This window comes from Pantoea sp. F_5, from assembly GCF_008631595.1.
Taxonomy (GTDB): Bacteria; Pseudomonadota; Gammaproteobacteria; order Enterobacterales; family Enterobacteriaceae; genus Pantoea; species Pantoea gossypiicola.
On sequence record NZ_VWUO01000001.1, the window covers coordinates 341,250 to 398,920 of the forward strand.

Sequence of the window (57,671 nt, forward strand, 5' to 3'; positions counted from 1 at the left end):
CCTGCGGAGCCGGGCACGCCGACAGTCACGATCGCCCTGTTTGCCGGTGATGATCTGGTGGATAACAGCGAGAAGGCCGTCGATCAGACGCTGTCCGGCAGCACCAGCAATGTGGAGGCGGGCCAGACGGTCACTATTACCCTGGGCGGTCAGAATTACAGTGCGCTGGTCAACCCGGACGGCAGCTGGAGCGCGCAGATCCCGTCTGCGGCGCTCAGTGCCCTGGCGGCAGGCACCACGGCCATCACGGTCAGCGTCACGTCGGTAGCCGGTGCCTTAGCCACCGATAGCCGTGACATCAACGTCGCGCCGGCAGCCGGTGAACCGGGTGTGATCTCTATCAGCGAGCCTGTCAGCGTTGATGGTTTCCTCAACCTGCAGGAGTTGAGCAGCGATCTGATCATCGGCGGCTCGGCGGTGGGCGTCAATCCGGGCCAGGCGGTGCAGCTTAACTTCAACGGCAACAATTACAGTGCGGTGGTGGGCAGTAACGGCTTCTGGAGCGTCACCGTTCCGACGGGCGATCTCAATGGTATCACCGACGGTGTGAAACTGATCTCCGTCACCGCAACCGACGCCAGTGGTGCGCTGCTGACCGACTCCGCTCAGTTGAATGTGGTCACCACCACACTGCCGCAAATCACGCTGAATGAAAGCGCGCTTACCGATGGCATTCTTAATCAGACCGAAGCGGACAGCGATCTGCTGATCGGTGGCAGCACCGGTAAAGCGGTGGCGGGCCAGTTGGTCGAAGTACAGCTCAACGGCAAAACCTACAGCACTACGGTCAATGACGACGGCAGCTGGAACCTGACGCTGCCTGCCGCGGATCTCGCCTTACTGCCGCAGGGCGCTAACGGCCTGACCATTACTGCGATTGATGAGGCGGGCAACCGCGTGGATGAGACGCTGAACTTCAGCGTCGACACGCTGCCACCGAACCTGATTGTGGCGGAAGTGGCAGGCGGCGATGGCATCCTTAACAGCACGGAAGTGGCGGCAGGCGTGCCGGTCAGCGGTTCAGGTGCGCTGCCGGGCGAACAGGTAACGGTCTCGCTGAACAACGTTATTTACAGCGCAACCGTGGATGAGCAGGGCAACTGGACGGTGGATCTGCCGCCAGCGGCGCTGCAGGCGCTGTCAGATGGCAGCAGCTATACGCTGGTGGTTACCCTGACCGACGCCAGCGGCAACATCGCGACCCAGGCGCAGACGCTGGCCGTCAGCACGCAGCCGCCGGTTGCCACCGTTACCGCACCGGGCGGGGATGGCGTTCTGACCAATAATGAACTCACTGAGCCGCTGCTGATCAGCGGTACCGGCACCGCGGGCGACAGTGTAGCGGTCGGGTTAAACGGTAAAACGTACGCGGCTATCGTGGACGAAAACGGTAACTGGCGTGCATCCGTCCCGGTTGCCGATCTTGCCACGCTGAGCAACCAGACTTATCCGGTCACCGTGACTGTGACCGATCCGGCTGGTAACAGCAGCACGCAGGATACCGATCTGCGGGTTGCTACCGAAGCGCCAGCTCTGACTCTGAACCCTCTGGACGCTGACGGCGTGATCAACATCAGTGACGCGCAGCAGCCGCTGATTGTCAGCGGAACCGGCGACGAAGGTGACATCATTCGCGTCACGCTGAATAACCTGACCTACAGCGCCGTAGTGGCGCAGGGTGGCAACTGGAGTGTAACCGTTCCGGCTGCCGACCTGGCGGGGGTGCCCAATGGTACTCAGGTGGTCTCGGTTGTCGCGACGGACGCGGATGGCAATACCACGCCAGCCAGCAGTTCACTGATTTTCGCGACCACGCCGCCACTGCTGGAGGTCTCGACGCCGGGCAGTGATGGTTATATCAACATCGCTGAACACACGCAGGATCTCACCATCGACGGGCGCGGGGGGACACAGGGCGACACGGTGGCCGTCACTTTCAATGGTGAGACTTACACCGCCACGGTTGACACCAATGGTGCATGGAGCGTGACGGTACCCGCCGCCATCATCAGTCAGCTGGGAGACGCTCTCTACCCGGTTGACGTGGTAATCAGCGACGCTTACGGCAACAGCTCCACCGTCGCCTCCAGTGTCACGGTGCTGGCGGCAACGTCACCGGCGCTGACCATTGATCCTGTGACCGGCGACAATCTGGTCGACAGTGCGGAACAGCTCACTGACATTCTGGTCACCGGTAGCGTCACTGGCGTACCGGCCGGTCAGCCGGTATTACTGACCATTAACGGTCAGTCTTACGACGGTGTAGTGCAGGCAAACGGAAGCTGGAGTGTGACGCTGCCCGCCGGATCGCTGGGTGCCGCAGGCGATAAAACCTTTACCGTGGCGATTACCGACGTGGCCGGAAATCCGGCGCTGCCTGCCGAGGGGCAGTTCACCGTGATCGCGACCAACGTGCCGTCGCTGTCGATTGCCCCGATCAGTGACGACAACGCACTCAACGTGCTGGATGCGCAGAGCGATCTGATCCTTAGCGGCGGTTCTGCAAACCTGCCGGTGAACAGCCCGATCAGCGTGACGCTGGTGCCTGGCGGCACGCTGTACACCACCACAACCGATGAAACCGGTAGCTGGACCCTGACCGTGCCAGCCGCCGACCTGGCGAACCTGGCGCAGGGTAACACTACCGTTACCGTCTCCTCAGGGGATGTACTGACCAGCCAGACGCTGCTGGTGGCAACGACGCCGCTGGCAGAACCCCAAATCAACACGCCTTTCACTGACGGCATTCTTAACACTGAGGAAGCCAGCACAGCGCAGACGCTGACCGGCTCCGTCCAGCCAGGCCAGGCCGTCAGCGTGACCCTGGGCGGCATCAGCTATCCGGCAACGGTAGCGGGAAATGGTGACTGGAGCGTCACGCTGCCGCCAGATGCGCTACAGGCACTGGCGCAGGGCAGCAATCCCGTTACCGTGACGGTGAGCGATGTCGCGGGTAACAGCACCAGCATCAGTGAACCGCTAACGGTGGATACCGGGGTACCGGTGCTGACCGTTAACCCGATTGCCACCGACGGCATTATCAATGCGGCTGAAACAGCGACCGATCTGATCGTCAGCGGCACCGTCGCCCCGGGCAACAGCGTCAGCCTTGTGCTGAATGGTGAGACCTACAGCGCCACGGTTGCCGCGGATGGCAGCTGGACCGCCACCGTGCCCGCTGCCGATCTGCAGCAGCTGACTGATGGCCGTTACGATCTTAACGTGACCGTGACCAGCATCAGTGGCAACGTTGCCACCACGCCATTGCCGGTCACCGTGGATACCACCGCACCCGACTTCAGCATTAATGCGCCCGCTGGCGATGGCGTGCTGAACATCGCTGAGCAGGCTGCTGGTTTCAGCTTCAGCGGCGCAGGCAGTGAAGGCGACCGCGTCAGTGTGACGCTGAATGGCGTCACCTACACCGGCACGGTTGATGCTGACGGAAACTGGGCGCTGGCCGTACCGCCTGCTGCGCTTGCCGGTCTGACCAACGGCAGCAGCTATCCGGTGGTGGTCACCGTCACCGACGCGGCGGGCAACAGCAGCAGCCAGAACAGTGCGCTGACGGTTGCCACCACGTCGCCTCCGCTGGTGGTCGCGCCGGTCAGCGGTGACAACGCGCTGAGCACCGCTGAACTGGCGGAGCCGCTGGTTGTCAGCGGCAGCGGTCAGAACGGCGACATTGTCACGGTCCAGCTTAATGACCAGCTCTACAGCACCACCGTCGGCGTGAATGGGCAGTGGACGCTGCAAATCGATGCTAATGATCTGGCGGCTCTGCCTCCGGGCACGAATCCGCTCACCGTTACTGAAATCAATGCTAACGGCAACCAGAGCAGCCAGGTGGTTGATCTGAATGTGGCAACTTCACCGGACGTGCAGCCTGTGCTGACCGTCGATAGCAGCACCTTTGCCGGTGACGGTATCGTCACGGCCGCCGAACAGTTACAGCCGATTACGGTGCGGGGCAGCAGCAGTAATGTTGAGGCAGGGCAGCAGGTGATCATCTCCCTGAATGGCACCGACTACAGTGGCGTGGTCGGGGCCAGCGGGAACTGGAGCATTACGCTGCCTGCGGGCGCACTGGCGGAACTGGGCGAGGGCAGTCAGACGCTGAACGTCAGCGTGATCAACGCCGTCGGCAACAGTGCCAGCAGTCCGCTTAACTTCAGCGTGGACAACACGCTGCCCTCGATCGCGCTGGCACCGATCAGCGACGACAACTACCTCAATGCCCAGGAGCTGGGCGGTACCGTTGTGGTCAGCGGCAGCACCAACGGCCTGCCTGATGGCAGCATTATTACCGTGCTTGCCAACGGCACCACAGCCAGCACCAGCGTGGCGGCCGATGGAAGCTGGAGCCTGACCTTACCGGCAGGCACCTTTAACGGCGCGTCCGATGGCGCGCAGACGATTACCGCCACAGCCAGCGACGGCAGCGGACAACAGCTTGCCACCAGCGATGCTACCCTGACGGTGGTGGCCAGCACACTGCCGGTGGCCACCCCAGGCGTGGCCTTTAATGACGGCATTCTCAACGGCGAGGAAGCCGTCAGCGGCGGCGTGATCACCGGTAACACCGGCGTGCCCGGTGACGGCCAGACGGTTATCGTCACGCTGGGCGGCACTAACTACAGCGGCACGGTCGACGCAGCGGGTAACTGGCAGGTCGCGGTTCCGCCAGCGGCGCTCTCTGCGCTGCCACAGGGCACCACGCCTTACACCGTAGTGGTCAGTGATGTGGCAGGCAACAGCAGCCAGGCTGACGGCAGCCTGGTGGTGGATACCCTGCCACCGGTACTGAACTTCATCACCCCATCCGATGGCATTATCAACGCCGCTGAGAGTCAGCAGCCGCTGACGCTGACCGGCAGCAGTGAAGCCAATGCACTGATTGTGGCCAGCTTCAACGGCACCAGCCTGAGCACCACAGCAGACGTCAACGGCAACTGGTCGCTGGATCTGCCCGCCACGGTTTATACCGGGCTGGGCAACGGCACCTATCCTCTGACCGTGACCGCCAGCGACGCAGCAGGCAATGCCACCACCACCAGCCGCGATCTGGCGCTGAAAGTAGAGGCGGGCACGCTGCCGACTCTGACGCTGGATGCCTTTGCCGGTAATAATGTGGTTGATGGTGCGGAACGCCTTACCGATCAACGTCTGACTGGCTCCACGTCCAACGTCGAAGCGGGCCAGCTGGTCACCGTGACCATTGATGGCACGGTCTACAGCGCCGCCGTGCAGGCGAGCGGAGCATGGAGCCTGATCGTGCCAGCCGGTGCGCTGGCGGCGATTGCGGATGGCAGCGCCAGTTTCACCGTGGCGGTCAGCGACGTGGCGGGCAACACCACCACCAGTAATCTCACCTTTGACATTAACAGCAATGCGTCTGGCCTGGCGATGGATGCCATCAGTCAGGACAACTATCTGAATGCGCAGGAGCTGGGTCAGCCGCTGATTGTCACAGGCACCTCGGCGAATGTGCCTGAAGGCAGTCTGGTCACGCTGCTGTTTAACAACATCAGCTACACCGCGCAGGTCTCGGCCAGTGGTCGCTGGAGTGTGATTGTTCCGGCTGAGTCACTGACAGCACTCGCCGACGGGGCTTATACCGTCACGGTCACCGCGACAGACAGCGGCGGGGCAACCCTGAGCAGCGAAGCCGCGCTCAGCGTGCTGGCGACACTGCCAGCACCGCAGATCGTCTCTGCTTTTGGCGATGGTCTGCTTAACAGCAGCGACATCACTACGTCACAAACTCTGAGCGGCACCACAGGTGTGACAGGGGACGGCCAGACGGTGAGCGTGGTTCTCAACGGCGTGACCTACAACGGCACCGTCGACAGCAATGGCAACTGGCAGATCAGCGTGCCTGCCTCTGCGCTGGTCGATCTGCCGGAAGAGACGCTTAACTACACCGTTAACGTACAGGATGCGGCGGGTAACTCGGGCAGCAGCCAGGGCAGCGTCACGGTCGATCTGACGCCACCGACCCTGTCGCTTGATCCGGTTGCGGGCGATAACAGCGTCAATATCGCCGAAAGCACCGCGCCGATTGTGCTCAGCGGCAGCAGTAATGCCGAAGCCGGTCAGCAGGTCACTCTTACCCTTAACAACCAGATCTGGACCACCACCGTGACCCAGGATGGCGACTGGAGCCTGACGCTGCCCGCGGGTGCCCTGGCAGGGATCCCGGCCGGTGCGTATACCCTGACCGTGACGGTCAGTGATGCGGCGGGCAATCCGGTTACGGAGACGCGTGAAATCACCGTCGCAACCGGTGCCCTGTCGGTCAGCATTAATACACCCTTTGGCGATGGCTATCTTAACCAGGCTGAAACGACGGTCAGTCAGACGCTGAGCGGCAGCACCGGCGTTGCGGGCGCGGGTCAGACCGTCAGCGTGACGCTGGGCGATAATGACTACCCTGCCGCAGTCGATGCGCAGGGCAACTGGACGCTGACCTTAACGCCAGCGCAGGTGCAGGCACTGGGTGAGGGTGTGACGACCCTGGTGGTCAACGCCAGCGATGCCGCCGGTAACAGCGGTTCGCTGACCAGCGCCGTCACGGTCGATCTCACACCGCCTCCGTTAAGCATTAACCCTATCGGCGGCGACAACATCATCAATTCAGTTGAGGTGCTGGAAGCTGTCGCTATCAGCGGAACAGCCTCTGTCGCGGATGCCGGACAGACGGTCACCGTCAGTTTCCAGAATACCGATTACACCACCCGGGTACTCTCTGATGGCACGTGGCAGGTGACCCTGCCTGCCGGTGTCGTGCAGGGGCTGGCGGATGGCAGCTATCCGGTCGATGTGACGATCAGAGATGCGGCGGGTAACCTGACCACGGCGACCCAGACGCTGACGCGTGATGCGGACAGCCTGAATCTGCCGACCCTGACCATCGGGGCAATCAGTGACGATAACTTCCTTAATCAGGCAGAGTCGTTGCAGGATCTAAGCATCGGCGGCACCAGCACTAATCTGGTGGAAGGCCAGCTGGTAACGGTAACGCTGAACGCCATTCAGTACAGCGGCACGGTGGCGGCGGATGGCAGCTGGACCGTGATCGTTCCGGCCGCCGATCTGGGCAATCTGCCGGATGGCGATCAGCTGCTGGTCGTCGTCTCAGCGGATACGTCTGGCAATCCGGCCAGCGCCAGCGCCAGCCTGGTCGTGCTGGCCAGCCCGCTGGTTCAGCCAACGCTGACGATGAACGTGGTGGCTGGTGATGATGTGATCAATGCCACCGAGGCGACCGCGGATGTGGCGGTCAGCGGCGGCAGCACCCTGCTGGCGGCAGGAACGCCGGTGACCGTATCGTTTAACGGTACTGACTACAGCACCACGATTGACGCTGACGGTAACTGGACGGTGACGGTACCGTCTGCGGCCTTCATCAATGTCGCGCCGGGCAGCACGCAAACCTTTACCGTCACCGCCATTGATGTCGCCGGTAACCCGGCGGTCGCCACGCAGGAGGTCAGTTTCAGCACCACACCGCCTGTGCTGGCGGATATTACGGTCAGCGCGGGTGACACCCTTAACCTGGCGGAGTCGCTGCAGGATCTCACCATCAACGGCACTACCACGGGCGGCCTGCCGGTGACGGTGACGCTGAATAACGTCAGCTACACCACCACGGCGGATGCGGACGGGAACTGGACCCTCACCATTCCCACAGCCGACGTGCAGCAGCTGGCAGACGGCCCTAATGCGATCACTGTTTCGGTCACCGACGCGGCGGGCAATATCACCACGGATACCACTACCTCACTGGATGTCGCGTTTAACACGCTGCCAGCGCTGACCCTGAATACGCCGTTTGGCGATTCGCTGCTCAATCTGGCAGAAACTCAAGGTGCGATAACGCTGAGTGGTGACAGTACCAACCTGCCGGAAGGCAGCGTCGTGAACATCACTGTCGGCGATCTGACTTTCACTACCACCACCGATGCCAGCGGTACCTGGACGCTGAATCTGGCTCCGCTTGCGCTGGATGCCCTCGACAATGGTGTGACGCAGGTCGTCGTCACCGCGGCAGATGCTGCCGGAAATCCGGCGCAGGCCACAGCTGACGTTGAGATACTCCAGACCCCACCAGTTTCCGCAAACTTCGCTGCAACACAGTTCGGCGATAACGTGATTAACATCAGTGAAGCGGGTTCCGTTCAGCTGGTCACGGGCACGTCTAATCCTGTTGCGGGCCAGACCCTCAGCGTCACAGTCGGCGATGACAACATCCCGCTGTCGGTAACGGTCGATGCCAGTGGCAACTGGACGGCCAGCCTGACGCCGGAGGTGATCGCCAGCCTGGGGGCCGGTGAACACACGCTGACCCTCACCACCACGGATCGGGCCGGTAACAGCATCACAGAGACGCAGACGTTTGTCTCAGCGATTACCCCGATTGCCTCGCCAACGCTCGATACGCCATTTACGGATGGCCGTCTTAACGCGGCGGAAGCGGCAACGGACGGGACGCTGACCGGTACGGTCAACAGTGATGATCCGGCTTCGGTGGCGGTGACCATCAATGGCACCGTCTATGCCGCGACGCTCACTGATGGCGGTACAGGCTGGTCACTGACTCTGCCGCCTGCCGTATTGCAGTCACTGCCGGATGGCACCCTGCCGGTGACGGTAACCGTTACCGACGAGAACGGCAACATCGGCTCCACCACCGGCACGCTGCTGGTGGCGGTCAACACGCTGCCGGATGTCACGCTGAATCTGCCGTTTGGTGATGGTGCGCTGAACGCGGCGGAAGCAGGCAGCGAACAGATCCTCAGCGGCACGACCGGCATTACGGGTGCAGGACAGACGGTATCGGTGCTGATCGCTGGCTTTAATGGCGACCAGCCGCTGGCCGCCACGGTGCTGAACGATGGCAGCTGGTCGCTGGCTCTGTCTCCGGCACAGTTAGCCACCTTCACCAGCGGCACGCATACCATTACCGTGACCGCTACCGACATTGCGGGTAACAGTGACGTGACGGCCCTGAGTGTGGTAACCGAAGTGGCTGTGCCTGTGCCAACCTTCAATACTGGCGCGTTTGGCGGCGATAACGTACTGAATATCAGTGAAGCCGCGGCAGGCGTCACCCTGACCGGCAGCACCGGCAGCGTGGGGGATAATCAGGCGGTCAGCATCACTGTTGATCTCAATGGCAGTCTTTATTCCGGCTCGGTGGATGGCAACGGCAACTGGACCGTTGATCTTCCTGGCAACGCGCTGAGTTCTCTGGGTAACGGGACGCAAATCCTGACGGTTAACGTCGTGGATGCGGCGGGTAACAGCGCATCGGCACAGCTGCCGTTCACCACCGATCTCAGCGCGCCGCTGCCTGCGGTTAATCCGGAATTCCTCGGCGGCTATGTGAATAGCGATGATGTTGCTACAGGTATTACGCTCGGCGGCACCACCGGTGAGGCGGGCGCGAATCAGACGGTGCAGTTAACGCTGGGCGGCACGACTTACCCTGCAACAGTGGATGCCAATGGCAACTGGACAGTGCCACTGACACAGGCGCAGCTTTCAGCGCTGCCGGATGCCACCTATCCGGTCACCGTGACGGCAACGGATGCGGCGGGCAACAGCACGACCATTAACAGTTCGCTGGTGCTCGATAAAACCCCGCCGGTGCTTAGCTTCACAGCCTTTACTGGCGATAACGCACTGAACTACGCCGAGAGCATTCAGCCGCAGATCCTCAGCGGCACCGCGACAGGCGCTGAGACCGGTGCCGTTGTCACGGTGTCGCTGAATACCACCACCCTCGGCACAGCAATCGTTGACGGTAACGGCAACTGGAGCGTGACGCTGACGCCAGAGCAGATGGCCACCTTTACGCCATCGACCACCCTCGCGCTGGCAGTGACCGATCTGGCAGGCAATACCGCAACCAGCAGTGTCCCGCTGACGGTGGATCTGACGCCACCGCCAGGTCCGCTGGTCACGCTGGGCACGGTGTCAGGCGACAACATCATCAGCACCCAGGATGTCGCGGGTGGCGTCGTCCTGAGCGGCACCTCGGCTAACCTCGGTGCAGGTGGGGTGGTAACGGTGGTGGTCAACGGTCAGACCTATGCCACTACGCTGGATGCAGCGGGCAACTGGTCAACGGCTGCGTTGCCGGTCACCGCCTTCGGCAATGCGGACGGCAGCGTCGCCATCACGGTAAATGCCACTGATGGCACGACCCCTGTCACCGTCAGCGGTAATGTGCTGGTTGATCTGACGCCACCGGCTCTGACGATTAATGCCTTTGCGGGTGATAATCAGGTCAATGGTAATGAAAGCGCCACCAGCCAGGCAATTAGCGGCACCGCCGATGTCGGTGAAGCAGGCCGTACGGTGGTTGTGACCTTCAACAACCAGACTTACAGCGCCGTAGTGCAAAGTGACGGCACCTGGTCCACCACCGTTCCTGCCAGCGCGATGCAGGCTCTGACCGATGGCAGCACGCCGGTGATCACTGCGCAGTTGGCGGATGTCGCCGGTAACGTGACGACCGTGACACAGCAGGTGACGGTAGATACTGCTGCGCCACTGGTGCAGGTTGACGCGCTGGCGGGTGATAACGTGCTTAACGCCGCTGATCTGGCCGTCAGTCAGGTGCTGACCGGCAGCGCGCAGGGCGCAGAAGGGCAGACCATCGGTCTCTATCTGGGCGATGCCGCGCCGATCGCCACCGCAACGGTGGGTGCCGACGGCCGCTGGAGCATCAATCTTGAACCGAATGTCCTGTCAGGACTCACTGACGGTGCGCTGGTGTTTGGCGTGCGGGTCAATGATTTAGCCGGTAACCAGACTGACGCCACGCTGACAGTCAACAAAGTGGTTAACAGTGCGCTGACGCTGGTGGTTGATTCGGTATTCGGCGACGGCACGCTCAGCGCGCTGGATACCACGGTGGCGCAGACCATCTCGGGAACCGCGACGTCGGCGGGCGTCGGGGCCACGGTATCCGTGGTACTGGGCGGCACCACGCTCTCTGCTTCTGTGGGACAGGATGGTAAATGGGCCATCGTGGTGCCCCCTGCGGTGCTGGATCTGGTCACCGACGGCAATCTTGCGGTTGACGTTACCCTGACGGATGCGGCAGGAAACACCCGCACCGTGGGTGAGACCGTCACGGCGATTGTCGATGCGGTGCCGGTGGTGGGCGCACTCACCGGACTGTTTGGCGGCGATAACCTGCTGAACATTGCGGAAGCGGCAGCCGGGCAGCTGGTAGGTGGCGTGATACAAAATGCGGCGGCAGGTTCACAGGTGACGGTGACCTTTGGCAGCAAGAGTTACAGCACAACGGTGCAGGCAGGCGGAGCGTGGAGTGTTAGCCTGCCGGGCAGCGATCTTACCTCACTGCTGGATGGCAATCTGACGCTGGGCGTCAGCGTCCGGGATGCGGCGGGTAATGTCGCCTCGAATAGTGCGACGATCGGCATCTTTACTCAGACACCATCCATCTCCCTGACCTCTCTGTTTGGCGATGGCGTACTGAATCTGGCTGATATCGCCACGGGCCAGGTCATCAGCGGAGTGGTGAACAACGTTGCGCAGGGCAGTGTGGTGACGCTTTCAGTGGGCAACAGCCAGCTGACCGCGACCGTGGGTGCGGGCGGAGCCTTCAGCGCCACGGTGACGCCGGATATCCTGGGCACCTTGGCGCAGGGCAATCTGACGGTCGGCGCGTCAGTAACGGATGCAGCGGGGAATACCGCCAGCACCAGCGCCGGTATTCGCGTCGATACGCTGCTGCCAACCATCACGGTTAATCCACTGTTTGGTGACGGTCTGCTGAACGTGGCGGATGCGCTGGTAACGCAGGTGATTGGCGGCGTCGTCGGTGGTGCAGAAGCGGGATCGCGGGTTGTCGTATCGGTGGGATCACAGCAGTTTGTGACGGCAACCGATGCCAGCGGCAATTTTAACGTCTCACTGACGCCCGCGCTGTTGCAGGGGATTGCGGATGGCAATCTTACCGTTGGCGTCAGCGTCACCGACAGCGCCGGTAACACCAGCAGCACCACCGCCGGCGCGCTGGTGGGCATTCACAATCTGCCGAAGGTTACGCTCAATCCATTGTTTGGTGACGGCGTGCTGAACCTGGCGGAATCGCTGGTTACCCAGACCATCAGCGGCACGGTCTCCGGCGTGGCAGCGGGCAGCAGCGTCAGGCTGGCCATTGGCAACACAACGGCCACCGCGCTGGTCAACGCCGATGGCACGTTCTCGACTACCGTTTCGCCCGCTGTGCTCTCGACGCTGCTGAACGGTAACTTTACCGTCAGCGCGGCGGTCACCGATCCGGTCGGCAACGTCAGCAGCACCAGCGCAGGCGTATCACTGGGACTGGTGCAGCCAACCCTGACGGTGAATACGGTGTTCGGCGACGGGGTTCTGAGTGCCGCCGATCTGGCCTCGAACCAGACCCTGAGCGGAACCTCCAGCCTGTCGGCCGGTTCCACCGTCAGCGCCACGCTGAACGGCCTGACCTACACCACCAAAGTGGTGAGTGGCGGCAACTGGAGCATCAGCGTTCCGAAAGCGGATCTTGCCGCCATCACTGACGGCAGTAAAACCGTGACGGTGACCGGCACCGATGCCTACGGTAACGTGGCAAACAGCAGTGGAACACTGAGCGTTATCAGTCAGTCAACGCCTGTGGTCGCCATTACCTCACTGTTTGGTGACAATGCGCTGAGTGCAGCCGATGTCAAAACCGCGCAGACTATTTCAGGTACCGCCAGCAACGCCGAAGGATCAGTGATACGCGTTACGCTGGGTGGCCAGACTTACAGCACCACGGTGAGCAGCAACGGCAACTGGAGCCTCTCTGTACCGGCGGCCAATCTCGCTGCGATTGCGGATGGTCTGCAGACCGTGACGGCCAGCGTCATCAACGGCGCGGGCAGCACTGGTTCTACCTCGGCGTCACTGGGTGTTGTGAGTCACACCACGCCGACCGTCAGTGTGAACAGTTTCTTCGGTGGCGATGGTTATCTCAACATCGCGGAAGCCAATACGGCTGAAACCATCAGAGGAACCAGCACCAACGCGGCGGGCGGTACGGTTACGGTTAACGTGGCAGGCAATGTCCTTACCACGACCATCGGCGCGAATGGGGCATGGAGCATCAGCGTGCCGTCAGCGACGCTGAAAGGGATCGCAGATGGCAGTCATCCGCTGACCGTCACGGTGACGGACATTGGGGGCAATACCGCGACCAGCAGCAGCAGCTTTACTGCGCTGTCCCATAATCAGCCGGTGGTCGGGGTTGATCCCGTGCTCAGCATCGTGGGTTCTCTGCTTACCGGCCTGGTCGTGCAGGGGGGATCGCTGAATGCCGCTCAGGGATCGAAAGTCAGCGTGACGCTGCTGCTCTCCAACGGCAGCAACGGACCGACGCTGAACACCACCACCGATGCGCTGGGACGTTACGCGGTTAACTTCTCACCATCACTGCTGTCGGTGGGCGGCCTGCTGTTGTCGCTGAACACGCTGGCAAAAGTCTCCATCACTGACGTGGCCGGTAACAGCTATACCACCACCAATACCCTGTTGCTGGGTTCGCTGCTGCCGGTCACGCTGGCGGCCACCGAATCGGTGGCGCTCTTCTCGGTGGTGGATGACAGCGCTGCCGTCGCCAGTACCAGTGTGGAAACGCAGCATAACAGCAGCACCAGCAGCGACGATAACAGCGCCCATGTAGCCGTGGCCTCGACGCTGATTACCGAAGCGGATGCGGTGACGCCGGTCAGCAGCATTGAAACCGTGGTGGCCAGTGACACTGCTGTAGCGGCGGCACCGGCAGAGGAGGTGGGTTACACCATTGGCGGCGTCGTGATTACGCTGGCCGATGGCAGTACGGCAGAAGGTGCTTCGGTGACCGGCAGCAGCGGTGCGGACACTGTGACGGTCAGCGATCTTAACTTTACCCATATTGATGGCGGCGCAGGCACCGATACTCTGGTGCTGAATGGTGAGTATCTCAATCTGGATCTCACCGCGCTGGGCCTGAAAGTTGAACACGTTGAAGTGCTCGATTTGGGTAAAACCGGCACCAACTCTGTGAAACTCGATCTCAATGAGGCACTCACTATTACGGACAAACAGAGTGATGATTTGCTGATCAAAGGCGCAGATGGCAGTCAGGTCACACTGGCGAACAGCAACGGCGGTATCTGGGAAGTGACCGGCGAGCGCACGGTGGAGGGCAGAGTCTTTGAGATCTACCACAACTCGGCGCTGACCAGTGAAAACACCCTGGGTGATGTGCTGGTGCAGCAAAACCTGCAGGTCCATGTGGTGTAGTGACGACAGTTCTGCCTGGCCAGTCTGAGAAGCGGGTGCGTAAGCACCCGCTTTTTTTGTTTTAGTCACGTAATAATTTCACTTTCCAGATTATCGCCACTATTCATTAGCAGAATGAAAGATTAGGGTAAGCGCAGCAAACGGCGTTACGCCGTAAATCAACATTCTGGCTCCATTTGTCGCTTTTATTAGCGTCCTCTTTCTTTATCCCTGTTACCTGCGGGTAATCAGTTCCGACCAGCGGAAACGGGCAGCGTCAGCTGACCCACTCTCTATCAACAGCCTTAACGTCCGGTTTATCCGGGCCTTTTGGCCTACGTTTCTGTTCTGAACTGAGGTTACCTATGTCAACACGCGATACGCTTCGTTCCGTCCGGTTCGAATCCATTTTTCAGACGGCGGTGAGCGACTTTGCCGTCGCCGACAGCGCGCTGCCCGCCATTGCGCCAGTCTCAACGCAGAGTCTCACTCTTCCCGTTACCCCTTTCTCTGCGGCGTCACCGGATAGCAGCCCGCTCAACTACAGTGCCCTGGCGGTCAGCGCGGTTGAGAGCCCCCCTCCTGCTGCGCTACGCCCCTATGAATCGCTTGCTGGTGATGGCGTCATTGCTGCCTGGGAAGCACAAAAGCCGGTACATCTGCGCGGCCGGGCGGAAGGCGAAGCAGGCTCGACGGTCACACTGACGTTCAACGATCAGAGCTGGCACAGCACGGTGAATAAGTGGGGCTACTGGAACGCTTCGATGCCGGCTGAGGCGCTAAAAGGTGTGCCGGATGGTAATCACACTCTGACGCTGACCATTACCGATAAAGCGGGCCATAGCACCACTACCGACGTCGATTTTGGACTCTATGTTGATCGCACCATCAAACCGACCCTGACAGTGGACACGATCAGTGGCGACAACGCGGTGAATATTGCTGAGAGTATTTACGGCGTTGAAATCAGCGGCAGTGCAACGCATCTGCCTGCAGGGGCGGTGCTGAATTTATCGTTGGGTACGCAAACGACCACCGCCACTATGGGAAGTGATGGTAAGTGGTATGGCACGTTCCAGGAAAGCGATATGCAGGCGCTGCCGGATGGCGTCTACAGCCTCAACGTGACGGCGACCGATCCGAATGGTAAAACCGTAACCGACTATCACGACCTGACGCTGATTACCCACCTGAGCAGCCTGCCAAAAATTACCTTTGATAAGGTTACGTCGGACGACGTCATTAATCTGGCGGAAACTCAGCAGGATCTGTTGTTGAGCGGCACACTCTCTGCCGTGATGCCGGGCCATCGGCTGGTCATCACCGGTGCCAATCAGAAAGATTATGCAGCAACCCTGGACGAAGGCGGGCACTGGCAGGTGGTGATTCCGGCAGCAGAGGTGAACGCGTTTATCAACGTTGGTGAGATCCGCGCCTGGTCGATTGACGGGGCCAATAATTACACCGACGCCACGCATGAGCTGAATATTCACACCGGCTTTATTCCGGTTTACACCGAAATGGATCTGGGCGATGACATGACGCTTAACTATCAGGAGGCGCAGCACGATCTGAGCTTCTACGTTGAGGGGTGTAATTCCCTGGAGATCAACGGCAAAACCTATCAGCCTGATGCTCAGGGCATGGTGACGCTTACCTCCGGCGAGCTGATGGCGCTGCCGGATGGGCCGGTCGCCGCCACCTTCCATCGCTGGGATCAGTATGGCAACAGCGACACGCAGAACTGGGACGCCCTCTTTACCGTGGCCGTGCATCAGCGGCCAACTCTGACGCTGGACACTGCCTTCGATGACAACAAAATTGATGCTGCCGATGTGAACAGCTGGCATCTGATTCAGGGAAGCTCCAGCCATCTGCAACCGGGCAGCCTGGTAGAATTAACGCTGGGCGATCAGCACTACAGCGCCAGCGTAAAGGCAGATGGGGGTTGGGCGCTGACCATTCTGGCCGGACAGCTGGCACCGCTGGATGATGGTGAATACCAGATGACGGTCAGTGGCAAAGACAGTGCCGGGAATCTGGCCACGGCCAGCCAGACGGTGCAGGTGGCATCGCATACCGAAACGGCCAGCCTGATGGCGGACAAGACGGTGGATAATCTGCTCGAAACCGTCACGCTGACCCAGCAGGCGGAGACCGCGCACGTGGCGCACGCCTCCACGGCTTCTGCCGCTCCGCAGGAGAGCCATCTCTTCTCCGATGTTCCTTATACCCTTGCCGATCATCTGCTGCAGCATCCTGCAGCACAGCCGATAGTCTGACGTCGACACATAAGTAAAATCACCGCCTTCCGGACAGGTCTGTTAAGCCTGTCTGGATTGGCAAAGATTTATCTGATGGCTATTTTTCGTCCGTTCAGGAGAAATATTAAAGAATTCATCTGTTTTTAGCAGGAATATGCGCGAGATATGATCTAATAATGTTAAGGGTCGTTTATCGCCCCGCTTGCGAATCATAAATAAAATAACGCAATAATGCTGTCTGGCGCTGATATACACCCCTTTTTGCTCGCTTTGTTCACCAGGAAAAACACCATGATGATAAGAACCCCTGCTGGTATGGATAATGAACAAAGCGCGATTAACTTTTTTGTTGTGCGCCCTGAGTGGCGTGGCAGTGCCCGCGGCCTTTGCCGCACCGTTACCTAAAGCCGAATTTAACTGGCGCGCCGCGCCAACCGAAGAACAGATTGCCAGCTTAACACTGCGCGACGCTATTCTCCGGGCCTTTGCCCGCAATCCGAAAATCTCGGAAGCGGCGGCACAGATCCACGTCGGTGAGGGTGATCTGGATGCCGCCCGCAGCGCCTGGTATCCGCAGATCTCACTGCAGGGTGCCGCGGGACGCTCTCACCAGACCGACTCCGCTGGCAGTCTGAACAATAATGGCTCCGGTGGTATCACGCTCAGTCAGCTCCTTTATGACTTTGGCCGCACCGGCAGCGCCATCGATGAACAGCATGCCCTGTCAGAGGCTTATCGTTTCGGCCTGTTCGATTCGATGACGACCGTGGCGGAAGATACGCTGCAGGCCTACCTCGAAGTTAAACGCTACCAGGCGCTGTCTGAAACGGCGCACACCAATATCGCCTCGCTGCAGCGGGTACGGGATATCGCAAAACTGCGCGCCGATGCCGGGCTCAATTCCCAGTCAGATGTTTTGCAGGCGGAAACCCGCATCGCCGCGATGCAGGCCACGCTGGAGCAATATCGCGCCCAGCTGCGTTCCGCCACCGCGCAGCTGACCGTGCTGACCGGTGTCGTGCCCGCCACGCTGCCCGAACTGCCCCAGGCGCTGCTGAAACAGCAGATCACCCTCGACAAAATTGCCTATGAAAGCAGCGCCGCAGTACGCAGCGCGCAGTCTAAACAGGAGGCCGCCCGTGAGCGTGTGCGCCAGGCGCAGTCCGGCCACTGGCCGACCATCAAAGTGCAGGCAGGCCGGACCCGCTATGAAAACGATCGTTCGTCTTACTGGGATGATGAAGTGCAGCTGCAGGTGGAAGCGCCGCTTTATCAGGGCGGCATGGTGAATGCCAGAACCGAGTCAGCGGAGGGCGATCGTGAAGCAGCACAGGCTGCAGTTCAGCAGGCCAAACTCGCCATCAATCAGAATGCTTCCACCGCTTATGCCGACATGATTGGCGCGCAGCAGCGGCAGGCTGCCGGGGAAGTACAGCTGGCCAGCGCCGACCATACCCGTAATGTCTACGCCGATGAATATCGTCTGAGTAAGCGCAGCCTGAACGATCTGCTGAGCGTGGAACAGGATGTGTTTCAGGCGGACAGCTCACGTATCACCGCGCTTTATGACGGCTGGGATGCCACCGTGCGTTATGCCGCCGCGGTAGACAATCTGCTCGATATCATGGGTATCGATCGCCAGCAAAGCAGCGGCGATCTCCTTCCTTCGCTGCAATAGCGATAAGGCATTAATAATGAGTACATCAACCCTGAACACCGATAACTGGATTGCCGCCATGCTGCGCGTCGCCGCGCGATTCGGTAAACCTGCCGATGGCAAAACCCTGCGTCAGCAGATGCGCTGGTTTGAACATCTGCCGGTGTCGCAGCAACTGGAGCGGCTCTCCGGGCTGCTGGGACTGCATCTGACCATGGTGCCGCAGAATAAACTGCGCTGGCGTCAGGAGATCACCCCGGTAGTGCTGGTGCTGGAAAATGCCAGCGTGGCGGTGCTGGAGAGCATTGATGCCGACGGCAGCGCGCGCTACTGGCTCAGTGAAGGCGGCGATGTGGTGCGTGAAAGCGCCTTATCGGAACTGCTGGCACGTGCTCAGGGCGATGTCGGGGTGATCGGCGTGGCGGCGCGTGGCCGGGATGCGCGTATCGACGAATTCGTTCAGCCCTATGAGCCGCACTGGTTCTGGAAAAACTTTCGTGGCATGGGTCGCCGTATTACCGAGATCTCGCTGGCCTCGGTGATCAGCAATGTGCTGGCGCTGGCCGGTATTCTCTTTTCGATGCAGGTCTACGATCGGGTCATTCCGGCACAGTCGCAGTCCACGCTCTGGGTGCTGTTTGTCGGGGTGCTGATCGCCGCAGCCATTGAGTATCTGATTCGACTGATGCGAACTCAGGTGTCAGACTTAATGGGCAAACGCATCGACCTCAAAGTCTCGGCCATGCTGTTTGCCCGGGCGATGAGCATCCGAAATGAGGCACGGCCAAAATCGACCGGATCCTTTATCTCGCAGCTGCGTGAGATCGACCAGGTGCGCGAGTTGCTGACCTCAACCACGGTAGGTGCAGCAGCCGATCTGCCGTTTGTCATCCTGTTCCTGTTTATCATGTCGTTTGTGGGGGGCTGGCTGGTGTTGATCCCGCTGGCGGCGATCCCGCTGATCGTCATTCCCGGCCTGCTGGTCCAGATTCCGATGGCGAAGCTGGCCAAAGAGGGGCTGCGCGAGGGCGCGCTGCGCAATGCGGTGCTGGTGGAGACGATCGAAGGGATTGAGGATATTAAGGCGCTGCAGGCGGAACCCTATTTTCAGCGTCAGTGGGAACAGACCCACGAAGTCAGCGCTTCAATCAGCAATCAGCAGCGGTTATGGGGCGCGCGTCTTACCGGCTGGGCGTCAACCGTGCAGCAGCTCACCTATGCCGGAATGCTGGTGTTTGGCGTCTATCTGGTGCTTGATTCGCAAATCACCACCGGTACGCTGGTCGCCTGTAGCCTGCTCTCATCCCGTACCATCGCCCCGTTAATGCAGCTGACGATGGTTTTCTCACGCTGGCAGCACGCCAAAATGGCGATGAAAGGGCTGGATGAGTTGCTGAAAAAGCCGCTCGACCAGCCTGAAGCCGCCACGCTGGCGCACTGTCCGACGCTTACCGGCCAGTACGATCTGCGCAATGTCCATTACAGCTATGACGAAGAGAATGAAAAGAATGTGCTCAACGTGCAGCAGTTGCAGATTAAACCCGGCGAGAAGATTGCCATTCTGGGCAAAGTCGGGGCAGGGAAGTCGACGCTGCTGAAGATCCTCGCCGGTCAGGCGCAGGCCACTCAGGGCAAGGTGATTGTCGATGGCGTCGACATTGAGCGTATTGATCCTGTCGATTTACGCCGTCAGCTCGGCTGGCTGTCGCATGACTCCCGTCTCTTCTTTGGCACGTTGCGGCAGAACCTGATGCTGGGTAATCCCCACGCCAGCGAACAGGAGATGCTGCAGGCGCTGCGCATCAGCGGCGCGCTGTCGCTGGTCCAGCAGGATGCCGCCAGTCTGGATCGCATTATCAATGAAGGCGGACGCGGACTGTCAGGCGGGCAGCGTCAGATGGTGATGCTGAGCCGGATGATCCTGCGACAGCCGCAGGTCGTTCTGCTGGATGAACCTACGGCGGCCATGGATGAACAGCTGGAAGAGCATGTGATCCGTCAGCTACAGGGCTGGATCAGTGGCCGGACGCTGGTGCTGGTGACGCACCGTCCGGCGTTGCTGAAAATGGTTGACCGCATTGTGGTGATGGATAACGGCCGGATTGTGGCCGATGGTCCGCGTGACGAGATCCTGCGCCGTGCGACGACGGCAGCGACGCCTGGGAAAGGAGATGCCGCATGAGTCTGGTTATTGTTGATAAAGATCTTGCCCGTCATGAGCGCCGGACATCGGCAATTATCTGGCTCTGCACCGCCGCGCTGGCAATTTTTCTCATCTGGGCGCACTTCGCTATTCTGGATGAGGTGACCGTCGGCACTGGCAAGGTGACACCTTCCAGTCGCGCGCAGGTAATCGACAGCCTGGACGGCGGCATCGTCAAACAGCTGAATGTGCATGAGGGCGATATTGTTGAGAAAGGACAGGTGCTGGCGACGCTTGATCCGACGCGCTTCCAGTCCAACTTCGGCGAAGCGCAGGCCAAAGTGCGCACGCTGCGTGCCTCATCCGAAAGGCTTGAGGCGGAATTGTCAGGCACGCCGCTGACGTTTAGCGCCGAAACCCTGAAGGAGCCGAATCTGGTCACGCGCGAACGGCAGCTCTACGAGTCGCGTCGTCGTAATCTCACCGAAACCATCAGTAACCTGCAGCAGTCGCTGAGACTGGTACAGGATGAACTGCGGCTGACGGAACCGCTGGTGGCAAAGGGCGCGGCAGGGCAGGTCGAGGTGATTCGTCTGCGCCGTCAGGTCAGCGATCTGCGCGGTAAAATTGATGAAGCGCGTAACGACTATCTGGTGCGCGCCCATGAAGAGCAGGTGAAAAACAATGCCGAACTGGATGCACAACTGCAGGTTGCTGCGGGCAAAGAGGATCAGCTGACGCGTGCCACGCTCTACTCGCCGGTACGCGGCATCGTCAAAGATATTCAGGTCACCACGGTCGGCGGCGTACTGGAGCCAGGCGGTAAACTGATGGAGATCGTGCCGCTGGAGGATCAGTTGCTGATTGAGACGCGCATCAATCCACGTGATATCGCGTATATCCGTCCCGGTCTGCCCGCCACCGTAAAAGTGACCGCCTATGACTCTTCTATCTATGGTGACCTGTCCGGCGAAGTTGAAACGGTGTCGCCCGATACTCTGCAGGATGAGGTAAAACGCGATCAATATTACTATCGTGTTTACGTTCGTACCCAGAAAGCAGAGCTGACCAACCGTGCCGGACGAAAATTTCCGATTGTGCCGGGTATGGTGGCTAACGTAGAGATTAAAACCGGTCAGAAATCGGTCATGGACTATCTGATTAAGCCGCTGAATAAAGTCAAAGAATCGCTGCGCGAGCGCTGAAAATCAGCACCATCCCCACTATCCGCCTGCTTAATTACGGTGATAAATTAACATGGCGGATATTTCATCATTCTTGGTGCAAAGCGTGCGCAATTTAACACTCTGTGCGGAAGTGAGGCGGAGTTAATTTAACCCGCGTAAGAAAGTTTACGCAGATATAACGGAACGGTAAATTTCAGGCAAAAAAAAGCCGGACAATGTGTCCGGCGGGAAATAATAAGTTGTACATCTCATTCGGGGAGAATGAAGGTAATAATGGAATAAATGATGATAGCGGGGACTATTCTATTACCAGATCCCGCAAAAGTTTTATCATTCAGTGCTTCAGAAGGATATGATGCAACCTCTTGATAACAAACAATACAAATTGAGATTAACGATTCGTGCGCCGATTTTTATCGATCCGTGCTGGTTATTAGTTCCCCGATATTTACATTAAGAAATAACTGTTTCGATCTGTGAAACACTTTTGGAGATTTAGTAGCATTTTCATGGTGGATTATTGCCCGCTATAAAACAACAATGGCCTGCCGGCTGAATTTTTAATCATTCAGTTAGCAGTGGCAAATAATAAAGGCACATAACAGAGGGTAATAAAATGAAACGTCGCGTTCTCTCCCTGGTGATCCCTGCATTGCTGGTTGCAGCAGGATCAGCAAACGCAGCTGAAATCTATAATAAAGATGGCAACAAATTAGACCTCTTCGGTAAAGTTGACGGTCTGCACTACTTCTCTGATAACGACAGCTCTGACGGTGACCAATCCTACGTTCGCTTCGGCTTCAAAGGCGAAACCGAAATCAGCGATCAGCTGACCGGTTACGGCCAGTGGGAATATCAGGCCGCGCTGAACAACGCCGAGTCTCAGGGCACTGCCGACAGCTTCACCCGTGTCGGCTTTGCCGGCGTGAAATTTGGGGATGCGGGTTCGTTCGACTATGGTCGTAACTACGGCGTAGCCTACGACATCGGCGCATGGACCGACGTGCTGCCTGAGTTCGGTGGCGATACCTATGGCGCGGATAACTTCATGTATCAGCGCGGTAACGGCATGGCGACCTACCGCAACAATAACTTCTTTGGTCTGGTGGATGGCTGGAACTTTGCTGTCCAGTATCAGGGCAAGAATGGCAACAGCAGCGAATCACCAAATGGCCGCGATGTACTGGGCCAGAACGGCGACGGCTGGGGTCTGAGCACCACCTATGATCTGGGTCAGGGCTTCGGCATTGGTGCAGCGGCTTTCCAGTCTGACCGTACCAACGATCAGAACAGCGCAACGTCAGGTATTCTTGGCCGCGGCGATAAAGCGGAAGTGTACACAGGCGGTCTGAAATATGACGCGAACAACGTTTATCTGGCCGCAATGTACTCACGTTCATTTAACGCAACCCGCTTCGGCAGCAGCGACTCTGAAGCCTATGGCTATGCGGATAAAGCGGATAACTGGGAACTGGTTGCACAGTATCAGTTCGACTTCGGCCTGCGTCCATCCCTGGCCTATGTCACCTCACGCGGCACCGATGTTCAGAACTGGGGCAAACAGAATCTGAAAAAATATATCGATGTTGGCGCGACGTACTACTTCAACAAAAACATGTCTACCTATGTTGATTACCAGATCAACCTGCTGGACGACAACGCGTTCACCGACGCAGCCGGTATCAATACCGACGACGTGGTGGCACTGGGTCTGGTTTACCAGTTCTGAGTTATCAGCGTAAGTTGTCCGGGAGCGCAGTTACCGCTGCGCTCCTGCATCGCCTTCCGGGCTGAGCGCTTCAGCCTTTTGCCACTTCGTGGGTTCCGGTGCTGTCGTTACAGACGACACAACACTGCCAAATCGCGCACCTTCAAATGCGACACCTGCCAGCGTAAAGGCTGAAAAGCTCAGCCAGTGATGCCATGCCGACGGCCACTTCTGTGAATTTTTCATTCTGCACCTCTCAGAGATAAACACTGTTTCAACAGTGCAGAATTCATGCCAGCTTTACCGCTCTCATAGCCACTGACGGCGCGCCCGTTTTGGTACACTTGCCGCGCGCGTCAGAGAGGCATTGCCCCAATCAGGTGCAGCCAGGCCTGTTAATGGCGCGGTCGGGAGGGTGTCATATGACGATGACGACGCTGTTCGACCACTTTATAACTTCCATAAACAAACAGGCCCAGGGCCATAACGAGAATCGCATAAATCATCTGTAGCTCCTTACTTTGAAATAATGTTTATCGCCTGTCGGGAGGCGGGGTCAGGATAGATGACCGGTGAATGTTCTCGTGCTTCAGAAAAATATTCAACGCTATTTAAGCTAATTTACCCGAAGTTTATGCTTTGTAGCAGAGCTTAATAAAGTGTTACATGTGAGGAAAGATGCGTTATCAGATTAATCTGCTGCTTATAGCGATGTCAGCACTGATGTTAGCAGCCTGTGATAAGCCAGCGGCAACTACCGCACAGGTACTGGAAGGAAAAACGATGGGAACCGTCTGGCGTGTGAGCCTGGCGGGTGTGGCGATCGAACGTAAAGCGGAGCTGCAGCAGCGCATTCAACAGCAGCTGGACGCGGACGATGCTGAACTCTCAACCTGGAAAGCCGATTCCGTGCTATCGCGCTTCAACCAGAGCCGGGATCTGTCACCACAGCCGGTGAGTGAAAATATGGCGGATATTGTTACCACCTCTCTGCGAATTGGCCGTAAAACCGGTGGGGCGATGGATATCACTGTCGGGCCACTGGTTAACTTATGGGGTTTTGGCCCGGCCAAACAGCCTGGTCATACGCCGGATGCGGCACAGATCGCTGCTGCCCGGGCGCAGACCGGGTTACAGCATCTGCGGGTGGTGCAGGGTGCAGACGGGCAGTGGCTGCAGAAAGATCTGCCTGACCTTTATGTCGATCTCTCAACCGTGGGCGAGGGCTTCGCAACCGATCATCTGGCGCGGCTGATGGAGCAGCTCGGCATCAACAACTATCTGGTGTCGGTCGGGGGCGCAGTGCTGAGCCGTGGTCTGAATGCGCAGCAGCAGCCGTGGCGGGTAGCGATTCAGAAACCGACCGATCGCGAAAATGCGGTTCAGGCGCGCGTTGATTTGCAGGGACACGGTATCAGCACCTCCGGCAGCTATCGCAACTATTATGAACTGGACGGCAAGCGCATTTCTCATGTGATCGATCCCGTTACCGGGCGGCCCATTGAGCATAAACTGGTTTCCGCCACGGTGATCGCTACCACGGCACTGGAAGCCGACGGCTGGGATACCGGATTGATGGTACTCGGCACTGAAAAAGCCAAAGCGCTGGCGATAAAAGAGCATCTGGCGGTCTATCTGATCAGTAAGCAGGGCGATAAATTTGTCAGCTGGATGTCGCCGCAGTTTGCAGCCTTCCTGATCCCCGACAAATCCGGAGAACCCTGATGTTAGATCTTTTTAGTGAAGAGCAACCCTGGCAGGAGCCGCTGGCTGAAGGTGCCGTGATCCTGCGGCGTCGCGCGCGCGAAGATGCAGAAGCGCTTTATCAGCAGATCATGACCATTGCGGAACAGAACCCGTTTGCCCATCGCATTACGCCCGGCGGTCATCGCATGTCGGTGGCGATGACCAACTGCGGCGATTTTGGCTGGTCGGTGGATTCACGTGGCTACAATTATCAGCAGCAGGACAACCTGAACGGACGTCAATGGCCACCCATGCCGCCCCTGTTTCGTACTCTGGCACAGCAGGCGGCATCAGAGGCAGGGTTCCCTGACTTTAATCCGGATGCCTGCCTGCTTAATCGCTATGAACCGGGCGCGAAGCTGACGCTGCATCAGGATAAAGATGAGAAAGATCTGCGCCAGCCTATCGTTTCGGTGTCGCTGGGCTTGCCTGCGGTTTTCCAGTTTGGCGGCTTCGAGCGCGGTGACACAACTCAGCGTGTGCTGCTGGAACATGGTGATATTGTGGTATGGGGCGGGCCGTCGCGCCTGCGTTACCACGGCATTCTGCCGCTGAAGCCAGGCGTTCATCCGCTGGCCGGTCCATGGCGTTATAACCTGACGTTTCGCCGCGCCTTTTGACCCGTCACGCCGGTCATGGCGTGGTGAGAATAACTATTGCTATCATTTGGCATCCCTTTACACTGCAGGCTGTTTTTAGCTGATGGATTGCCTGCATGACGTTGTTAAGCGTTGTTTTTCGCCAGTTCCGCTGGCCTTTTATCGGGGTGATTGCGCTGACGTTGTTAAGCGCCGTGCTGGGTATCGGCATGATCGCCTTTATCAACCGCGAAATGATTGTTGCCATTAACACCTCCTTTGCGGTATTGCCGCAGTTTCTGTTGCAGCTGGTGGTGCTGATGGCGGTGACGCTGGCCTCGCAGCTGGCGCTGACGATGCTCGGCCATCAGTTTGTCTGGCGACTGCGCGGCGAATTTATTAAGCGTATCCTCGATTCCCGGGTTGAACGCATTGAGCAACTTGGCAGTGCGCAGTTGCTGGCAGGACTGACCAGCGATGTGCGGGCGATTACACTGGCCTTTGTGCGCCTGCCGGAGCTGTTTCAGGGCGTCATCATTACGCTTGGCTCGGCACTTTATCTCGCCTGGCTGTCGCCAAAAATGTTGCTGGTGACCAGTCTCTGGCTGGCTGTCACGCTGGTGGGCGGCTGGATGCTGGTTTCACGCGTCTATCAGCACATGGCAAAGCTGCGTGAAATCGAAGATAACCTCTATCGCGATTACCAGACGGTGATTGAAGGGCGCAAAGAGCTGCAGCTTAACCGCTCCCGTGCACAGCAGGTCTATGACACCGTGTATCAGGAGGATGCCCGCGCCTGGCGTCACCATATTGTACGCGCAGATACATACCATCTCAGTGCGGTTAACTGGTCAAATATCATGACCTTAGGCGCTATCGGCATGGTCTTTTTTATGGCCAACAGCCTGGGCTGGGCTAATACCGCCGTCGCCGCCACCTTTTCCCTGACGCTGTTGTTCTTACGCACGCCGCTGCTCTCGGCGGTGGGTGCGTTACCGACGTTGCTCAGCGCCCAGGTCGCTTTCCGTAAGCTCAACGCCTTTGACCTTGCGCCTTATCAGCCCGGCTTTCACGCGCCATCTGCTGTCTCTGACTGGCAGACACTGGAGCTGCGCGATGTCTCTTTTCACTATGGTGATAATGGCTTCCAGGTTGGACCAATTAACCTGACGCTGCGCCGCGGGGAACTGGTGTTTCTGATTGGCGGCAACGGCAGCGGGAAATCGACGCTGGCGATGCTGCTGACCGGGCTGTATCAGCCGCAGTCCGGCACGCTGCTGCTGGATGGTAAAACGATCACGGCAGACGAGCTGGATGTGTGGCGCAGTCAGTTTTCGGCGGTCTTTACCGACTTACATCTGTTTGACCGGTTAATCGGGCGGGACGGGGTTGCGGCCAATCCGGCGCTGGTGCAGCAGTGGCTGGAGCGGCTGAAGATGCAGGATAAGCTGAAGATTGAAGGCAACAAAGTGCTGAACCTGCGGCTATCTAAAGGGCAGAGTAAGCGACTGGCACTGCTGCTGGCGGTGGCGGAAGAGCGCGATGTGCTGTTACTGGATGAATGGGCGGCAGATCAGGATCCCCATTTTCGCCGCATCTTCTATCGCGAGCTGCTGCCGTGGTTGCAGCAGGCCGGTAAAACGGTGTTTGCCATCAGTCATGACGATCACTACTTCATTCATGCCGATCGGCTGCTGGAGATGCGCGAAGGCCAGTTAACGGAGCTGACCGGAAATGAGCGCGATCTCGCCACGCTCGACTCGGTAAAGCGCACCGACACCGGGCTTTGACGGCAGCTGGCAAAACTTAGCAGAAAAGCGCACTGGCGTGCTGCGCGTCAGACAGGCTACTTTAGCAATCAGCAGAAACGTCGGTTTCTGCCATCCTGAAACGTCTTCTTTCGTCTGTGTTTACCCCGGCTAAATATTCTTGTTTAGCCGGTTTTTTAAAGCCTATGCGAGACCAGGGTGATCACCTGAGTCTCCTGCCACATAAAGTCCGCTTCCAGTAACGTCCCCCTCGCAAAACGCTCACTGAAGTGCTGAGTCAGGCGCAACGTGGCACTTTGCTGCGCGAAATCTACGGACGTCAGTGCCGCATCCAGAAAGTCCATCGGCTGATGCAGTTGTGGCCATAGCGCTTTATATACGCTCTCTTTGAGCGAGAAGAGCAGGGTAGCGGCCGCACTGAAGGAGATGGGCAGTGTCTGCAACAGCTGCTGTTCCTGCTCATTCATCAACAGCGTTGCCGTTTCCTGCGCGGTGGTCTCCGACATGAGCTGCTCGACGTCGACCCCGATAGCACAGGGCTGACGGGTAGCCGCCACCACGACGATACCGGCGCTGTGAGACAGTGACGCCTGAATGCCAGCGGGCCAGCAGGGAGATCGGTCAGGCGCGTTGGTCAGAATGAAATCATCAATGCCCAGTTCTGCCATTACTGACCGGGCAAGCAATCGGCTGGCGAGATATTCCGCACGTCTTTTATTGACCGCCTGCTGCAGTCGGGCGGGCAGCGGAATACGCCATTCGACAGCCAGCGCGTCATGATATTTTTGTGGGTCAAAGTGACTCACTGCCAGCAAAGGATCGCTGTGGTTAAGATGACAGGAAAGGATAAAGCCGCCTGCAACAGGCGGCAGCGGCAGGTCAGGATAGCGCATGCGAAACCATCATCAGAACCTAAAAAGGCATTTAATCAGGCGCGATGGTCCAGGGCAAGCAGTCCGCCGCAATCAGTCGTTGGGAGGAATGGCAAAACTCTTGAGAGAAACAACGAAATGGTGGTGACCCCTGCTGATGCGTGCACCCCGGTCGCACCAGTGGCTCGCCAGACGAAAGAAATCGTCGCTGCCAATGTCATACGCCAGTTCCACTTTGCTAATGCCTGAATGAAGTAACGCTTCTGCATCTTTCAGGCTTTTCGCTTTGATCGCCATAAAAATTATCCGTCAATTTCTGGGAAGTTCAGAGTAGTTATTTTATGTGACATTTTTGTTTCACTTTGATGAAAAAGCGCAGCGGGCGACGACTTTTGTGAAGCGGGTCAGGCTTTTTTGCAAGAGATAACCTGCTGATTTCATGAGGAATGCTAACCCCGTTCGGGATTAATCTGAATGTGAAGCCATGAGACGTCGTAACAGAGAAAGGCCGCGTTAATCGCGGCCCTGTGGGTTACTTTTCGTCTGGCGGAGAAGGTTGCTTATCGCCGGACTCGGGTGCTTCTGTTGGATCGTCTTTTTCGATGAATGTCATGAACTCTCCTCTTGTTACCCACATGCTTTTAAGTATAGGTCGGATTATTGGACGTGCGAGGAAAGTTAAAGTCTGATGACAGAAACGAAAAAAGCAGCCTTTTGGGCTGCTTTTCGGGGAATTTGGTCGGCACGAGAGGATTTGAACCTCCGACCCCGGACACCCCATGACCGTGCGCTACCAGGCTGCGCTACGTGCCGAACACTGGAAGATAAGTCTACTGGTTATCGTCATGAATGCAAGATACCTGCAAACTATTTGCCTGATAATTAATCAGTTAGCGATAAACCGCTTCTCCTCGGTGAGTACCTGCAACAGCAATGCCAGCTCTGGCTTGTGATCTTTCAGCGCGTTGCCCTGGGCATCATAAGCGCGATAGCTGCCGTTGTTGTTAAGTACCAGCGTCACCTGCGGCGTGGTAATAACCAGTTTATTCTCTTCACTGCTGGCGACCCAGTCATGGCGGCGACGCGCTGCAAACAGATCTTCACCCTGCGAGTAATTCACCGGATTGGTGCGCACATGCAGCAGGCGCTGCATCAGCGTTGCCATCACATCCTGGTGATCAGAAAGGCGATCAACAGTCTGCGCGGGGGTATCAGGCCAGTGAATCACTAACGGCACCTGCAATGTCTGGCGGTTTCCGGCACTGTCAGGATTGCCGTCCAGCGCCAGACCACGCTGCGCGGTGATCACCACGACGGTGTTCTTCAGTAAATCACGTGCCTGCAGGCTGTTAAGTACCGCCTGAATCTGTTCATCAACAGCCGGAGCCTGACGCAGATAGCTGCGCTGACGGGCTTTAGCACTGTCGCCGGTCACATCAGGGCCGTTCAGGGCAATCCATGAGAACCAGGGTGCCTGCGAATCCTTCTGTTTCTCCAGCCAGTTCTGCCATTGCGCCACGGTGCTGGCGTTGGACTGACTGTTGGTTGCCGGCAGTGAATAATCGGTCAGTAGTGCCTGTCGGTAGAGTGGCGGATTAAAGCCTTCGGAGGAGAACAGGCCAAACTGATAACCCTGGGTACTCAATGCACCCAGCAGAGCAGACGGCGTCCGGGAGGCCAGAATTCCGTTCATATAGCTGGAGGAGATACCGTAGAACAGGCCGAATAAGCCTTTCTCCGGCGTATCACCCGCGCTGTAGTGCTGCGTGAAACGCACGTTCTCGCTGGCAAACTGATTGAGTTGCGGTAGCGCTTTGGCCAGCGTGGCATTGTTCAGACCATCGACAGTCAGCACCAGCAGGTTATTGCGTGTCCCGGCGTCACGGAACGTAATGTCGCTCAGCGGATACTCCACCGCCAGCGCTTCCGGGTCGCCTTGCTGAATCAGCCGGCGTTGATATTCCTGCGCATCCAGCAATCCGTGACGTTCCAGGAAGCGGCGAGCGGTCATCGGATAGGAGAGGGGCAGATTGGCACGCTGCATGGTAATCGGGCGATAGAAGTTGGCATCAGCCCAGATATACATCAGGTGACTGGCAAAGAAGGCGCTGATAAACAGCGCAGCCACAGGTTTACCAAATGAACGGCGATTGAGGCTGCGGAGCTTCTGCCAGCTCCAGGTCGCAAACAGCATCTCGACCAGGAAAATCAGTGGCACGCTGATAAACATCAGCTGCCAGTCACGCGCCATCTCGCTCTGGTCAGGGTTAATGACCAGCTCCCACACCACCGGATTAAGGTGCAGGTGGAAGCGGCTGAATACCGCACTGTCGACCATCACCAGCGTTAACCCGGCAGTAGCGACCACCGCAGATAACACCCGCATCAGCCGTTGCGACATCACCACAAAGGTCAGCGGGAAGATAATCAGCAGATAGGCGGCAAACACGACAAAACTGAAATGGCCAATCCAGCTGGTATAGGCGTAAATACGCCCCGCCAGCGAAGAAGGCCAGTCGGCGACCAACAGGTAGCGACTGCCTAAAATCAGCGCGAATAAGATATTAAACAGAGCAAACCAGTGCCCCCAACTGATCATCTGGGAGACTTTTTCGCGGTAGCGCTGCCGGTTGGTTACCATATTATGAAGTCAAATCAGCCAATTAATGAGCGTTGTCATCACGCACAGATGCCTGAAGGGCATCGGCGAAAGAGCGTGCCAGAGAACGACGTTGCGCCGGAGCGACATCGCTGTTAATTAAGTTGGTCACCATATTTCCCAGTACCATCAGGGAGAGGTCGGTGGGGGCTTTGTCCTTGTGCAGGATTTGGGCCATTTCCGCGAGGAGTTGTTCCACGCGTTCGTCACTGTAACGTGATGATTGTGCCATATCGTCGTCTAAGCTCATTTCAAAAGGCGATATATTACCGGAACAGCGCACTTTTTACCGCAATTTTATCGAAAGTACCGCGTTCGCTTTCAGCATGGAGTTGAAAGCCGATGCTGGCGGTGTTTGAATACGCGCCTGTGCTAAAAGGAGAGTCTACCATGAGTCTGGATATCGACCAGATTGCCCTGCATCAGTTAATTAAACGCGATGAAAACCAGCTTGAACTGGCGCTGCGCGATTCGCTGCTGCCTGCCACCAACACGGTCAACGCGATGGTGGAGGAGTTACACCGGGTTTACAGCGCAAAAAGCAAAGCCTATGGCCTGTTCAATGCTGAGAGTGAACTGGCAGAAGCGCTGCGTAATTGTCGTAAGGGCAACGATGATTTTCTCGCTTTTAGCCGTGCCGCGACCGGTCGTCTGCGCGATGAGCTGGCAAAATACCCGTTTGCAGAAGGCGGCGTGGTGCTGTTTATTCACTATCGCTATCTGGCGGTGGAGTACCTGCTGATTGCGGTGCTGAACAGCCAGTCCAGCATGCGCGTCAATGAGCAGCTGGATATCAGCAGCACGCATTATCTTGATATCAATCATGCGGACATCGTAGCGCGTATCGACTTAACCGAATGGGAAACCAACCCGGAATCGACCCGTTACCTGACCTTCCTGCGCGGTCGCGTTGGCCGTAAGGTCGCTGACTTCTTTATGGACTTCCTCGGGGCCGAAGTGGGTTTAGACACTAAGGCGCAGAACCGCGGTCTGTTGCAGGCGGTCGACGACTATTGCAATGAATCGGAACTGGATAAGCAGGAGCGGCAGAATTACCGCCAGCAGGTCTACAGTTACTGCAACGAGCAGTTACAGGCGGGCGAGGAGATTGCGCTGGAAGATCTGTCGAGCGAACTGCCTCCGCTGGGCGAAAAAACCTTCCAGGCCTTTACCCAGGAGCAGGGCTACGAACTGGAAGAGAGCTTCCCGGCGGATCGCAGCACGCTGCGCCAGCTGACAAAGTTTGCCGGGAGCGGCGGAGGACTGACCCTGAATTTCGATGCGATGTTGCTGGGCGAACGCATTTTCTGGGATCCGGCCACGGACACCCTGACGATTAAAGGCACACCGCCGAATCTGCGCGATCAGCTCCAGCGCCGCACCAGCAGCAAATAAAAAAGCCGGGCTTAGCCTGGCTTTCATTTCCTGCCCACGGCGATAATCTTCACCTGGCAGCGACAAAATAAAAGGGCCGGTTTCTCAACCGGCCCTTCTGTTTTCAACGTAATTCGCGATTAAGCGCGAACGAAGTCGATATGGAACAGTTTTGGCTTGAACGGGTGACGCTGAACAGCCTGAACTTTCACTTTAGTTTCTTTGCCGTCAACGGACAGGGTCAGCACTTCGTCGTAGAAACCTGGCTTAGCTTGCAGGTTCATTACGGAGTCGTGATCCAGATCGATGGCAACAGCCGCTTCAGAACCACCGTAGATGATGGCCGGGAAACGGTTTGCTGTACGCAGGCGGCGGCTCGCACCCTTACCCTGCTCTTTACGTTCTACTGCATTGATAGTGAACATTAATATATCTCTTTATTTAAATCCTGCTACAGGCGACCCAGTAACAGGCAGGTTATTCAATCCCGCTGATGCACATGCAAAAGCGGGCGGCAGTATAGCCGTTATGCCGGGTGGTAGCAAACGATATACCCGCCCGCCGGGTTCCGGATCGGCTGTGTCGTCCATTAACGCAGCTCATTGGCGCGGCGATAACGACCCTGGTAATCGAACATTTTCTCGCGGATTTGCCAGAACTGGCCTTTGGCACGCGCCACGACAAAGTCGGGATGACGCAGCAGGGGCTGCAACGCCAGCACGTCAGCGGCGGTCTGCCAGCCCAGCGGTACGCCGGGCGCGCGCTGATGCGGACGCATAAAGAGCTGTTCAAACGCTTTACGCTGGGCGGGTGTCTGCAGACGAAACCGTTCGCTGACGCTGGTGCCTTCCTCATCAAAATAGGTTGCCTTCAGCCATTCACCTTTGGCGTCGCGGCCCTGTTCCAGCGTCATACCGCCACAGCGCAGCACCAGTGCATCTTTCAGTTTCAGCGCCGCTTTAAGCATATCGTCCGGATCGACCAGAATTTTGTCGCACTGATGACAGCGCCGGGCGGCAATATCATTCTCTGCGCCACAGTCAGGACAGCTTTTAAAGCGGAAGCGGAAGTCACACTGTTCGCGCCCGCCCTCATCATCTTCCAGCACGCCCTGACAGCGTCGGCCAAAATGCTCAATCACCATGCCATCGGCGGTCGCCTTGCCCCAGAAGGTATTGGCGAAACCGCAGGCGGGACAGAAAACCTGAACCGGCTGATTGTCGCTGGCCCCTTTAGGCGCGCCGACTTCGGGCGTAAAGAGATCGTGCGGATTACCGGCATAATCCAGAATCAGACAGTCGGTTTTACCGGGCGAGAGCCGCAGCCCGCGTCCGACAATCTGCTGGTAGAGGCTCACCGACTCGGTCGGGCGCAGGATCGCAATCAGATCTACGTGCGGGGCATCAAACCCGGTGGTCAGCACCGCCACGTTCACCAGGAATTTCAACTGCTGCGCTTTAAACGCCAGAATCAGGGCATCACGCTCGCGGGCTGGGGTTTCGGCGGAGACCAGTGCGCTGTTTTCAGGCAGCAGCTGCAGAATTTCCCACGCATGCTCTATCGTTGAGGCGAAAATCATTACCCCCAGCCGATCTTCAGCGAACTCCACAATCTGACGGATGATATGGGGCGTCACGCGCTGCTGCTGCTTCAGTTCGCGATTCAGATCGGCTTCGCTGAACAGACCGTTAGACTGTGCCGTCAGGCGGCTGAAATCATACTGTACCACCGGCATATCCAGCCGCTCCGGCGGCACCAGGAACTGATGCTTGATCATATAGCGCAGCGGCAGTTCATAGATGCAGTCGCGGAACAGCGACTTTTCGTCGCCCCGCACCATGCCGTGATAGTGGAACTGATAAATCCAGCCTTTACCCAGTCGGAAGGGCGTGGCGGTCAGGCCGAGTAAACGTAGCTGCGGATTGTGCTGGCGCAGATGATTGAAGATCTGCTGATACTGGCTCTCTTTGTCATCGCCGATGCGGTGACACTCGTCGACGATCACCAAAGAAAAGGCGCTGTCAAACTGGTCGAGGTTGCGCGCCACCGACTGTACGCTGCCAAACACCACTTTGCGCTGGCTCTCTTTGCGCTGCAGGCCGGCGGCAAAGATATCCGCCTCCAGCCCGTAGGCCTGATATTTGCTGTGGTTTTGCGCCACCAGTTCTTTGACGTGCGCCAGCACCAGCACCCGGCCACGCGCCAGCCGTGCCAGCTCGGCAATCACCAGACTCTTTCCGGCACCGGTTGGCAGCACAATAACGGCAGGCTCCTGATGGCGACGGAAATGCGCCACGGTGGCATTCACCGCATCCTGTTGATAGGGGCGTAAGGTAAAAGACATGTTGCTCACTTTTATAAAACTGGGGGTAATTATGCCATGAAAGGGCGGTAAACGCGCTGTCAGGCTGGCGCGGATCACGTTATACTTCCCGCACATTTTCAACGGTTAACCAGGCCGTTTCAGATTCCCTCCGCAGTAACAGGCAAAACGAATTCATGCGACTCGACAAATTCATCTCTCAGCAACTGGAAATCAGCCGCGCTATCGCTCATCGCGAGATCCGTGGACAGCGTGTCACCGTCAACGGTGAAGTGGTGCGTGACACCGCGTTTAAACTGCTGCCCGATCACGAAGTCGCCTACGACGGCAACGTGCTGCAGATGCTCACCGGCCCACGCTACTTTATGCTGAACAAACCGCAGGGCTACGTCTGCTCTACCGACGATCCCGATCATCCGACTATTCTCTATTTCATCGAAGAGCCAATGTCATTCAAACTGCACGCGGCAGGGCGTCTTGATATTGACACCACCGGGCTGGTGCTGCTGACAGATGATGGCCAGTGGTCACACCGCATTACCTCGCCTCGTCATCATTGCGAGAAAACCTATCGCGTCACCCTGGAATCGCCGATCGGTGACGATACGGCCGCGCAGTTTATCGCGGGCGTGCAGCTGCACAATGAGAAGAGCCTGACGAAACCGGCACAGCTGGAGGTGATTACCCCCACAGACGTGCGGCTGACCCTGAGCGAAGGCCGTTATCACCAGGTGAAACGGATGTTTGCAGCCGTCGGTAACCGGGTCATTGAGCTGCATCGCGAGCGTATCGGTGACATTGCGCTGGACGACGATCTGGAACCGGGCGAATACCGGGCGCTGTCGGAAGACGAAATCGCCAGCATCGGTCTGCCAAAAGAGCTGCAGGCAAAATAACCGGGCGGGCCAGGTGGCCCGTACCTGATTCATTCGTGCAGGAGAAGGCGTGCGTAAGGAAAAGAATTCCCCAACAGGATTGGTGGTTATCCTTGGTCTGTTAGCCATGCTGATGCCATTGTCGATCGACATGTATCTGCCTGCGATGCCGCAGATAGCACGGGAATTTGGCGTTTCAGCCGGTAGCGTGCAGATGTCGCTGAACCTCTACATTCTTGGCTTCGCGATCGGCCAGCTTATTTATGGGCCACTGGCAGACAGCTATGGACGTAAGCCGGTAATTGCACTCGGCACCCTGATCTTTGCCTGTGCCGCCGCGGCCTGTGCGTTGTCGCAGAGCATCGACCAGCTGATTCTGATGCGCTTCCTGCACGGGCTGTCGGCTGCCGCAGCCAGTGTGGTGATCAATGCTCTGATGCGTGACAGCTATTCGAAAGAGGACTTCTCCCGCATGATGTCCTTTGTCATGCTGATTACCACCATTGCGCCGCTGCTGGCCCCGATCATCGGCGGCTGGCTGCTGGTGCTCTGGAGCTGGCACGCTATCTTCTGGGCGCTCGCGGGTGCGGCACTGGTGACGACCGTGCTGGTCACCACGCAGATCCGTGAAACCCTGAAGCCGGAGCAGCGGCAGCGGTTTCACCTGCGCACCACGCTGGGCAATTTCGTGACGCTGTTTCGCCACAAACGAGCGTTCAGTTATATGCTGGCGAGCGGCTTCTCTTTTGCCGGGCTGTTTACCTTTCTCAATGCCGGCCCCTTTGTTTACATCGAGTTGAATCACGTTTCACCGCAAAACTTTGGCTACTACTTTGGCCTTAACGTGGTGTTTCTGTTTCTTCTGACGCTGGTTAACAGCCGCGCCGTGCGCCGCTTTGGTCCGGTGGCGATGTTCCGGCTGGGCCTGCTGATACAATTCTGCATGGGGATCTGGCTGCTGATTGTCAGCGCCTTCAGCCTCGGCTTCCTGCCGCTGGTGATGGGGATCGCGCTGTTTATCGGTTGCGTGTCGATGGTCTCATCGAATGCGATGGCGGTAATTCTGGATGAGTTTCCGCACATGGCGGGTACGGCTTCATCCCTGGCGGGCACGCTGCGTTTTGGCGTCGGTGCTTTTGTGGGGGCGTTGCTGTCACTGATAAGTTTTAACAGCGCCTGGCCGATGGTCGGCACTATCGCGCTCTGCGCGACAATCTCTCTGCTGCTCTTCTTCTACGCTTCACGTTCCCATACTGCGTCCCGCTAGCCGGGCGCAGGTTTTTTTCTCCGTAACAGCTGGCTCTGTTAGCCGCCTTTCTGGTTATGTTTCTTTATTGTGAAAATCTTTAGCTAAAAAAGTAATCATAATGCGTCTAAAATGATTGTTAACGGCGTGTGAACGCGGTACATATAGCCAGAAGTGCGATGCGAGTCGCAAAAAATACGCGCGGGCAGACGATTAACACGCGTCCGGACTCAGCGGTTGTCGGTCAGCTTTCAGCGTCGGTTGCTGTGTGTTGCGACATAACTCATTCGGGGAGAGTAAACGATGCTGCAACTTTCAATTGTGCATCGCCTGCCGCAGCGTTTCCGCTGGGCCAGCGATCGCCACAGTGCTATTGAGCCTGATGAAGCTCTGGATGAGCAGGAGTTCGTGGCGTTGCGTCTGATCAGCCACGATGGCATTCCGGCGTGGGAGATCCTGCAGCAGCTGAAAGAGGTGCTGGCAGAGATTCAGGTCGACTGTAAAGTGGCCGAATGTGAAGGGCAGCCCTGCCTGTTTATTCAGCGTCGCGACGAAAGCGCCACTAACTGCTGCCTGAAAAATCAGGGCGTGGCGATTGCGGAAACCTTTATCGCGGGTTGAGTTGCGCCGACTGCAGCAGCTCGCGGGTATAAACAGCCGTCGGTGACGCAAACAACGTTTCACACTCTCCCTGTTCCACTACCTCCCCCTGACGCAGCACGATAAGCTGGTGACACAGGGATCGAACCACATCGAGATCGTGACTGATAAACAGATAGCTGAGCTGACGCTGCTGCTGTAAGCGGCGCAATAGTGTCAGAATCTGTTTCTGCACCGTGCGATCCAGCGATGAGGTGGGCTCATCCAGTATCAGCAGCTCCGGCTCCAGAATCAGTGCGCGTGCGATAGCAATCCGCTGTCGCTGACCGCCAGAGAATTCGGCCGGATAACGATGGCGACTTTCGGCTTCCAGTCCCACTTCCTCCATCACCGCAATCACCCGCTGCGCCTGCTGCGCACTGGTCAGTTCGGGTTGATGCACCGCCAGACCTTCAGCAATAATCTGCTGCACCGTCATACGCGGATTGAGAGAAGAATTCGGGTCCTGAAACACCACCTGAATGCGCTGACGCAACGGCAGAAGTTGCCGGCGCGACAGCTGATGCAGCGGCTGGCTGTCAAACCAGACTTCGCCACGTGAGGCAATCAGCCGCAACAGTGCCAGGCCGGTGGTGCTTTTACCCGACCCGGACTCGCCCACCAGACCCAGACTTTCGCCGCGCCGCAGGCTGAAACTCAGCCCGGAAAGCACCTGCTTTTCACCGGTCTGCCGCCGGAACAGTCCGCGCCGCTGCGCAAAACTGACCTGAAGCTGTTCGACACGAAGAATGACCGGCGCGTCTGCGGGTAGCGGCAACGCTTTTCCTTCCGGCTCGGCGGCCAGCAACTGCTGGCTGTAAGGGTGTTGCGGCTGGTTCAGCAGAATCTGACCGCGATTCTGTTCCACGATGTGACCCTGACGCATCACGCTGACGTTGTCCGCCAGCTGACGCACGATATTCAGGTTATGGGTGATAAACAGCATGCCCATATTCAGCTCCCGCTGCAGTTCGCGAAGCAGCGCCAGAATCTGCGCCTGCACCGTCACATCCAGTGCAGTGGTCGGCTCATCGGCAATCAGCAACTGCGGCTCGGTCAGCAGCGCCATGGCGATCATTACCCGCTGGCGTTCCCCGCCGGAAAGCTGGTGGGGGAAATCGTTGAGCCGGGTGACAGGCTGACGGATACCGACCCGATCAAGCACGCTGAGAATCTCACCGCGTGCTGCCGGACGACGCAGCCCGCGATGCAGCGACAGCACTTCATACAGCTGCTTCTCCACGGTGTGCAGCGGATTCAGCGATACCATCGGCTCCTGAAAAATCATTGCGATCTGGTTACCGCGAATCGCACGCAGACGTTGCTCGCGGGCGCGCAGCAGATCTTCACCGTTAAACAGAATCTCTCCGCGGGGATAAACCACCGCCGCTTCATGCAGCAGTCGCATTACCGACAGCGCCGTGACGCTTTTGCCGGAACCCGACTCGCCCACCAGCGCCAGTGTTTCGCCCGGGTCGATGTATAGTGAAACGTCATCCACGACCTGGCGAAGCTGCTCGCCCTGACGAAAGGCGACCGAGAGATGATTGATGGCAAGCAGTGGTGTCGTCATTCAGGCTCCTTTGCCCGGATCAAAGGCGTCGCGCACCGCTTCGCCGATAAAAATCAGCAGCGACAGCAGGATCGCCAGGGTGAAAAAGCCCGCCAGGCCTAACCAGGGTGCCTGCAGGTTATTTTTGCCCTGCAGCAGCAACTCACCCAGCGAGGGCGAACCCAGCGGCAGACCAAAACCGAGAAAGTCGAGGGAGGTGAGTGTGGTGATCGATCCGCACAAAATAAAGGGCAGAAAGGTCAGGGTAGCCACCATCGCGTTAGGCAGCATGTGACGCAGCATAATCCGGCCATCGCTGACGCCCAGCGCCTGTGCTGCGCGGATGTAATCAAAGTTTCGGGTGCGCAAAAACTCAGCCCGGACCACGCTCACCAGGCTCATCCAGCCGAACGCGACGGTGACCAGCAGCAGCCACCAGAAACCGGGCTGAATGACGCTGGAGAGGAGGATCAGCAGAAACAACGCAGGCATGCCGGACCAGACTTCAATCATCCGCTGCCCAATCAGATCAATTCTGCCGCCGAAATAACCCTGCACCGCGCCAACCACAATTCCGATGACGCTGGACAGGAGCGTCAGCAGTACGCCGAACAGCAGGGAGATGCGCGTGCCATAGAGCAGCCGTGCCAGTACGTCGCCACCGTTGGCGTCCGTACCGAGCCAGTTATGCGCCGAGGGCGGAGAGGGGAAGGGCACCTGGGTGGCAAAATTGATGGTGCTGTCGCTGAAGCGAATCGGTGCCCATAAAGCCCAGCCGTTCTGTGCAATGCGCTGCCGCAGCCAGGGATCCTGATAATCCGCCGCTGTCGCCAGTACGCCGCCATAGTCGGTTTCGCTGTAGTCAAACAGCAGCGGCACCGTCCAGCGCTGCTGATAATGCACCACCAGTGGCTTGTCATTGGCGATCAGTTCGGCACAGAGTGACAGCAGGAAAATGACCAGAAAAATCCACAGCGACCAGTAGCCGCGCCGGTTATGGCGAAAGCGCTGCCAGCGCTGGTGATTCAGTGGAGAGAGCGTCATGAGCGGCTCCCGAAATCGATGCGCGGATCGACCAGCGTATAGGTCAGATCGCTAAGGATATTCATCAGCAAACCGATTAGCGTGAAAATATAGAGCGTGCCAAACATCACCGGATAGTCACGTTGCAGCGTCGCGTCATAACCGAGCAGGCCGAGTCCGTTGAGTGAGAACATCACTTCGATCAGTACTGAACTGGTAAAGAACATGCTGATAAACGTGGCGGGAAAGCTGGCAATCACCAGCAGCATCGCATTGCGAAACACATGGTGATAAAGAATACGGCGCTCCGGCACCCCTTTGGCGCGCGCGGTGACGACATAGAGCTTGCGGATCTCATCCAGAAAGGCGTTTTTCGTCAGCATCGTCAGTGTGGCAAAGCCGCCAATCACCGTTGCCAGTACCGGCAGGGCGATATGCCAGAAGTAATCCAGCACCTTGCCATACCAGGGCAGGGTGTCGTGCTGTGCCGAGGTGAGTCCGCGTAGCGGGAACCAGTCGAGATAGCTGCCACCGGCAAACAGTACGATCAGCATGATGCCGAACAGAAAAGCCGGAATGGAGTAGCCAATGATAATAAACGCGCTGCTCCAGACATCAAAGACACTGCCGTTGCGCACCGCTTTGCGGATCCCCAGCGGGATCGACACCAGATAGATGATCAGGGTGCTCCATAATCCCAGACTGATCGAGACCGGCAGGCTCTCCTTAATCAGCCCGATTACCGAGGCACTGCGAAACAGGCTGTCGCCAAAGTCAAAACGCAGGTAGTTCCACAGCATCTCGCCGTAGCGCTGCCACAGCGGTTTATCGAAGCCGTAACGCTTTTTAATCTCCGCAATCACTTCGGGATCCAACCCGCGCGCGCCACGGTACTGATTATCAGCAGGATTAATATGACTGACGCTGGCGCGTGAACTGGCGCTCTCCGCACCGCTGCCGGGCAGGCCAGTTGTCTGACCAAACTCAATATTTGCCAGCGCCTGATCGACCGGTCCGCCGGGCGCGATTTGCACGATAAAGAAGTTGAGCGTGATGATTGCCCATAAGGTCGGGATAATCAGCAGCAATCTGCGCAGAAAGTATGCGGCCAACGGTCATCTCCTTAGCGTTTGCTGGCCGGCAGGCGTCCGGCTTTGTTTGTGTCGTACCACCAGTTTTCCAGCCCGTTGCTGTAGGCAGGTTTGCGGGCAGGGTGAGAAAACTTATCCCAGTACGCCAGCCGCTGTTCAGCGTTGTACCACATCGGGATCATATACGCATTCCACAGCAGTACCCGATCCAGCGCCTGTGCCAGCGGCCGCAGTGCGGCAGGGTCGCCCTGATGCGCCACAATCTGTTTCACAAAGTGATCGACGATAGGATCTTTGACCCGCGCGGTATTCCACGACGAGGTGATGTAGTCGGAATGCCAGAGAATCTGCAGACTGGAGGTGGGGATCGGCATCGCCCCATAAACGGTGGCGATCATGTCATAGTCGCCTTCACGCAGGCGTCGCAGATACTGCGAGCTGTCGATCTGCCGCAGATCAAGCGTAATGCCGAGCCGTGCAAGGTTGTGCTGCAACGGTAACGCCCATTCGGTACTGGTGCCACCGCGCAGCAGCAGTTCGACCGTAAATGGCTGACCGGTTTTATCGTTAACCAGTCGGCGATGTTTAATCTGCCACCCCGCCTGTTTTAGCAGCTCAAACGCGCTTAACAGACTGGCGCGGTCATAGCCGCTGCCATCGGTTTTGTGTGGCAGGTAAGGCTGGCTGAACAGCGCAGGTGGCAGCTGCGCGCGCCAGGGTTCAAGCAGCGCCCGTTGCTGTGCATCCGGCACCCCGTGGGCAGCATACTCTGTATTCTGGAAATAGCTGCTGGCACGCTGCCAGGCACCGTAATAGAGCGCTTTGTTCATCCACTCGAAATCGAACATCAGTGACAACGCCTGGCGTACCCGGCGATCGTGGAACAGCGGTTTTTCATTGTTGAATGCCAGCCAGCGGGTATCGATAGCGGCTTCATTGGGCGTGGTTTCTTTTACGATGCTGCCATTGTCGAAATTGCGACCACGATACTGGGTCGCCCATTTCTTCGCTGATGTCTCTTCACGCCAGTCGTAAGCACCTGCTTTAAAGGCTTCGAACGCCACATTGTCGTCCAGATAGTAGTCATAGCGCATGCGATCAAAATTAAAGCGTCCACGATTCACCGGCAGATCGGCAGCCCAGTAATCTTTTACGCGGCTAAACTCAATAAACTGGCCCAGCTTCCAGCGCGTGATGCGATAAGGCCCGCTCGACAACGGTGGTGCGCTTAACGGCTCGTTGAACTTCTTATCGCGCCAGAACGACTCGGGGATAATCGGAAACGTCAGTAACCCAAGCAGCAGATCTTTATCCGGTTTCTTTGCCTCGATGCGGACCGTGATATCGTCCAGCGCCCTGACGGTCACGCCACGATAGGCGACGCGGAACTGAGGCACCCCTTCGGTCATAAACTTCTGAAAGGTGAACGCTACGTCGCGGGCGGTGACTGGCGTGCCGTCATGGTATCGGGCGTGCGGATTCAGGCGGATCTCAATCCAGGTAAAATCGCTGGCGTAGCGGGCTGATTCAGCAATCAGTGGATAATAACTGCCCGGTTCATCGTCTGAGCTGGTGTAAAGACCGTCATAAAGCGTGCCGGTGTTGATGCCCGGATTGCCGCGTGAGGCGTAGCGGTTGAAGTTGTCGTAAGTGCCCACCACCGCCAGCGTAATGCTGCCGCTTTTCGGCGCGCGGGGATCAGCGTAATCGTAATGGCTGAAGCCGGGCGGATATTTCGCTTCGCCAGCCTGTGTGAAGGCGAACGTTTGCAGGACTGTGGCAGCCAGCAGCGGGGCGCTGAACAGGCCGCACAGCAGCAGAAATCCCAAGCGAAATAACATGTTCTCTCCTGTTGGATGTCCGGCGCGATTAGGGTCACAGCGTCTCAGGCGTTATGACGCCGGAAATAGTCTATCAGCGTTTCCGGTCGCAGCGGACGGCTGTAAATATAACCCTGCAGATGGGTCACACCTCGATGGATCAGCCAGGCGGCCTGTTCACCGGTTTCTACCCCTTCCGCCACACTTTTCAGATTCAGCTTCTTTGCCAGCTGCAGCACGGTGTCCAGCACCGGCGAGGTCAGGGTTTCTGTGCCGATGCTCTGGACAAAGCCGCGATCAATTTTCAGGTAATCAAACGCATAACGTTCCAGATAGATCAGCGCACTGTGGCCGGTGCCAAAATCATCAATGGCAATATTGATATGCTGCTGATGCAGCCAGTCAAACAGTTCTCCGACGTTTTCGTCGCGTACCATGGCCCGCTCGGTAATCTCAAACACGTAATTAAAATGAGCCGAAGGCATGGTATCAAGCCAGCGCAGTACATCCTGCCGGAAACCGCTGTCAGCCAGATGCAGCGGAGAGATGTTGAGGCTGAGGCAGGCATGACGGGGAATGGTATGACAGAGTTGGTGTGCGTCGCGGGAAACCAGCTGAAACAGATGTCGGGTCAGAGGAATAATCAGGTTCTGCGACTCAGCATACTGAATAAACACATCCGGCGGGATCGGGCCTTCAGTCGGATGGGTCCAGCGCAGTAACGCTTCCATGCCATAAGGCTGACCATCATGGGAGGTGACCAGCGGCTGATATTCAACGTGAAACTCGCCGCGCTTCATGCCCCGAATCAGCTCTTTCCCCGGACGCTGATAAACAGACAACAGCAGCCAGCAGCCGCCGGAAACCAGCAGTGACAGCAGCAGGCTGCACAGCAGGATATTCTGATAATCGCTGAACGCCAGAACAGAACCGAACAATACAAACTGCAGCGGATAGCCTGTCAGCGCCTGCTGGTACAGCGGCGGCGGCAGGCTTTTATTCGCCATCACGCCAGACTGCCAGCTGGTTAAGGCACTCTGCTGCGTCATCAGCGCCATACCGGTAATTTCCGGATGCCCGGAGATCTGTAACTGGTAGAAAGTCAGGCTGATATTCAGCGTCGCGAAGACACCTGACGGCTGGCTGCCAGGGTTTTTAATCCACAGACCCAGCGCGGGTTTATTTGGCTGAAGCGGCGTGCCTGACATGAGCTGCAGATCAATATCGCGTGAGGTATCACTCTGAGGCGAAATCACATTGATCGGCAGACTAAAACTGCCCGTGGCCGAGGAGCAAAAGGCATTGCCATTGTTAACCAGCAGGATGGCGCGCAGATTACCGGCAAACGCGGCGCGTGAGGTCAGTTCACGATTAATGGTATGACAGGCAGTGTGGGTGAACGGAAGCAGGGGACTGAGGGTACTGTTGAGCAGGCTGGAAAGCGTTTGCTGTAATGCTGTGCGGCTGTTCTCCAGCAGTTGCTGATGCTGTCGTTCGCGCTTCTGCCAGGTCTGGTGAAGTGACAGTGCGGCAAACAGAAGAAAGAATACGCCACCAGCCATCGCGCTACTCCATGCGATTCGGCGAGGATAGGTGGCATGGCGTCTTAGCGCCCCCGACAGTGGCATGAGGAACTTCCCCTGATCAAATTATTATTATGTCATTGCACACGACTGCTTCGGTTTAAGCGACCGAGAATATAACGACAGTGTCCGAAATGTCTCGTTATTAATCTGAAATACAATGCTTTTATCTTATAAAGCGGGTGGTGCTAAGAATAAGGCACGAAAAAAAACGCTGCGTAAGCAGCGTTTCATGTTCTCTGGCTGAGAGAAGATCGAAAGTGATAATCAGGTCGGGTTACGACTTAATACACGGCGTCCTTCACGGTAACGCTTTTTCCAGTAATCATCATTGAGACTGGAGATCATGACGCCACTGCTGGTAGAGGCATGAACGAAATTGTCGTTACCCAGATAAATACCTACATGACGACCTGTTGAGCCGGCACGGAACATCACCAGATCGCCAGGACGCAGTTTACTGCGGGTAATCTCTTTACCGGTGTCCTGCTGCTCAGAGGTCGAGCGTGGTAATTCTAAGCCAAACTGATCGCGGAAGGTGCGTTGTACAAAGGCGGAACAATCGATCCCGCGTTTGGTATCGCCACCGAGGCGATAGCGCACACCTTTCCAGACGGCGTATTGTTCCATGATGCGCGACTTAACGTCGACGTTACGCACCATTTCTTCAAACTCATCCTGAGACGCCTGAAGTAAAAAACCATTGTGGTTGTTAACTTCATGATTCTCGTTATTCGCGTTTTGACTGCTATGGGTACTGCTACAAGCTGAGAGGAGTGTGGCCAGCGCCAGTGCGGGCACAATCCGCAATATATATCTCAGTATTGGTTGAGACTTGACCATTATTCGGGTTTTCCTTCGATTTCCTTACGACAAAATTGTCGCCAGCCAGATGACAAAACAGGGAGATTAATAAGCGAAACAGCCTAAGACAAATCCTTAATGACTAAAATGTGTTAATGGACACATTTTAACGGTAAAAAATCCGAATTTTCTGCCGCTGTAGCCTCACTGCGACTGAGGTTAACTGATTACAGACGCCGTGGCGAGTGCTTTTGATCAATTTTATATAGGTTTTTTTGATGTGAAATCAAACCGTAACACACTGACTACAATAGCTACAATTGTGGTGAAATGATGATGAGAACAGGCAGTGAAAGGGGCGTCAATTCAGGGCATAGCCTCGGTTTTTAGCGTTTTCTTTATTGACAGAGGATATCGATGGCTATTTAACCTGCCAGCAGGGTCATAACCTTTTCTTTTCGTGATTTTAATTAGCAGGCTAATAGTGGTGGGCTGTTTTTTATAAGCGCGGACGGTTAAGACCAGGGCGATTAAATCGTCCGCGCTTAACATTTACGTCACGGGCTTATATTTACCCGGTAATTTGCGATAAAACCAGTTAACCAGCACGTCACTGGCCGGCGTTAATAACCACCAGCTCAGCCCCACTAAAATCACTGACATTGAACCGACAGCAATATCGGTAAACCAGTGTGCACCCGCCATGACGCGCGGCAGTGAAAATATCACCACAATAGCGGCCGCAATTAAAAAGCGGTTGAAACCAAAATACCGCCAGATAAAGCAGGCGAAAATAATCAGCATCATACCGTGGTCGCCAGGGAAGCTGTCTTTCGAGGCATCTTTAGCAGGGATACCGGTCAGTTCGCTGACGCGATGCACGTTCTCAAAGAACAGCGTCGGACTAGAGTGCTTCACCGGCAACAGATGACCCAGCTGATTGAGCACTACGGCGGTGAGCAGCATAGTGATACCAATAGCCAGCATCCGCCGCTGCGCCTGTGGCGTTTCACGTCGCCAGATCGACAGATAAAGCAAGCCCATTGCCAGCAATGACACCGCATCAAAACCGCGAAAATTGGTGATAGCAACGATCAGTGCGAACAGCGGATGGCTCACCATCTGATTATTAAAGCCATAGAAAATAGCCTTATCGATGCCGAACCAGAAACCATGTTCTGGCGGCAGGTACCACGAAAGAAAAAGCACTACGCCCAGTGCATTAAGTAGCAGGATAGTAATAAGGCGGGTTGCGCGCATAATCAGAACTCATTTAAAAAATAACCGCCGACAATACCTGTGTTAGCGTAAACGGCACTTCAACAACGTCGATTGTAGCCGATTCCAGTCAGCCTGCTGAGAATGAATGATCTCAATACGGCTATCGGGTGGCGGTGTAGCGAGGCTTTCACTCTGCAACGCTTTTGCCTGGCAGTTAATACGCATTGTGCCTTCTGGCGTGCGCATCACACCTTTAATACGATCGACCGCTGCCTGCCGCACCCATTCCAGCAGCGCACCGCTGTCGAACAGCGTAGCAGCATCAAAGAGCCAGCCGCAGGCGCTGTAACCCTGGCCGTGATTTAGTGCCCGACGCCAGCGCGCTTCGCCATCCAGACGTAACGCCGCCAGACCGCTGGTGGGGGTAGCCGGATGATGATGATGTGGCAGAGGGAGATCGCGGGGCTGATACGGCATATCAAGCAGGGAAAGGGGGACCTGACCAAATTCTGTCTGTATTAATGGACGCGGAGGCTGCATCTGCTGCTGCCAGTCGGCCAGGCGCTGACGGTCCGCCTCATCCCAGCAATCACGCTTGTTGGCGATAATCATATCGGCAGCAGCAAGCTGATCGCGGAAGTTTTCATTGGCAACGATGCGAGGATCGGCCAGCTGACGCGCATCCAGCAGCGTCAGGGTGGCATTGAGTTGCAACCACGCCTGATAAAATGGCGCGCTTAACATCTGCAACACCTGACGCGGATGACCCAGGCCGGTTGGCTCGATCAGCAGCCGATCGGGTTTGCTCCTGAGGAGCATATTCAGCCCGACCTGCATCGGCAGGCCATTAACGCAGCACAGGCAGCCGCCGGGGATCTCTTTCAGCGTGGCACCGCGATCGGCCAGCAGGGCGCCGTCGATCCCAATCTCACCAAATTCGTTGACCAGCACTGCCCACTTTTCCCCGGCGGGCCTGGCTGCCAGCAGATGGCAGAGCAGCGTGGTTTTGCCGCTCCCCAGAAAACCGGTAATCAGATTAACGCGTGTCATAGGGCGGACTCCTGCCAGAGAATAGCGTGATAATGTAATACTATAACATTATCACGATGAGCAGCAGGTCAGTGGTTAGTCTGCACGACCCATGTAGCGGCGTTCAGCGATATGGATACGGATGCGATCGCCGTTGCTAAGGTATTCCGGTACCTGAATAGAGAGGCCCGTGCTCATGCCGGCCGGTTTAGTTCGGGCGCTGGCAGAGGCACCTTTAATGCCGGGTGAGGTATCCACGATTTCCATGTCTACGGTTTGTGGCAGTTCCAGTGCCAGCACCTGACCTTCCATTGTCAGTACATGAATGCCAGGGATGCCGCCTTCAGGGATAAACAGCAGCTCTTCTTCAATCTGCTCCTGTTTAAAGGAGTAGGGGGTGTAATCCTCATCATCCATAAAGATGTATTCGTCACCATCTATATAAGAGAAGGTCACGCTGCGGCGGCTGAGCGAAATGGCATCAATGATCTCGTCGCCCTTAAAGCGCTCTTCAACTTTTAAACCGGTGCGGACATCGGTAAAGCGCATTTTATACAGGGTGGCGGCACCGCGTGCGCTGGGGCTCTGGACATCAATGTCCTTAACCAGCAGCAGTTTACCGTTGTGTGTGACGGCCATCCCTTTTTTGATTTCATTGGCTTTTGGCATTGCTGTTCTCGCTATCAAGAGAGTGAAGTGCGCGCAACGTTACTCGCGCCGGTGAAAACTGGCAATATCGCGGGTGCGAAATTTTGTGTCAGGCCGCAGCTTTCATGGTAATAAGCGCGGTGGACTGCTATTGTCGCCGCGACTTTCTCTGTCGGAGCACAGCATGCAATGCCGTAGCCCGTACGGTGCCTGTTGCACAGCGCCTTCGAGCTCTTCACCGATTCATGGCATGCCTGACGGTGAATGATTAAGTCAGAAAGTTATGAGGTGAGGAGCGCAGTGTCGATCCCTCTAAGGTTCTGTTACTGTCTGTTGTATTCTCAAGGTCGAGTGAGAGGTGTTAATGCAGTGTCGTATTGATTGTGGTGCATGCTGCATCGCGCCCTCAATCTCAAGCCCAATTCCTGGAATGCCACAGGGTAAACCGGCTAATGTCCGATGTATTCAGTTATCGGATGAAAATTTGTGCATGATTTTTGGTTCAGATTTAAGGCCGAAAGTATGCGGAAGTCTGCAACCCTCTACTGACATGTGTCTTACAGACCGCGCCTCAGCCATGACCTACCTGATTGAGCTTGAAGCCAGCACAAGCGCCTGAGAACCGGTCCACGGCTTAGACTGAATCCAGGCGCTTATTTGACCCAGTCTTCCAGCTGCAATCCGGGTACCCGTTGAAACTCGCGTGTGTTATTGGTCACCAGAATAGCCCTGGCCGCAATGGCATGCCCGGCAATCGCAGTGTCGTTAGGACCAATCGGCGTTCCGGCAGCAGCCAGCGCTGCTTTGATTTCAGTGGTTGCATCTACCGCTGCACGGTCCCATGAAAGTACAGTATCAAGCCGTGCGCAGAATGCATCTACCAAATGCATATGCCGCGGTGAAGCTTTCTTTCCAATCGCACCGAAACGCATTTCAGCATAAGTAATTGCAGAGACCACAATCCGGTGGTTACGTAGCACTGCCTGTTCCAGTCGCCGGATGACTTCTTCAGGCTGCTCACGCATAATAAATGAGCAGATATTAGTGTCGAGCATGTAAGTGTTGTTCACAGGTCAAAACGTCCCTCATCGCTGATAACGTCTTCACGCTCTGTCATGAAGTCAGAATCAGCTTTCTCAAGCTGGGTAAATGAACGCCATGTGGGTCTGACAGGACGCAGAATAATAGCATCTCCTTCCCTGATAATTTCCAGCTCGCTCACTCCCTCAAAGTCCATGTCGCGAGGCAGGCGAATGGCGCGATTATTGCCATTTTTGAATACAGAGACGATTCTCATGTTGGACGTTCCTCTTTAGAAATCTGGCCCGAACACAGGCGTCAGTAATAGCCTGGATGAACGTAGTGACTCAGTTTATGCCAACGCTCAGTGAATGTATAGGTCAGGCATATGTTGCTGCTGCGAATGTCATCACACAGGCCGGTACAAAAATACTTAGGCACACCGCCCATGCGGCAACTCCCGCCATCAGGCGATGACATATCTGCTGCAACCTGAAGCGGATACCGCGCCCTGAGACGCTGACGCTGCTGAAATTTCTGGCCCGGTAATCTTTGGTTTACAGCAGCCGCGTCAGCCTGTTCACTTTTTATTCCCCTTAACCACCCCGAAATGTGCGTAACGTCAAAAATCTGTTACGCCATTTGCGCATTTTCTTGCCTCCGGAAAGTAGCTGTACCACAATCCCTGAAACGTTTCAGCGGTGACTGCGCCACCTGTTTTCAACAGCATGGCGTAAAAAAATCCCCACTGGCTGAAACGATTCAATCTCAGCAAGCGAGGAGAATTATGTTCCAGCTCGAATTGCAGGCCATCCATACCGGAGCCAGCGCCCAGAACAAAGAAGAGGCCATTCGTCAGGTCGCTGCCGCGTTAACCGCTGCAGGCAATGTGACGGAAGGCTACGTCAACGGCATGCTGGCGCGCGAACAGCAGACATCCACTTTTCTTGGCAACGGCATCGCCATCCCTCATGGCACCACCGATACCCGCGATCTGGTGCTGAAAACCGGTGTTCAGGTGTTTCAGTTCCCGCAGGGCATTGCCTGGGGCGACGATCAGACCGCCTATGTCGCGATCGGGATTGCTGCTAAATCAGATGAACATCTGGCGCTGCTGCGTCAGCTGACGCACGTTCTGAGCGATGACTCCATTGCCGAACAGCTAAAAACCGCCTCTGCTGAAGATCTTCGTGCGTTACTGATGGGCGAGAAACAAGCCGCTGAATTCAGCTTCGACACTTCATTAATTACGCTGAACGTAGCCGCCAGCGATCTGATCACCCTCCAGGCGATGAACGCCGGTCGGCTGCAGTCCGCGGGCGTGGTGGATGCCAGCTATGTCGCAGACGTGGTCTCAACGACGCCGCTGAATCTGGGGCAGGGCATCTGGCTCAGCGACAGCAGCCTCGGCAACCTGCGCAGCGGCGTGGCTATCAGCCGCGCTGAACATGCCTTCGACCATCAGGGCGAACAAGCTTCACTGTTAATCAGCGTGTCGGCGACCGATGAGCGTCCGCTTGAAGTGCTGGGTTACCTCAGCGCATTACTGCAGCAGGGCAAAGCCGATCGTCTGCTGAAAGCCGATGCGGCAGGCGTCTACGCGCTGCTGACCAGCGAAGTCGATGAGCAGGCTGAGGTACTGACCGCCGAATACACCATCCGTAACGAACATGGTCTGCATGCCCGTCCGGGTACCGCACTGGTCAGCGTGATCAAGCAGTTCAACAGTGACATCACCGTGACCAACCTGGACGGCAGTGGTAAACCTGCCAATGGCCGCAGCCTGATGAAAGTGGTTGCGCTGGGCGTGAAGAAAGGCCATCGCCTGCGCTTCACCGCCAGCGGTGACGATGCACAGCAGGCGCTGAACGCCATTGAAGAAGCGATCACCAGCGGTCTGGGTGAGGGGGCATCATGAGCAGACGCGTCGCCACCATCACGCTGAATCCGGCGTATGACCTGGTGGGCTATACCCCTGAAATTGAACGCGGCGAAGTCAATCTGGTGAAAACTACCGGCCTGCATGCGGCGGGCAAGGGCATCAACGTCGCTAAGGTCCTGAAAGATCTGGGTATCGATGTCACTGTGGGTGGCTTCCTGGGTAAAGAGAATCAGGATGGGTTCCAGCAGCTGTTCAGCGAGCTGGGCATTGCTAACCGTTTCCAGGTGGTGCCGGGCCGTACCCGTATCAACGTTAAACTCACAGAACAGACCGGCGACGTGACCGATCTGAATTTCTCCGGTTTTCAGGTCACCGCTCAGGACTGGGATCGTTTTACCACCGACTCGCTGACCTGGCTGGGCCAGTTCGATATGGTCTGCGTCAGCGGTAGCCTGCCGGAAGGTGTCGATCACGATGCCTTTACCCGCTGGATGACCGAACTGCGCACTCATTGCCCTTGCATCATTTTTGACAGCAGCCGCGAGGCGCTGGTGGCAGGACTCAAAGCCGCACCGTGGCTGGTTAAACCTAACCGCCGTGAGCTGGAAATCTGGGCTGGTCGCAAACTGCCTGGTCTGCAGGATGTGATTGGCGCGGCGCACGAACTGCGCGAGCAGGGCATCGCCCATGTGGTGATTTCGCTGGGCGCAGAAGGCGCGCTGTGGGTCAACGCCTCCGGTGAATGGATTGCTAAACCGCCGGTGTGTGAAGTCGTCAGCACCGTGGGTGCCGGTGATTCCATGGTTGGCGGCCTGATTTATGGCCTGCTGATGCGCGAATCCAGCGAACACACGTTGCGTCTTGCGACGGCCGTGGCGGCGATGGCCGTCAGCCAGAGCAATGTCGGCGTTTCCGATCGTACTCAGTTGGCCGCAATGATGGCGCGCGTCGACTTACAACCCGTTAACTGACAGCAGGAGAGCGATAATGAAAACGCTGCTGATTAAAGACCCTGTACTGGGACTGGCTTCCGCTTATATGGCGCAACAACGTCTGGCTGCGGCCGCACCTGCTGCGGGCCTGACTCTGACTGATAACCCTGCCGACGCTGAAATGGCGATCGTGCTGGGCAAAAACGTGCCGGACGATGCGGCGCTGAACGGTAAAGCGGTCTGGCTGGGCGATATCCAGCTGGCCGTCCGCGAGCCGGACACTTTCCTGAACCGGGCGAAAGCCGAAGCCAAAATCTGGCAGACAACCGTTGCGGTGGCCACACCGGCTGGCGCACCTGCTGCGGCTCAGGCTGGCGCGCCGAAACGCGTGGTTGCTGTCACCGCCTGTCCGACCGGCGTGGCGCACACCTTTATGGCTGCCGAGGCGATTCAGGCCGAAGCGACCCGCCGCGGCTGGTGGGTGAAAGTTGAAACCCGCGGTTCCGTGGGTGCCGGTAATGCGATTACCCCGGAAGAGGTGGCGGCTGCCGATCTGGTGATCGTCGCTGCTGATATCGAAGTCGATCTGGCGAAATTTGCCGGTAAGCCGATGTACCGCACCTCAACCGGACTGGCGCTGAAGAAAACCGCCCAGGAACTGGATAAAGCGGTAGCAGAAGCGAAGCCGTATAAAGTGGCGGCTGCCGGACAGAGCACTAGCAGTGAAGAAGAGAAGAAAGGCGGCGCAGGGGCTTATCGTCACCTGTTGACCGGTGTTTCTTACATGCTGCCGATGGTGGTCGCGGGTGGTCTGAGCATCGCCCTGTCGTTCGCTTTTGGTATCACAGCCTTTAAAGAGCAGGGCACACTGGCTGCGGCGCTGATGCAAATCGGTGGGGGCAGCGCCTTTGCCCTGATGGTGCCGGTACTGGCGGGCTTTATCGCCTTCTCCATCGCTGACCGTCCGGGTCTGACGCCTGGTCTGATTGGCGGTATGATCGCCACCAGCATCAACGCGGGCTTCTTAGGAGGTATCATCGCAGGCTTTATTGCCGGTTATGCGGCGAAGCTGATCAGCGGCAAAGTTAAACTGCCGCAGAGTATGGAAGCGCTGAAACCGATACTGATTATTCCGCTGTTTGCCAGCCTGATCACCGGCCTGCTGATGATCTACGTGGTGGGTAAACCGGTTGCGGGCATCATGAATGGCCTGACGCACTGGCTGGCCAACATGGGTACGGCGAATGCGGTCCTGCTGGGTGCAATTCTGGGCGGCATGATGTGTACCGATATGGGGGGGCCGGTGAACAAGGTGGCTTACGCATTTGGCGTCGGCTTACTGAGCTCGCAGACGTATGCACCGATGGCCGCCATTATGGCCGCCGGTATGGTGCCACCGCTGGCGATGGGTCTGGCTACGCTGGTTGCCCGTCGTAAATTCAACAAAGGTCAGCAGGAAGGCGGTAAAGCGGCACTGGTTCTGGGTCTCTGCTTTATCTCTGAAGGTGCGATTCCGTTCGCTGCCCGTGACCCGATGCGCGTACTGCCTTGCTGCATCGTGGGCGGCGCGGTTACCGGCGCGATCTCCATGGCGATTGGCGCAAAACTGATGGCACCGCACGGTGGACTGTTTGTCCTGCTGATCCCTGGCGCAATTACGCCGGTTATCGGTTATCTGATGGCGATTATCATCGGTACCGCGATTGCAGGTCTGAGCTATGCGGTTCTGAAACGTCCGGAAGAGCAGCTGGCGAAAGCCTGATGTGCTGAAGTGCATAATCTGCTGAAGTAAAAATAACAGGGAGCCGGATGGCTCCCTGTTTGCTTTTGTGAGGTATAGGCTCAGGGAGCATAAGCCTTCCGTAAAGACGCAAAGGATGCCATCCTTGGCGGGCTCAGCGCGGGCGATTACGCAACTCATCCATGAGGTGCGCCCGTTGCCGGGCCAACGCGTTGCGTTGTTCAAAAACGCTTCCGGCATTTTTGTCCATGGCCCGCGATGCTTTACTCCAGGCGTATGCTCCCATCGCTTTAAACTTCTCAGCCGTTTGAAAGAGCCAACTGGCTCCCTTTTTCTATCCCTGCTGTTCGGCTTTCAGCCAGGCAATCTCATCTTTCCAGATATCGGGATTGATGGTTTCCAGAATCAGCGGGATACCATCAAACCGGGGATCTTTCATCAGCCAGCTAAACGCCGTTTTGCCGATATTCCCTTCACCCAGACTGTGATGGCGGTCAACGCGACTGTCGAAGGCGCTTTTGGCATCGTTCAGGTGCATGCCGCGCAGATAGTTAAAGCCGACAATGCGCTCAAACCCGGCAAAGGTCGCTTCGCAGTCCGCTTCGGTACGCAGGTCATAACCGCCTGCAAACGCATGGCAGGTATCAATACAGACGCCGACGCGTGACTTATCTTCGACATGCTCAATAATGGTGGCGAGATGCTCGAAGCGGAAACCCAGGTTACTGCCCTGACCGGCGGTATTTTCAATGACGGCGGTGACGTTCTGCGTCTGATCGAGAGCAATGTTAATCGACTCCGCAATCCGCTTCAGGCACGCTTCTTCATCAATCTGATGCAGATGGCTGCCAGGATGGAAGTTCAGCAGTGTCAGGCCGAGCTGATCACAACGTTGCAGTTCATCAATAAAGGCCGCGCGGGATTTCTCCAGCGCCTCTTCAACCGGATGGCCGAGATTAATCAGAAAACTGTCGTGCGGCAGGATTTGCTGCGGACTGAATTTGTACATCTCGCAGGCGGCGCGAAAAGCATCAATCACCTCGGTGGAAAGCGGGGCGGCTTTCCACTGACGCTGATTTTTAGTAAAGAGGGCGAAGGCGGTGGCTTCTATTTCATGGGCGCGGATTACGGCCTGATCCACACCACCTGCCGCACTCACGTGTGCGCCAATATATTTCATGCCTTTCTCCTGGGGCTATGCACGGGTGAAACGGCATGATACCCGATGCCGCTAGCCCATGAAATGTTGCACCAGCAGATTGAGGGTGCCGCCGCCCGCGATTAACCAGCCAAACACCAGCGCGCCCAGCAGCAGTGGTTTAACGCCTGCCTCACGCAATGCCCCGAAACGGGTGGTTAAGCCCAGCGCGGCCATCGCCATCGCCAGCAGCAGACCCGCCAGCTCATTCAGCGTGGCCACCAACGCCGCAGGCAACAGCTGCAGCGAGTTAAACAGCGCAACCGCGATAAACAGCAGCGCGAACCAGGGAAAGGTCACCGGCTGACGCGCCTGGCTCGCGTTGCGTTTGCCGCGTAACACCGCACTCAGGCAGAGCAGGAACGGTGCCAGCATCATCACCCGCAGCATTTTGGCAATCACGGCGCTGTTCTCAGCCTCCGGGCTGATACTGTGACCGGCGGCCACGGCCTGCGCCACCTCATGGATGGTTGAGCCGGTGAACACCCCAAACTGCGCGGCACTCAGCCCCGGAAACAGGTGATGCGCCAGCGGCCACAGCAGCGGATAGATAAAGATAGCCAGCGTGCCGAACAGCACCACAGTCGCGATAGCCACCGCGACTTTCGACGGTGCGGCTTTCACTACCGGCTCAGTCGCCAGCACGGCCGCTGCCCCACAGATACTGCTGCCTGCGCCAATCAGCCAGACGGTATCACGATCCAGCTTCAGCAGCCGGATACCCAGCAGGCAGGTAACAAAAAAGGTGCTGCTCAGCGTCAGCGCATCAATCAGGATGCCGCTGAACCCGACGTCAGCGATCTGTTGTAAGGTAATGCGGAAGCCAAACAGGATGATCCCCAGTCGCAGCAGCTTCTGTTTAGCCAGCGCCACGCCACTGTCGCAACGCGAGGCAAGCGGGGTATAAATGCTATTGCCAGCCAGGATACCCAGCATAATTGCCAGGGTCAGTGAACCCAGCCCCAGCGTGGCAATCGCTGGTTGCTGCGCCAGCCAGCTGGCAGCCCCGGCAATCGCGGCAGTCAGCAGCAGACCGGGGAACCAGAGCGTAACGGGATGATGCGTTTTATGGATGCTCAGTTCGGTCATGGTGGTCACTCCTCGTGGTTGAGTCATGATCATGAGGGTGACTGGCTTAAAAGTGAAATTGATAATATATTTATAATTGACCAGAATAAACGATAAGGCGGCAATCATGATAGTTTCGCGTCTGCGCCGCTGGGCGACGCTAATCAAAAGAGATGTATTAGTGCTGTGGTTCGCCTTTCGCGATCCGCGCACGCCCTTGTGGAACAAACTGGGCACGCTGGGGCTGGTTGCTTATGGGGTCAGCCCGATCGATCTTATCCCGGATGTGATTCCGTTTGTTGGTCTGCTGGACGACGCGGTGATTATTCCCACGGGCGTCATGATTCTGCTGCGGCTGCTGCCACGAGAGGTGCGCATCAGCAGCAGCGAACGCGCACAGTCCCAGCGTTCGCGCGCCAAAAAGATTGCAGGCTGGCTGGTCGTGGTTGGGCTGATCTGGCTGGCATTAATCATTTACCTTGTCAGGCACTCACTGAGTTAAGAGGCGACGATGCACATTACGCTGCGGCAAATCGAAGTGTTTACCGAAGTGCTGAAAAGCGGTTCCACTACTCAGGCGTCGCAACTGCTGGCGCTGTCACAGTCGGCGGTCAGCGCGGCGCTGGCCGATCTGGAAAGTCAGCTCGGGGTGCAGTTGTTTGATCGGGTCGGCAAACGGCTGGTGCTGAATGAGCACGGGCGACTGCTCTATCCGCGTGCGGTCGGTCTGCTGGAGCAGGCGGGCGAAATTGAGCAGCTATTCAAAGAGGATAACGGCGCGATCCGCATCTTCGCCAGCAGCACCATTGGTAACTATCTGCTGCCGCGCATGATGGCGGCCTGGCGTCGTGACTTTCCCGGTCTGCCGCTGGAGCTGAGCGTCGGTAACAGTCAGGATGTGATTCAGGCGATTTCTGATTTCCGCGTGGATGTCGGCTTGATTGAAGGGCCGTGCCATATGACCGAGCTGGTCAGCGAACCCTGGCTGGAAGATGAGCTGGTGGTGTTTTCTGCGCCAGACGCCGCGATTCTGCAACAGCCGGTGACGCTAAAAACCCTGGCAGAAGCGCCGTGGATTCTGCGCGAACGCGGATCCGGTACCCGGGAAATCGTCGACTATCTGCTGCTGTCACACCTGCCGAGTTTTCAGCTGGGTATGGAGCTGGGCAACTCAGAAGCGATCAAGCATGCAGTGCGGCACGGCATGGGCATCAGCTGTCTTTCGCGCCGGGTGATTGCCGATCTGCTGGAGGCGGGGACGTTGACAGAACTGACGATTCCGTTGCCACGCCTGACCCGGACGCTCTATCGCATCCATCACCGACAGAAGCATATTTCAAAGGCACTGACGCGCTTTTTGTCCTATTGCCGTGAGTGACTGCTAATAATTCGGGTGCGATCATGAACTTAACTTATAACAGCATGGCATCAGCTATACAGAGGCGGTCTGGCTGATACAATCGCGCCTCATTTTTACCCAGCGTAGCGTTAACACATGCATAATGACTCAAAAACAACACAACAACCTGCATTACGACGTGCGTTAAAAGCCCGTCATCTGACGATGATCGCCATCGGCGGCTCTATCGGTACCGGCCTTTTTGTCGCCTCCGGCGCAACGATTGCTCAGGCTGGTCCCGGCGGGGCACTGCTCTCCTACATGCTGATCGGCCTGATGGTCTACTTCCTGATGACCAGTCTCGGTGAGCTGG

General features: G+C 57.2%; 40 protein-coding genes and 1 tRNA gene (2 of these 41 cut by a window edge). 20 read left to right on the forward strand and 21 right to left on the reverse strand.

Annotated features, from left to right (window positions below):
- The 6 genes from F3I44_RS01655 to ompC form a co-directional block, all read left to right on the forward strand.
- On the forward strand, positions 1–14,328 hold the 3' portion of the coding sequence (locus F3I44_RS01655; RefSeq protein ID WP_150019229.1) for an Ig-like domain-containing protein. 3,678 nt of this gene lie to the left of the window's left edge; 14,328 of the gene's 18,006 nt are visible here — the last part of the coding sequence; its start codon lies off the left edge, out of view; its stop codon occupies positions 14,326–14,328.
- A 344-nt stretch (positions 14,329–14,672) separates the two neighbouring features.
- A complete protein-coding gene (locus tag F3I44_RS01660) occupies positions 14,673–16,589 on the forward strand; it encodes an Ig-like domain-containing protein (RefSeq protein ID WP_150010510.1) in 1,917 nt (638 codons plus the stop codon).
- Between the two features lie 304 nt (positions 16,590–16,893).
- Positions 16,894–18,249, forward strand: a complete 1,356-nt coding sequence (locus tag F3I44_RS01665) for a TolC family outer membrane protein (RefSeq protein ID WP_150010508.1) — start codon at positions 16,894–16,896, stop codon at positions 18,247–18,249.
- 16 nt (positions 18,250–18,265) lie between these two features.
- Positions 18,266–20,410: a type I secretion system permease/ATPase gene (locus F3I44_RS01670; RefSeq protein WP_150010506.1), complete on the forward strand. Its 2,145-nt coding sequence runs from the start codon at positions 18,266–18,268 to the stop codon at positions 20,408–20,410.
- Positions 20,407–21,576 (forward strand): HlyD family efflux transporter periplasmic adaptor subunit, encoded by a 1,170-nt coding sequence (locus F3I44_RS01675; protein WP_150010504.1) that lies wholly within the window; start codon positions 20,407–20,409, stop codon positions 21,574–21,576. Before F3I44_RS01670 ends, F3I44_RS01675 begins: the two co-directional genes overlap by 4 nt.
- Positions 21,577–22,174: 598 nt before the next feature.
- Positions 22,175–23,287, forward strand: a complete 1,113-nt coding sequence (gene ompC, locus F3I44_RS01680; protein WP_150010502.1) for a porin OmpC — start codon at positions 22,175–22,177, stop codon at positions 23,285–23,287.
- Between the two features lie 30 nt (positions 23,288–23,317).
- Here ompC and F3I44_RS01685 read toward each other — a convergent pair whose 3' ends face one another.
- Positions 23,318–23,512 carry a hypothetical protein gene (locus F3I44_RS01685; RefSeq protein ID WP_150010500.1) on the reverse strand — a complete coding sequence of 65 codons (195 nt, stop codon included), beginning with the start codon at positions 23,510–23,512 and terminating at the stop codon, positions 23,318–23,320.
- A gap of 432 nt (positions 23,513–23,944) precedes the next feature.
- Here F3I44_RS01685 and apbE point away from each other — a divergent pair, with 432 nt between their 5' ends.
- From apbE to F3I44_RS01700, 3 genes are all read left to right on the forward strand, one after another.
- Positions 23,945–24,991 carry an FAD:protein FMN transferase ApbE gene (gene apbE, locus F3I44_RS01690; RefSeq protein ID WP_150010498.1) on the forward strand — a complete coding sequence of 349 codons (1,047 nt, stop codon included), beginning with the start codon at positions 23,945–23,947 and terminating at the stop codon, positions 24,989–24,991.
- Positions 24,991–25,632, forward strand: coding sequence for a DNA oxidative demethylase AlkB (alkB, locus tag F3I44_RS01695; RefSeq protein WP_098052776.1), 642 nt, complete (start codon positions 24,991–24,993; stop codon positions 25,630–25,632). The genes apbE and alkB overlap by 1 nt, the downstream gene beginning before the upstream one ends.
- Before the next feature lie 95 nt (positions 25,633–25,727).
- Positions 25,728–27,380, forward strand: a complete 1,653-nt coding sequence (locus tag F3I44_RS01700; protein WP_150010496.1) for a multidrug ABC transporter permease/ATP-binding protein — start codon at positions 25,728–25,730, stop codon at positions 27,378–27,380.
- Positions 27,381–27,535: 155 nt separating this feature from the next.
- Here the strand turns inward: F3I44_RS01700 and F3I44_RS01705 are convergent, their stop codons facing one another.
- From F3I44_RS01705 to F3I44_RS01725, 5 genes are all read right to left on the reverse strand, one after another.
- On the reverse strand, positions 27,536–28,252 hold the full coding sequence (locus F3I44_RS01705; RefSeq protein ID WP_150010494.1) for a 4'-phosphopantetheinyl transferase: 717 nt from the start codon (positions 28,250–28,252) through the stop codon (positions 27,536–27,538).
- Between the two features lie 72 nt (positions 28,253–28,324).
- Complete coding sequence (locus F3I44_RS01710) at positions 28,325–28,528, reverse strand: hypothetical protein (protein WP_003854174.1); 204 nt, start codon at positions 28,526–28,528, stop codon at positions 28,325–28,327.
- A 439-nt stretch (positions 28,529–28,967) separates the two neighbouring features.
- Positions 28,968–29,044, reverse strand: a tRNA-Pro gene (locus tag F3I44_RS01715).
- Between the two features lie 73 nt (positions 29,045–29,117).
- The gene (gene yejM, locus F3I44_RS01720; protein ID WP_150010492.1) at positions 29,118–30,872 is read right to left on the reverse strand and encodes an LPS biosynthesis-modulating metalloenzyme YejM; all 1,755 of its coding nucleotides are present in this window, start codon (positions 30,870–30,872) and stop codon (positions 29,118–29,120) included.
- Between the two features lie 22 nt (positions 30,873–30,894).
- Complete coding sequence (locus tag F3I44_RS01725; RefSeq protein ID WP_010248348.1) at positions 30,895–31,122, reverse strand: YejL family protein; 228 nt, start codon at positions 31,120–31,122, stop codon at positions 30,895–30,897.
- A gap of 158 nt (positions 31,123–31,280) precedes the next feature.
- Between F3I44_RS01725 and yejK the strand changes: the two genes are divergently transcribed.
- Positions 31,281–32,285 carry a nucleoid-associated protein YejK gene (yejK, locus tag F3I44_RS01730; RefSeq protein WP_013358541.1) on the forward strand — a complete coding sequence of 335 codons (1,005 nt, stop codon included), beginning with the start codon at positions 31,281–31,283 and terminating at the stop codon, positions 32,283–32,285.
- A 119-nt stretch (positions 32,286–32,404) separates the two neighbouring features.
- Here the strand turns inward: yejK and rplY are convergent, their stop codons facing one another.
- Together rplY and F3I44_RS01740 are read right to left on the reverse strand one after the other, a co-directional pair.
- Complete coding sequence (gene rplY / locus F3I44_RS01735; RefSeq protein ID WP_098052785.1) at positions 32,405–32,689, reverse strand: 50S ribosomal protein L25; 285 nt, start codon at positions 32,687–32,689, stop codon at positions 32,405–32,407.
- Between the two features lie 164 nt (positions 32,690–32,853).
- The gene (locus tag F3I44_RS01740) at positions 32,854–34,608 is read right to left on the reverse strand and encodes a DEAD/DEAH box helicase (protein ID WP_150010490.1); all 1,755 of its coding nucleotides are present in this window, start codon (positions 34,606–34,608) and stop codon (positions 32,854–32,856) included.
- 155 nt (positions 34,609–34,763) lie between these two features.
- Between F3I44_RS01740 and rsuA the strand changes: the two genes are divergently transcribed.
- From rsuA to F3I44_RS01755, 3 genes are all read left to right on the forward strand, one after another.
- On the forward strand, positions 34,764–35,483 hold the full coding sequence (rsuA, locus tag F3I44_RS01745) for a 16S rRNA pseudouridine(516) synthase RsuA (RefSeq protein ID WP_150010488.1): 720 nt from the start codon (positions 34,764–34,766) through the stop codon (positions 35,481–35,483).
- Positions 35,484–35,532: 49 nt separating this feature from the next.
- A complete protein-coding gene (locus F3I44_RS01750; RefSeq protein WP_150010486.1) occupies positions 35,533–36,729 on the forward strand; it encodes a Bcr/CflA family multidrug efflux MFS transporter in 1,197 nt (398 codons plus the stop codon).
- A gap of 282 nt (positions 36,730–37,011) precedes the next feature.
- Positions 37,012–37,329 (forward strand): hypothetical protein, encoded by a 318-nt coding sequence (locus F3I44_RS01755; RefSeq protein ID WP_150010484.1) that lies wholly within the window; start codon positions 37,012–37,014, stop codon positions 37,327–37,329.
- Here the strand turns inward: F3I44_RS01755 and yejF are convergent.
- The 9 genes from yejF to yeiP all read right to left on the reverse strand — a co-directional run bounded on the left by yejF (position 37,316) and on the right by yeiP (position 48,139).
- Positions 37,316–38,920: a microcin C ABC transporter ATP-binding protein YejF gene (yejF, locus tag F3I44_RS01760; RefSeq protein WP_150010482.1), complete on the reverse strand. Its 1,605-nt coding sequence runs from the start codon at positions 38,918–38,920 to the stop codon at positions 37,316–37,318. The genes F3I44_RS01755 and yejF overlap by 14 nt on opposite strands.
- Positions 38,921–39,943, reverse strand: coding sequence for an ABC transporter permease (locus F3I44_RS01765; protein ID WP_150010480.1), 1,023 nt, complete (start codon positions 39,941–39,943; stop codon positions 38,921–38,923).
- A complete protein-coding gene (locus F3I44_RS01770) occupies positions 39,940–41,034 on the reverse strand; it encodes a microcin C ABC transporter permease YejB (RefSeq protein WP_150010478.1) in 1,095 nt (364 codons plus the stop codon). Before F3I44_RS01770 ends, F3I44_RS01765 begins: the two co-directional genes overlap by 4 nt.
- Before the next feature lie 11 nt (positions 41,035–41,045).
- Positions 41,046–42,854: an extracellular solute-binding protein gene (locus F3I44_RS01775; protein WP_150010476.1), complete on the reverse strand. Its 1,809-nt coding sequence runs from the start codon at positions 42,852–42,854 to the stop codon at positions 41,046–41,048.
- A gap of 44 nt (positions 42,855–42,898) precedes the next feature.
- A complete protein-coding gene (locus F3I44_RS01780; protein ID WP_190285898.1) occupies positions 42,899–44,461 on the reverse strand; it encodes a cyclic di-GMP phosphodiesterase in 1,563 nt (520 codons plus the stop codon).
- A gap of 222 nt (positions 44,462–44,683) precedes the next feature.
- On the reverse strand, positions 44,684–45,259 hold the full coding sequence (gene mepS / locus F3I44_RS01785; protein WP_013358530.1) for a bifunctional murein DD-endopeptidase/murein LD-carboxypeptidase: 576 nt from the start codon (positions 45,257–45,259) through the stop codon (positions 44,684–44,686).
- Between the two features lie 513 nt (positions 45,260–45,772).
- Positions 45,773–46,480: a phosphatase PAP2 family protein gene (locus F3I44_RS01790; protein WP_150010474.1), complete on the reverse strand. Its 708-nt coding sequence runs from the start codon at positions 46,478–46,480 to the stop codon at positions 45,773–45,775.
- A 42-nt stretch (positions 46,481–46,522) separates the two neighbouring features.
- The gene (locus F3I44_RS01795; protein ID WP_150010472.1) at positions 46,523–47,491 is read right to left on the reverse strand and encodes a GTP-binding protein; all 969 of its coding nucleotides are present in this window, start codon (positions 47,489–47,491) and stop codon (positions 46,523–46,525) included.
- Between the two features lie 75 nt (positions 47,492–47,566).
- Positions 47,567–48,139, reverse strand: coding sequence for an elongation factor P-like protein YeiP (gene yeiP, locus F3I44_RS01800; RefSeq protein ID WP_003854146.1), 573 nt, complete (start codon positions 48,137–48,139; stop codon positions 47,567–47,569).
- A gap of 343 nt (positions 48,140–48,482) precedes the next feature.
- Here yeiP and F3I44_RS01810 point away from each other — a divergent pair, with 343 nt between their 5' ends.
- Complete coding sequence (locus tag F3I44_RS01810) at positions 48,483–48,737, forward strand: YkgJ family cysteine cluster protein (protein WP_150010470.1); 255 nt, start codon at positions 48,483–48,485, stop codon at positions 48,735–48,737.
- A gap of 34 nt (positions 48,738–48,771) precedes the next feature.
- On the opposite strand, the gene F3I44_RS01815 is transcribed toward F3I44_RS01810, so the two are convergent.
- Complete coding sequence (locus tag F3I44_RS01815) at positions 48,772–49,188, reverse strand: type II toxin-antitoxin system VapC family toxin (protein WP_150010468.1); 417 nt, start codon at positions 49,186–49,188, stop codon at positions 48,772–48,774.
- Positions 49,185–49,415, reverse strand: coding sequence for a type II toxin-antitoxin system VapB family antitoxin (vapB, locus tag F3I44_RS01820; RefSeq protein WP_150010466.1), 231 nt, complete (start codon positions 49,413–49,415; stop codon positions 49,185–49,187). The genes F3I44_RS01815 and vapB overlap by 4 nt, the downstream gene beginning before the upstream one ends.
- A 510-nt stretch (positions 49,416–49,925) precedes the next feature.
- On the opposite strand from vapB, the gene fruB reads away from it, so the two are divergent.
- The 3 genes from fruB to fruA are packed head-to-tail and all read left to right on the forward strand — an operon-like array spanning position 49,926 to position 53,714.
- Complete coding sequence (gene fruB / locus F3I44_RS01825; RefSeq protein WP_150010464.1) at positions 49,926–51,056, forward strand: fused PTS fructose transporter subunit IIA/HPr protein; 1,131 nt, start codon at positions 49,926–49,928, stop codon at positions 51,054–51,056.
- A complete protein-coding gene (gene fruK, locus F3I44_RS01830) occupies positions 51,053–51,991 on the forward strand; it encodes a 1-phosphofructokinase (protein WP_150010462.1) in 939 nt (312 codons plus the stop codon). Before fruB ends, fruK begins: the two co-directional genes overlap by 4 nt.
- Before the next feature lie 16 nt (positions 51,992–52,007).
- Positions 52,008–53,714 (forward strand): PTS fructose transporter subunit IIBC, encoded by a 1,707-nt coding sequence (fruA, locus tag F3I44_RS01835; protein ID WP_150010460.1) that lies wholly within the window; start codon positions 52,008–52,010, stop codon positions 53,712–53,714.
- Positions 53,715–54,027: 313 nt separating this feature from the next.
- Here the strand turns inward: fruA and nfo are convergent, their stop codons facing one another.
- Both nfo and F3I44_RS01845 read right to left on the reverse strand, forming a co-directional pair.
- Positions 54,028–54,873 (reverse strand): deoxyribonuclease IV, encoded by an 846-nt coding sequence (nfo, locus tag F3I44_RS01840; protein ID WP_150010458.1) that lies wholly within the window; start codon positions 54,871–54,873, stop codon positions 54,028–54,030.
- A 51-nt stretch (positions 54,874–54,924) separates the two neighbouring features.
- The gene (locus F3I44_RS01845; RefSeq protein ID WP_150019230.1) at positions 54,925–55,980 is read right to left on the reverse strand and encodes a YeiH family protein; all 1,056 of its coding nucleotides are present in this window, start codon (positions 55,978–55,980) and stop codon (positions 54,925–54,927) included.
- 106 nt (positions 55,981–56,086) lie between these two features.
- Between F3I44_RS01845 and F3I44_RS01850 the strand changes: the two genes are divergently transcribed.
- From F3I44_RS01850 to F3I44_RS01860, 3 genes are all read left to right on the forward strand, one after another.
- On the forward strand, positions 56,087–56,461 hold the full coding sequence (locus F3I44_RS01850; RefSeq protein WP_150010454.1) for a YkvA family protein: 375 nt from the start codon (positions 56,087–56,089) through the stop codon (positions 56,459–56,461).
- A gap of 9 nt (positions 56,462–56,470) precedes the next feature.
- Positions 56,471–57,337, forward strand: coding sequence for a DNA-binding transcriptional regulator YeiE (yieE, locus tag F3I44_RS01855; RefSeq protein WP_150019231.1), 867 nt, complete (start codon positions 56,471–56,473; stop codon positions 57,335–57,337).
- A 117-nt stretch (positions 57,338–57,454) separates the two neighbouring features.
- Positions 57,455–57,671, forward strand: partial view of an amino acid permease gene (locus tag F3I44_RS01860; RefSeq protein ID WP_150010450.1) — the 5' end (the start) only. Its footprint extends 1,250 nt past the window's final position; only the first 217 of its 1,467 coding nucleotides appear in the window; its start codon is at positions 57,455–57,457; its stop codon lies off the right edge, out of view.

What these genes read in the sequence shown, in the direction of transcription:
- F3I44_RS01780 (WP_190285898.1), bottom strand. Translation starts at nt 44,461, where the DNA reads ATGCCACTGTCGGGGGCGCTAAGACGCCATGCCACCTATCCTCGCCGA.
- F3I44_RS01705 (WP_150010494.1), bottom strand. Translation starts at nt 28,252, where the DNA reads ATGCGCTATCCTGACCTGCCGCTGCCGCCTGTTGCAGGCGGCTTTATC.
- F3I44_RS01670 (WP_150010506.1), top strand. Translation starts at nt 18,266, where the DNA reads ATGAGTACATCAACCCTGAACACCGATAACTGGATTGCCGCCATGCTG.
- F3I44_RS01685 (WP_150010500.1), bottom strand. Translation starts at nt 23,512, where the DNA reads ATGAAAAATTCACAGAAGTGGCCGTCGGCATGGCATCACTGGCTGAGC.
- yejM (WP_150010492.1), bottom strand. Translation starts at nt 30,872, where the DNA reads ATGGTAACCAACCGGCAGCGCTACCGCGAAAAAGTCTCCCAGATGATC.
- F3I44_RS01675 (WP_150010504.1), top strand. Translation starts at nt 20,407, where the DNA reads ATGAGTCTGGTTATTGTTGATAAAGATCTTGCCCGTCATGAGCGCCGG.
- rsuA (WP_150010488.1), top strand. Translation starts at nt 34,764, where the DNA reads ATGCGACTCGACAAATTCATCTCTCAGCAACTGGAAATCAGCCGCGCT.
- F3I44_RS01765 (WP_150010480.1), bottom strand. Translation starts at nt 39,943, where the DNA reads ATGACGCTCTCTCCACTGAATCACCAGCGCTGGCAGCGCTTTCGCCAT.
- F3I44_RS01665 (WP_150010508.1), top strand. Translation starts at nt 16,894, where the DNA reads ATGAACAAAGCGCGATTAACTTTTTTGTTGTGCGCCCTGAGTGGCGTG.
- yieE (WP_150019231.1), top strand. Translation starts at nt 56,471, where the DNA reads ATGCACATTACGCTGCGGCAAATCGAAGTGTTTACCGAAGTGCTGAAA.
- yejF (WP_150010482.1), bottom strand. Translation starts at nt 38,920, where the DNA reads ATGACGACACCACTGCTTGCCATCAATCATCTCTCGGTCGCCTTTCGT.
- mepS (WP_013358530.1), bottom strand. Translation starts at nt 45,259, where the DNA reads ATGGTCAAGTCTCAACCAATACTGAGATATATATTGCGGATTGTGCCC.
- F3I44_RS01755 (WP_150010484.1), top strand. Translation starts at nt 37,012, where the DNA reads ATGCTGCAACTTTCAATTGTGCATCGCCTGCCGCAGCGTTTCCGCTGG.
- F3I44_RS01845 (WP_150019230.1), bottom strand. Translation starts at nt 55,980, where the DNA reads ATGACCGAACTGAGCATCCATAAAACGCATCATCCCGTTACGCTCTGG.
- F3I44_RS01660 (WP_150010510.1), top strand. Translation starts at nt 14,673, where the DNA reads ATGTCAACACGCGATACGCTTCGTTCCGTCCGGTTCGAATCCATTTTT.
- F3I44_RS01795 (WP_150010472.1), bottom strand. Translation starts at nt 47,491, where the DNA reads ATGACACGCGTTAATCTGATTACCGGTTTTCTGGGGAGCGGCAAAACC.
- alkB (WP_098052776.1), top strand. Translation starts at nt 24,991, where the DNA reads ATGTTAGATCTTTTTAGTGAAGAGCAACCCTGGCAGGAGCCGCTGGCT.
- F3I44_RS01710 (WP_003854174.1), bottom strand. Translation starts at nt 28,528, where the DNA reads ATGGCGATCAAAGCGAAAAGCCTGAAAGATGCAGAAGCGTTACTTCAT.
- yeiP (WP_003854146.1), bottom strand. Translation starts at nt 48,139, where the DNA reads ATGCCAAAAGCCAATGAAATCAAAAAAGGGATGGCCGTCACACACAAC.
- ompC (WP_150010502.1), top strand. Translation starts at nt 22,175, where the DNA reads ATGAAACGTCGCGTTCTCTCCCTGGTGATCCCTGCATTGCTGGTTGCA.
- F3I44_RS01810 (WP_150010470.1), top strand. Translation starts at nt 48,483, where the DNA reads ATGCAGTGTCGTATTGATTGTGGTGCATGCTGCATCGCGCCCTCAATC.
- apbE (WP_150010498.1), top strand. Translation starts at nt 23,945, where the DNA reads ATGCGTTATCAGATTAATCTGCTGCTTATAGCGATGTCAGCACTGATG.
- rplY (WP_098052785.1), bottom strand. Translation starts at nt 32,689, where the DNA reads ATGTTCACTATCAATGCAGTAGAACGTAAAGAGCAGGGTAAGGGTGCG.
- fruB (WP_150010464.1), top strand. Translation starts at nt 49,926, where the DNA reads ATGTTCCAGCTCGAATTGCAGGCCATCCATACCGGAGCCAGCGCCCAG.
- yejK (WP_013358541.1), top strand. Translation starts at nt 31,281, where the DNA reads ATGAGTCTGGATATCGACCAGATTGCCCTGCATCAGTTAATTAAACGC.
- F3I44_RS01700 (WP_150010496.1), top strand. Translation starts at nt 25,728, where the DNA reads ATGACGTTGTTAAGCGTTGTTTTTCGCCAGTTCCGCTGGCCTTTTATC.
- fruA (WP_150010460.1), top strand. Translation starts at nt 52,008, where the DNA reads ATGAAAACGCTGCTGATTAAAGACCCTGTACTGGGACTGGCTTCCGCT.
- F3I44_RS01725 (WP_010248348.1), bottom strand. Translation starts at nt 31,122, where the DNA reads ATGGCACAATCATCACGTTACAGTGACGAACGCGTGGAACAACTCCTC.
- F3I44_RS01775 (WP_150010476.1), bottom strand. Translation starts at nt 42,854, where the DNA reads ATGTTATTTCGCTTGGGATTTCTGCTGCTGTGCGGCCTGTTCAGCGCC.
- nfo (WP_150010458.1), bottom strand. Translation starts at nt 54,873, where the DNA reads ATGAAATATATTGGCGCACACGTGAGTGCGGCAGGTGGTGTGGATCAG.
- vapB (WP_150010466.1), bottom strand. Translation starts at nt 49,415, where the DNA reads ATGAGAATCGTCTCTGTATTCAAAAATGGCAATAATCGCGCCATTCGC.
- F3I44_RS01850 (WP_150010454.1), top strand. Translation starts at nt 56,087, where the DNA reads ATGATAGTTTCGCGTCTGCGCCGCTGGGCGACGCTAATCAAAAGAGAT.
- F3I44_RS01740 (WP_150010490.1), bottom strand. Translation starts at nt 34,608, where the DNA reads ATGTCTTTTACCTTACGCCCCTATCAACAGGATGCGGTGAATGCCACC.
- F3I44_RS01790 (WP_150010474.1), bottom strand. Translation starts at nt 46,480, where the DNA reads ATGCGCGCAACCCGCCTTATTACTATCCTGCTACTTAATGCACTGGGC.
- fruK (WP_150010462.1), top strand. Translation starts at nt 51,053, where the DNA reads ATGAGCAGACGCGTCGCCACCATCACGCTGAATCCGGCGTATGACCTG.